Annotated in this window: 43 protein-coding genes and 1 tRNA gene (1 of these 44 running past the window's edge); 36 read left to right on the top strand and 8 right to left on the bottom strand. The window is 36.1% G+C overall.

All coding sequences use genetic code 11. The features are described 5' to 3' along the window. The 3 genes from QSE00_RS19220 to QSE00_RS19210 form a co-directional block, all read left to right on the top strand. On the top strand, positions 1-744 hold the 3' portion of the coding sequence (locus QSE00_RS19220; RefSeq protein WP_286107120.1) for an energy transducer TonB. The gene continues 156 nt to the left of window position 1, outside the view; the window shows 744 of its 900 coding nt (coding positions 157-900); its start codon lies off the left edge, out of view; the stop codon is at positions 742-744. A 124-nt stretch (positions 745-868) separates the two neighbouring features. Beyond that, the gene (locus QSE00_RS19215; protein ID WP_286107119.1) at positions 869-2,080 is read left to right on the top strand and encodes a bifunctional folylpolyglutamate synthase/dihydrofolate synthase; all 1,212 of its coding nucleotides are present in this window, start codon (positions 869-871) and stop codon (positions 2,078-2,080) included. Positions 2,081-2,197: 117 nt separating this feature from the next. Beyond that, positions 2,198-2,272: transfer RNA gene (locus QSE00_RS19210), tRNA-Val, on the top strand. Between the two features lie 286 nt (positions 2,273-2,558). Here the strand turns inward: QSE00_RS19210 and QSE00_RS19205 are convergent. Beyond that, positions 2,559-3,179, bottom strand: a complete 621-nt coding sequence (locus tag QSE00_RS19205) for an RNA polymerase sigma factor (protein WP_286107118.1) — start codon at positions 3,177-3,179, stop codon at positions 2,559-2,561. 617 nt (positions 3,180-3,796) lie between these two features. Here QSE00_RS19205 and QSE00_RS19200 point away from each other — a divergent pair. The 18 genes from QSE00_RS19200 to QSE00_RS19115 all read left to right on the top strand — a co-directional run bounded on the left by QSE00_RS19200 (position 3,797) and on the right by QSE00_RS19115 (position 38,326). Next, positions 3,797-4,966, top strand: a complete 1,170-nt coding sequence (locus QSE00_RS19200) for a FecR family protein (protein ID WP_286107117.1) — start codon at positions 3,797-3,799, stop codon at positions 4,964-4,966. Positions 4,967-5,106: 140 nt separating this feature from the next. Then, positions 5,107-8,565, top strand: coding sequence for a TonB-dependent receptor (locus QSE00_RS19195; protein ID WP_286107116.1), 3,459 nt, complete (start codon positions 5,107-5,109; stop codon positions 8,563-8,565). Positions 8,566-8,580: 15 nt separating this feature from the next. Further along, positions 8,581-10,635, top strand: coding sequence for a RagB/SusD family nutrient uptake outer membrane protein (locus QSE00_RS19190; protein WP_286107115.1), 2,055 nt, complete (start codon positions 8,581-8,583; stop codon positions 10,633-10,635). A gap of 21 nt (positions 10,636-10,656) precedes the next feature. Next, positions 10,657-11,469, top strand: a complete 813-nt coding sequence (locus tag QSE00_RS19185; protein WP_286107114.1) for a DUF3823 domain-containing protein — start codon at positions 10,657-10,659, stop codon at positions 11,467-11,469. A gap of 523 nt (positions 11,470-11,992) precedes the next feature. Beyond that, a complete protein-coding gene (locus QSE00_RS19180) occupies positions 11,993-13,405 on the top strand; it encodes a hypothetical protein (protein WP_286107113.1) in 1,413 nt (470 codons plus the stop codon). A 1,532-nt stretch (positions 13,406-14,937) separates the two neighbouring features. Continuing rightward, on the top strand, positions 14,938-15,333 hold the full coding sequence (locus tag QSE00_RS19175; protein WP_286107112.1) for a type 1 periplasmic-binding domain-containing protein: 396 nt from the start codon (positions 14,938-14,940) through the stop codon (positions 15,331-15,333). Between the two features lie 73 nt (positions 15,334-15,406). After that, on the top strand, positions 15,407-19,558 hold the full coding sequence (locus QSE00_RS19170; RefSeq protein ID WP_286107111.1) for a hybrid sensor histidine kinase/response regulator transcription factor: 4,152 nt from the start codon (positions 15,407-15,409) through the stop codon (positions 19,556-19,558). 603 nt (positions 19,559-20,161) lie between these two features. Beyond that, positions 20,162-23,341, top strand: coding sequence for a SusC/RagA family TonB-linked outer membrane protein (locus QSE00_RS19165; protein WP_286107110.1), 3,180 nt, complete (start codon positions 20,162-20,164; stop codon positions 23,339-23,341). A gap of 10 nt (positions 23,342-23,351) precedes the next feature. After that, positions 23,352-24,935: a RagB/SusD family nutrient uptake outer membrane protein gene (locus QSE00_RS19160; RefSeq protein ID WP_286107109.1), complete on the top strand. Its 1,584-nt coding sequence runs from the start codon at positions 23,352-23,354 to the stop codon at positions 24,933-24,935. Between the two features lie 40 nt (positions 24,936-24,975). Continuing rightward, complete coding sequence (locus tag QSE00_RS19155) at positions 24,976-25,914, top strand: DUF5017 domain-containing protein (RefSeq protein WP_286107108.1); 939 nt, start codon at positions 24,976-24,978, stop codon at positions 25,912-25,914. Between the two features lie 456 nt (positions 25,915-26,370). Next, positions 26,371-26,589 (top strand): hypothetical protein, encoded by a 219-nt coding sequence (locus QSE00_RS19150; RefSeq protein WP_286107107.1) that lies wholly within the window; start codon positions 26,371-26,373, stop codon positions 26,587-26,589. Between the two features lie 111 nt (positions 26,590-26,700). Continuing rightward, the gene (locus tag QSE00_RS19145; protein WP_286107106.1) at positions 26,701-27,924 is read left to right on the top strand and encodes a glycoside hydrolase family protein; all 1,224 of its coding nucleotides are present in this window, start codon (positions 26,701-26,703) and stop codon (positions 27,922-27,924) included. A gap of 5 nt (positions 27,925-27,929) precedes the next feature. After that, entirely contained in the window at positions 27,930-29,459 is a 1,530-nt protein-coding gene (locus QSE00_RS19140) for a sulfatase family protein (protein ID WP_286107105.1), read from the top strand. A gap of 13 nt (positions 29,460-29,472) precedes the next feature. Continuing rightward, positions 29,473-30,177, top strand: a complete 705-nt coding sequence (locus QSE00_RS19135) for a hypothetical protein (protein ID WP_286107104.1) — start codon at positions 29,473-29,475, stop codon at positions 30,175-30,177. Between the two features lie 68 nt (positions 30,178-30,245). Further along, entirely contained in the window at positions 30,246-33,323 is a 3,078-nt protein-coding gene (locus QSE00_RS19130) for a chondroitinase family polysaccharide lyase (RefSeq protein WP_286107103.1), read from the top strand. A 56-nt stretch (positions 33,324-33,379) separates the two neighbouring features. Beyond that, positions 33,380-35,005 (top strand): DUF4955 domain-containing protein, encoded by a 1,626-nt coding sequence (locus QSE00_RS19125; protein WP_286107102.1) that lies wholly within the window; start codon positions 33,380-33,382, stop codon positions 35,003-35,005. Positions 35,006-35,118: 113 nt separating this feature from the next. Continuing rightward, on the top strand, positions 35,119-36,702 hold the full coding sequence (locus tag QSE00_RS19120) for a sulfatase family protein (protein WP_286107101.1): 1,584 nt from the start codon (positions 35,119-35,121) through the stop codon (positions 36,700-36,702). 115 nt (positions 36,703-36,817) lie between these two features. Further along, positions 36,818-38,326 (top strand): sulfatase family protein, encoded by a 1,509-nt coding sequence (locus QSE00_RS19115; RefSeq protein WP_286107100.1) that lies wholly within the window; start codon positions 36,818-36,820, stop codon positions 38,324-38,326. A gap of 728 nt (positions 38,327-39,054) precedes the next feature. Here the strand turns inward: QSE00_RS19115 and QSE00_RS19110 are convergent. The 5 genes from QSE00_RS19110 to QSE00_RS19090 form a co-directional block, all read right to left on the bottom strand. Continuing rightward, positions 39,055-39,273, bottom strand: coding sequence for a hypothetical protein (locus QSE00_RS19110; protein WP_286107099.1), 219 nt, complete (start codon positions 39,271-39,273; stop codon positions 39,055-39,057). A gap of 20 nt (positions 39,274-39,293) precedes the next feature. Beyond that, positions 39,294-39,905: a plasmid pRiA4b ORF-3 family protein gene (locus QSE00_RS19105; protein ID WP_286107098.1), complete on the bottom strand. Its 612-nt coding sequence runs from the start codon at positions 39,903-39,905 to the stop codon at positions 39,294-39,296. A gap of 52 nt (positions 39,906-39,957) precedes the next feature. Continuing rightward, positions 39,958-40,311, bottom strand: coding sequence for a hypothetical protein (locus QSE00_RS19100; RefSeq protein ID WP_286107097.1), 354 nt, complete (start codon positions 40,309-40,311; stop codon positions 39,958-39,960). Positions 40,312-40,728: 417 nt separating this feature from the next. Next, positions 40,729-41,796 (bottom strand): PepSY-associated TM helix domain-containing protein, encoded by a 1,068-nt coding sequence (locus QSE00_RS19095; RefSeq protein WP_286107096.1) that lies wholly within the window; start codon positions 41,794-41,796, stop codon positions 40,729-40,731. Between the two features lie 59 nt (positions 41,797-41,855). Beyond that, positions 41,856-44,240, bottom strand: coding sequence for a TonB-dependent receptor (locus QSE00_RS19090; RefSeq protein ID WP_286107095.1), 2,385 nt, complete (start codon positions 44,238-44,240; stop codon positions 41,856-41,858). A 477-nt stretch (positions 44,241-44,717) separates the two neighbouring features. Here QSE00_RS19090 and QSE00_RS19085 point away from each other — a divergent pair, with 477 nt between their 5' ends. The 13 genes from QSE00_RS19085 (at position 44,718) to QSE00_RS19025 (ending at position 54,620) form a co-directional block, all read left to right on the top strand. After that, the gene (locus QSE00_RS19085) at positions 44,718-45,362 is read left to right on the top strand and encodes a DUF4377 domain-containing protein (RefSeq protein WP_286107094.1); all 645 of its coding nucleotides are present in this window, start codon (positions 44,718-44,720) and stop codon (positions 45,360-45,362) included. A 165-nt stretch (positions 45,363-45,527) separates the two neighbouring features. Next, positions 45,528-46,103 (top strand): Crp/Fnr family transcriptional regulator, encoded by a 576-nt coding sequence (locus tag QSE00_RS19080; protein ID WP_286107093.1) that lies wholly within the window; start codon positions 45,528-45,530, stop codon positions 46,101-46,103. Between the two features lie 54 nt (positions 46,104-46,157). Then, positions 46,158-46,829: a DUF4386 domain-containing protein gene (locus tag QSE00_RS19075; protein WP_286107092.1), complete on the top strand. Its 672-nt coding sequence runs from the start codon at positions 46,158-46,160 to the stop codon at positions 46,827-46,829. A 66-nt stretch (positions 46,830-46,895) separates the two neighbouring features. Further along, entirely contained in the window at positions 46,896-47,444 is a 549-nt protein-coding gene (locus tag QSE00_RS19070) for a DUF3575 domain-containing protein (protein WP_286107091.1), read from the top strand. 1,172 nt (positions 47,445-48,616) lie between these two features. Beyond that, complete coding sequence (locus tag QSE00_RS19065) at positions 48,617-48,874, top strand: RNA polymerase sigma factor (RefSeq protein WP_286107090.1); 258 nt, start codon at positions 48,617-48,619, stop codon at positions 48,872-48,874. Positions 48,875-48,987: 113 nt separating this feature from the next. Beyond that, positions 48,988-49,113, top strand: coding sequence for an RNA polymerase sigma factor (locus QSE00_RS19060; protein WP_353477486.1), 126 nt, complete (start codon positions 48,988-48,990; stop codon positions 49,111-49,113). 4 nt (positions 49,114-49,117) lie between these two features. After that, positions 49,118-49,789: a hypothetical protein gene (locus QSE00_RS19055; protein WP_286107088.1), complete on the top strand. Its 672-nt coding sequence runs from the start codon at positions 49,118-49,120 to the stop codon at positions 49,787-49,789. Positions 49,790-50,454: 665 nt separating this feature from the next. Continuing rightward, complete coding sequence (locus QSE00_RS19050) at positions 50,455-51,132, top strand: response regulator transcription factor (RefSeq protein ID WP_286107087.1); 678 nt, start codon at positions 50,455-50,457, stop codon at positions 51,130-51,132. Beyond that, entirely contained in the window at positions 51,129-52,409 is a 1,281-nt protein-coding gene (locus tag QSE00_RS19045) for a sensor histidine kinase (protein WP_286107086.1), read from the top strand. The genes QSE00_RS19050 and QSE00_RS19045 overlap by 4 nt, the downstream gene beginning before the upstream one ends. A gap of 52 nt (positions 52,410-52,461) precedes the next feature. Beyond that, positions 52,462-52,680: a hypothetical protein gene (locus QSE00_RS19040; RefSeq protein ID WP_286107085.1), complete on the top strand. Its 219-nt coding sequence runs from the start codon at positions 52,462-52,464 to the stop codon at positions 52,678-52,680. 122 nt (positions 52,681-52,802) lie between these two features. Continuing rightward, complete coding sequence (locus QSE00_RS19035) at positions 52,803-53,255, top strand: PepSY-like domain-containing protein (RefSeq protein WP_286107084.1); 453 nt, start codon at positions 52,803-52,805, stop codon at positions 53,253-53,255. A 416-nt stretch (positions 53,256-53,671) separates the two neighbouring features. Continuing rightward, entirely contained in the window at positions 53,672-54,148 is a 477-nt protein-coding gene (locus QSE00_RS19030; protein WP_286107083.1) for a hypothetical protein, read from the top strand. Beyond that, a complete protein-coding gene (locus QSE00_RS19025) occupies positions 54,123-54,620 on the top strand; it encodes a ClbS/DfsB family four-helix bundle protein (protein ID WP_286107082.1) in 498 nt (165 codons plus the stop codon). The genes QSE00_RS19030 and QSE00_RS19025 overlap by 26 nt, the downstream gene beginning before the upstream one ends. Before the next feature lie 311 nt (positions 54,621-54,931). Here the strand turns inward: QSE00_RS19025 and QSE00_RS19020 are convergent, their stop codons facing one another. Then, on the bottom strand, positions 54,932-55,372 hold the full coding sequence (locus tag QSE00_RS19020; protein WP_286107081.1) for a hypothetical protein: 441 nt from the start codon (positions 55,370-55,372) through the stop codon (positions 54,932-54,934). Continuing rightward, complete coding sequence (locus tag QSE00_RS19015; RefSeq protein WP_286107080.1) at positions 55,353-55,805, bottom strand: hypothetical protein; 453 nt, start codon at positions 55,803-55,805, stop codon at positions 55,353-55,355. Before QSE00_RS19015 ends, QSE00_RS19020 begins: the two co-directional genes overlap by 20 nt. A gap of 654 nt (positions 55,806-56,459) precedes the next feature. Between QSE00_RS19015 and QSE00_RS19010 the strand changes: the two genes are divergently transcribed. Then, positions 56,460-57,275: an alpha/beta hydrolase gene (locus QSE00_RS19010; protein ID WP_286107079.1), complete on the top strand. Its 816-nt coding sequence runs from the start codon at positions 56,460-56,462 to the stop codon at positions 57,273-57,275. Positions 57,276-57,454: 179 nt separating this feature from the next. Then, positions 57,455-57,562: a VOC family protein gene (locus QSE00_RS25255; RefSeq protein WP_353477485.1), complete on the top strand. Its 108-nt coding sequence runs from the start codon at positions 57,455-57,457 to the stop codon at positions 57,560-57,562. Positions 57,563-57,671: the final 109 nt, after the last annotated feature.

Raw genomic sequence — 57,671 nt, 5'->3', positions numbered from 1 at the left:
GGTAGCGGAAGGGTACAGCCCAAAGAAAAGATAAAATCGGAACCTCTTAACACTCCCATAAAAGAGCCGAAGGTTCAGGAGGAAAAGGTGGAAGAAGTGGTGGAAGAGGTGCCCGAGGAAAAAGTGGCCAAGGAGAAACCTGCCGAAAAATTACTTACCCAGGAAAGTGAGGAATCCATAAAAATAAAACAACAGCAAGAGGCAAAGCGCAAAGCTGACGAGGCGGCAAAAAAGGCTCAAGCCGAAGCGGAACGCATCGCTCGTGAAAAGAAGGAGGCCGAAGAAAAGGTCAGGAAGGAGCAACAAGCAAAAAAGAACAAGTTGGATGAGCTTATCGGAGGAATAAATAAATCCGAAGGAACCACTTCTGGTGGTGAAGGCGATGATAATAAGACTGGGGATAAAGGCCAGCCGGACGGGGATCCCTATGCAACAAGTTATTATGGAAGCCCAGGATCTGGTAGTGGCACGGGAGGCTATGGACTCAACGGGAGATCTTTGGTGAACAAGGGCAAGGTACAACAGGAATGCAACGAGGAAGGAAGGGTTGTAGTGAAAATTGTTGTGGACCGAAATGGTAAAGTGGTTAGCGCTACCCCAGGGGTAAGGGGGACTACCAATACCCATCCCTGCTTATTGGAACCCGCAAAGAAAACAGCCTTTATGCATCGATGGAATTTGGATTCCAATGCCCCTAGTCAACAAGTTGGTTTTGTGGTAGTGAATTTTAAATTGGGAGAATAAATTCTTCCCACCTTGCCCTAAAACAATTTTCCCAAAGTAATTTTGCAATTTCATTTACTTATTAATTAGATTAATAGAAGGTATTGCAACGGCACCATGTTCTAACTACAACAGACGACTATAAATGACCTACCAGGAAACTTTGGAATGGATGTTCGCCCAACTGCCCATGTACCAACAAAAGGGAATTTCTGCATTTAAGGGCAAGTTGGATAATATACAGGCCCTCTCCAATTATTTAGGCCATCCCGAACGAAAATTTAAAAGTATACATGTGGCAGGTACCAATGGCAAAGGTTCCTGTAGTCATATGTTGGCCTCTATTTTGCAAGAGGCCGGTTATAGGGTGGGATTGTATACTTCTCCACATCTGAAAGATTTTAGGGAGCGGATCAGGATTAATGGAAAACCTGTCAGCAAAAAATATGTAGTCGATTTTATAAAGAAAAACAAACTTTTTTTTGAGGCACATGACCTATCGTTTTTTGAAATGACAGTAGGGATGGCCTTTCAGTATTTTGAAAAGGAAAAAATTGATATCGCCATTGTGGAGGTCGGATTGGGAGGTCGTTTGGATTCTACCAATATAATTACTCCCGAAGTGTCATTGATTACCAATATAGGATACGATCATGTGGAGATGTTGGGCGATACCATTGCTAAAATTGCTTTTGAGAAAGCGGGAATCGTTAAGCCTGGGGTACCTGTGGTAATAAGTGAGTTTCAGGAAGAGACGGCAACGGTTTTTAACAATATAGCCAACGAAAGAGGCGCTAAGATAATCTTTGCAGGGGAGAAAATACCTGCAATCTATAAAACCTCTTTGTTGGGGAGTTACCAGTCCAAAAACGTTAAGGGTGTTGTAGCTACCATTAAGGAATTAAAAGGTTTTGACCTTAAGGAGAAGCATATAGTGGATGGCCTGTTGAATGTTTCCGCCAACACGGGATTACTGGGTAGATGGCAATATATTGGCGAAAACCCAACAGTTGTTTGTGATACGGCCCACAATACAGAGGGTCTGTCCATTGTCCTGGATCAAATAAAGGAACAGGGATATAAAGATCTTCATATGATCATCGGATTTGTAAAAGACAAGAATTTAGAGCAGATTTTGCCACTTTTTCCAAAGAACGCACATTATTATTTTTGTAGACCTAATATACCAAGAGGTTTGGATGAACTTGTCTTGAAAGCCAAGGCCTTGGAATTTGGTTTGAAGGGTGATGCTTATTCTTCTGTAAATGAATCGGTTAATGCGGCTTTGAGGTTAGCGGATAAAACCGATTTTGTGTTTGTTGGGGGCAGTACTTTTGTCGTTGCAGAAATCGTATAAATTTTTCTATTTTTTCCTTTGGGGAAATTAAAAACTATTCTATATTTGCACCCGCCTACCGTTAGGCTGGCTAGCTTCCAAAGAAATAAGGAAGCGATTTTAAATACTGATTAATTAGGGCTCTTAGCTCAGCTGGTTCAGAGCACCTGCCTTACAAGCAGGGGGTCACTGGTTCGAACCCAGTAGGGCCCACAGTAACAAAGACAGGGCCTCCAAGAGATTGGAGGCCCTTTTTTATTTTGAAGTATTTAAAAAATGCACACTTTGTGCTCACTTTTTATTTTTAACATAAATTTAACTAAACTTCATGAGTTAGCTACAATTGCATGTCAATTTGTATTATTTGAGTGAATTTTAAATCACGACTATTATAGGTGCTGGCCTTTTGAACTAGGTCTAATTCCAATTTCGAAAAGATTGCACCTTAATTAAGTTTTTTGAGGTATTTAAAAAAGGTCTTTTTTTAGTAATGGAGGAATTAGGGATATGATTCTAGGCTATCTTTACAAGATTTGGATGGGGGAGTTCTGAAAAAAATAATAAACAAATTAACTTCGTTTTTTTCAAGCCATTTTCGAATAGATTTTTTGGCTCGGCTTATATGATGTTCCACCGCTTTTTTTGAAATTCCTAATTTAGCTGCAATTTCTTTATTCGCATATCCCATTTTTTTACTTAGCAAAAAAACTTCCTTGTTTTTACTTGGTAATTCTGAAATTGCCATTTCTAAAAACTTAATTCTTTCCTGTAATAATCCTTCAACTTCGTCAAAATCTTCTATTAAACTCAGCAAAGCTGTATTTTTTAATTCGATAATGGCTATTTCCTCTCTTTTGGTTCTTTGATATTCTTTGAGAAATGTGTTATACGCTGTACGATACAAATAACTTTTTAATGTTGAATGGATGTGCAGTGATTCCCTTTTTACCCAAATCTTTATAAACGTTTGCTGCACAATATCCTTAGCCATGTCATGATCTTTTATCAAATTGTAACAGTAGATTACTAGATCATTATAATAAAGATTATATAATTGTCTATAAGCTATTTCTTTACCATCTTTTAAATTGTCGAGTAATGTGAAATCATTTTTACCCAAGGCTGTTTTGGTTGTTTTAGTTTGTAACTTATCTTGTTGTTCAAAGATTTTGGCAAATCTTTATTACTAATACTACGTTAACTAATCCTTCTAATGTCTGCGCCATAGTTTTAGTCACCGCCCATTATAAATTGTACTTAATAAAAAAATTGAGGTATATTCAGAAATCATTGTGCAAGATTGAATATAGGTAAACCAGCTTCATCATTATAGATAGAAGGAATTAGGATACCACATCTATAATCTTGTAGCTAAAATATGTTCACCTTCTTCAAGATTCAAAGAAACATTACAAATTGATCAAAATAGTATTATAATACGTCAATATAATGCTATATCACCAATTTGAAATACCCGATTCTAATGTCAAGTGTGTTTTGGTTTTTACAATTATCTGATTAAACATTTTGAATGTACCGGAGTGGCATGTCTCAGTTGGTAGCCATTCTGGTAAATAATATCTAGCACTTATTCAGGCTTATTCATTGTTTCAGAAGTATTGAGTCTGATTAGGTTTTATGTACGTCAGTTTTGAGTTAATCGAAAAAAAAAGCAGATTTAATGTGGGGTTTCGTAAAATAATAAGGTCTTATATATGTAAATGAAAATTAATGGGTATGAAAAATGACAATTTGCAAGCTTTGATTCAAAATTATCTAGATGGTAAAATTGATGAAACCCAAATGTTCGAGGCCATAAAGGGCCTCCCCTTAGAATATGTTAAAGATCAGTTTGCTGAGGCAATGGAGGTGGATTTTTTGTTATCAAAGAAGTACATGAATTCAGATTCCCAAAAGGCATTTGAAACTTTTTTATCTACTATTAAGCCCATTGGAAAAATTGCGGTTAAACCAAAAAAATCAATTCCAAGTACCTTTTTCAATTATGCAGCCTTGATAATTGGTTTGCTGGGCATAGGTCTTGTTCTATTCTTAATACTTAAATCTGATGAACACGACTCATTAATACATACTAATGAGAATACTGTCAATTTGCATTTAACCGATGGGTTGGTTGAAAAACTTGATGAGCCGAAAACTAAAGAGATTTTAAACACCGAAGGTAAGGTCATTGCCATACAAACTAATGGTAAAATCATATATAAAGGAATTGACGGAATCACTTCCACACAATACAATGAATTAGAGGTTCCTTATGGAAAAAGGTTTGAACTTGAGTTGTCCGATGGAACTACTGTATATCTAAATTCTGGATCAAGCATAAAGTTTCCGGTAAATTTCATTGAGAATCAAATCAGAAAAGTGTATTTGACCGGTGAAGCTTTTTTCAAAGTTGTCAAGGATGTGAAAAGCCCATTTATTGTTAACGCAGGAGGGGTTGTGAATGTGCGAGTATTGGGTACAGAATTTAACGTGTCCGCCTATTCCGATGATTTAAATATAAGTACAGTTTTAGTGTCCGGTGGTGTACAGTTATGTGATTCCTTAGGATCTGATACAAAAAATACTAAAATGGAACTGCTCCCTGGTAACAGAGGAATGTGGAGTAAGGAGTATAAAGAATTTAAAATAGATAAAGTCGATACCAGTATTCACACATCCTGGGTGAAAAATAAGCTGATCTTCCGAGATTCACCGTTCAGTGAAATACGCAAGAAATTAGAACGCCACTATAATGTTTCGATTGTCAATACCAATGCTGCCCTGGATGACAATACCTTCAACGCTAATTTTTCGCATGAAAGTATAGAAGAAATTCTAGAAATACTAGACCGTACATATGGGATAGACTATGAAATTTTGGGAAAACAAATAATAATCAAATAATAAACTTAAACATTGCCTATGGATAAAAACTGAGCTAAGTAAAGCGTACCAGCACCATAAAAAAATCGGAAAATGCTCGCAACATTTCCCGATTGAAGTTATGGTTATTGTAATAACCAATTTTAAAACACTACAAAAGTATGAAAAAACCAATTAGCATAGGAAGTAATTCTATGTACCTTCTAAAATGGGATCTTAAAATGAAATTGTCCATTTTTTTATTTTTATTATCCATTTTTCAGATTCATGCTACTAGTTATTCTCAAAAAACACGTATTACCGTGAATATGAGTAATGTAAACTTAGGAGAAGTTCTGGATCGGATTGAAACAAATAGCGAATTCAAATTTTTTGTCGATACTCGAAAAATTAATATAAATCGGAAAGTTAGTATAAATGTGCGCAAAGAAAAAATCTCTAATATCTTGAAAGATCTTTTTCGTGGTACTGATGTTATATATGAAGTATACAATAAGCAAATTCTTTTAAAGAAAGATAAAGGAGAACAGGTTTCTCTGCCGAAGTCAGATTCTATTGGTGGAAACTTTAAGAGCGTACAGCTCTCTATAAGTGGGATAATAACAGATTCCAAGGGGATTCCTTTACCAGGTGCAAATGTTATCGAAAAAGGTACTACTAATGGTGTTACAGCTGATTTTGAAGGCCAATTTTCCATTACTGTTGAGGATAATGATGCTATTCTAATTGTTTCCTATATAGGATATGGAACTAAAGAGGTGAAGCCCGAAGGACAAACAGAAATTTCGGTGACCTTGGAAGAAAGTACAGCCAGCCTTGAAGAAGTAGTTGTTGTTGGGTATGGAACCCAAAAGAAGACGAGTTTGACTGGAGCTGTATCGAGTATCAAAAATGAGGAAATTGTCACAACAAACAATGAAAATGTTCAGAACTTGCTTACAGGTAAAATACCTGGAGTACGGGTGTCTCAAAGATCTGCGGAACCTGGGTCTTTTAATAATAATCTAGATATTCGAGGGATGGGAGCACCCCTGGTCATTATTGATGGTATCCCACGTACTAATAGTGAATTCCAACGATTGAACGCTGAAGATATTGATAATATTTCTGTTTTAAAGGATGCCTCCGCTGCAATATATGGAGTTCGAGCAGCCAATGGTGTTGTTCTGGTGACCACAAAAAAAGGTAAAGTCAATAATTTGGAACTTGACTACAATGGAAACTTTACTTGGCAAATTCCCTCGGGTTTACCAGAAACAGTGGATGCAATTGAGTATATGACATTACGAAACGAACAGGCAATGCACAATATCAATGGTGGTGCTCCGATTTTCAATGAAGAACAATTTGAGGCGTATAGAAACGGTGAAAAACAAAGTACGAACTGGTATCCTTTGGTTTTTGATGACTATGCACCTCAAACAATGCATAATATCAGTGCGACTGGGGGAAACGATAAAACTACCTTTTATTTAGGTCTGGGTTACCAGTATCAAGAAGGATTTTTTAAATCTAGTGACCTGACATATAACAAATATAACATTCGGTCAAATATCTCCACAAAAATAACGGATCGTTTAACATTGGACTTGAATGTGAATCTGATAATGGATGAACAGGATAGACCTTATCAAGACTCGTGGTGGACCATCCGTAGTTTTTGGAGGCAAGGACCTCAAATTCCAGCGTATGCAAACAATGACCCGAGTAAACCATTCCATGGCTTGATTGAAGGTGATAATCCCATTTCTTTTATGGATAGGGATATTGTTGGTTACAGGGAATACAACAAGAAGTGGATTCAAACATCTAGCTCTTTAAAATATGATTTTCCTTTTTTAGATGGGTTATATGCTAAAGGTGTTTTTAGTTACGACTATAACGTTCAATCATCCAATATTTTTCAAAGGGAGTACAAGCAATACAGATATGATGACGCTTCGGATACGTTTTCCACTTTTACTAGACAGTCACCAAATAGGATAAGTAGGGATGTTTATTTCAAAGATCAAATTTTAACCCAGTTTTCATTAAATTATGATGAGACACAAGGGCCACATAAATTCTCGGCTCTTATGCTTGCCGAGGCCCAGAAAAGGAAAGGAGATAACTTTATAGCACAAAGAGATTTAGTCCTTCAACTGCCTTACTTGTTTGCAGGAAACTCCGAAGGTCAATTAGCTACGATGGATTCAGGACCTGGATCACTTTACGAAAACTCAAATTTAGCTTTGGTTGGGAGATTTAATTATTCCTTTACTGATAAATATTTAGTTGAATTATTATATAGATATGATGGCTCATCGAAATTTGGCAAGCAATATCAATGGGGTTTCTTTCCGGCAGCTTCATTAGGATGGCGCATTTCTGAAGAGAATTTCATGAAAGATTCATCAACTTTATCGTTCATTGATCAATTAAAGCTTCGTGCATCTTATGGTAAAACGGGAGATGATTCAGCATCGAATTATCAGTTTATTTCTGGGTATAATTACCCATCTCGTTCAGATCGTAGGAATTTTACAGGTGGTTATGTATTCGATGGTAGTTTTAATGCTAGTGCTGATAACAAAGGAATCCCTAACCCTTTCATAACATGGTATACATCCAAAACCTTAGATATAGGGGTGGATTTTAATGCTTGGGATGGCCTGTTTGGATTTACAGCGGATTATTTTAGTAGACAGAGGGAGGGCCTTCTCGATAGGAAAAGTGGTGGAATCCCAACAGTGGTTGGGGCAAATTTACCTGAAGAAAATCTGAATAGCGATCGGACCTATGGTTTTGATATAGAATTAACACATCGAAATCAAATTGGTGATTTTAATTACGGTGTTAGGGGATTGTTTTCATTAACGAGAGTAAAAAGACTTTATGTAGAGCGCGGGCCAATAGGTAGTTCTTGGAGCAATTGGAAATTTAATCAGAACAATAGATTACAAGGAGTCCACCAAGGGTTACAGGGAGACGGTCAATTTAGGTCGTGGGAAGAAATTTGGTCCAGTCCTGTTTATATAGGTCGTGGCACAATTATAGGAGATTATAAATACGAAGATTGGAATGGTGATGGAGAAATTAATGGCAATGATGTCCATCCTATACGCTATAATCAGAATCCATGGCTGAATTATAGTTTGGTTCTTGATGCCTCATTCAAAAATTTTGATCTGAATTTATTATTGCAAGGTTCGGCAATGAGTTCATTGGTGTATGGGGAGCAGCTCCGAATTCCAATGTGGGGAAGTGGAGAATCAGGAGCCATGGAACAGTTCATGGATCGATGGCACCCAATAGATCCAACTGCAGACCCTTACGATCCGAATACAATATGGGAAGAAGGACGATTTGCCTACACAGGAACTCTCCCAGATGAAAATTCGACCTTCAATACTGAAAACAGTGCTTATTTTAGATTGAAAAGTATTGAGTTAGGTTATACCCTTCCAACAAATTGGATAAATAAGTTTGGTATTCGAAAGTTGCGAATTTATGCAAATGCCTATAATTTATTTACAATCACAAAAGTAAATTATGTAGACCCAGAGCATCCTGCTGACCTATATGGCTATTTATACCCTTTAAACAAAACGGTGTCTGCCGGACTCAATGTTAAATTTTAATAAAATTGTGTAGTCATGAAATTCAAATATATTTTAGTAATAATTATAGCCCTTATAGGTGCAACAACATCTTGTACGGATTATTTGGAAATACCACCCAAAAATGTAGTTCAAGATAAGGATTTGTTCACTGATGCCGATGGTGTAACCGTTTACCTTTCACGAATGTATAGTCTAATGCCTTTTGAGGATTTCAAATACTCCCCTGCGCGACAATTTTTTGATGATTGGCTGGTTACACCCGGTGCAAACTCAGGAGAATCATTAGGTCGTGATGCTGGGACGGCAATGACGTCAGAGGGATGGGCGAGAAACGGGCCATATTGGGGACGGGCTTTTGATTTACTTCGAGATGCCAACCGATTATTAGAAAACATTCCTGAATTTAAGTCCAATTTTAGCGATGAGGAGTATGACCATTTCATTGGTGAAGGTTATTTTGCGAGAGCCATGGTGTTCTATGCTTTGGCCAAGCGTTATGGCGGTGTGCCTTTAGTTACTGGTGTATTAAATTATCCTGAAACACCAGCCGACCAACTCGAAATTCCTCGGTCCACAGAAGAGGAGACTTGGGATCAGGTATTGGCAGATTTTGATCTTGCAATAAGCTACCTGTCGGAATCTAGTCCTAAACGTGGTTATGCTAATAAATATGTTGCTCTGGCATTTAAATCTGAAGCAATGTTATATGCAGGCAGTGTAGCCAAGTATAACAGGATTACAGGATTTGGAGATAAAACAGGTATTAGGGTTATTGGATTCGATTCTGAAACGGCGAGCACTACTTCCGTCAAATATTTTAAAGAATCATACAGTGCCGCAAGTTCAGTTATACATTCTGGTAAATATTCCTTGTATCTGAAAAAGTGGGCTCCTGATGACAGGGAAGCCCAGTTTCAAAATTTGGTCGATATGTTCTTTGATTTGGAGAGTCCCGAGAATATTTATATTAAAGAGTATCAATATCCAGATTTGGCACATGGATATGACGCGTATAATATTCCACGCCAATTGATGGGTGGAAATGGTTATTCAGCGGGTAATTGTCCCACACTCGATTTTGTTGAATTATTTGATGGATTCGAAAAAAATCCAGATGGGACTATTAAAGTATGGGATTCTAATGGTCACTACCTCATGTTCGATAATGTAACAGATCTTTTTGCTAATGCTGAACCTAGACTAAAGGCCAATGTAATTTTGCCTGGAGAGGTTTTCAAGGGAGAAGCAATTGAGATCAGAAGGGGCATTTTTACAGGTGATCCTAGTACTATCAAGCCGTTGAGAGCTATCGGCGGTTCAACAGATTACTCAATTTCTGGACCTTCGAACTACAATCAGGTAGATGCGTATACTGGTAATGGAGATTTTGTGGATGGAAAAGAACTGTTCTTATCTCAGAATGGCACCCAACATGAAACAGTATTATTACCAAATGGAACGGAAATGAATGCGGGTGGAAAAAGTGGACCCTTTACTGCGGATGCTACAAGTGCAATGACCGGTTTTGTAGTTCGTAAATGGTTGAATCCCAATATGTCACAAGATTTAGTTTTGGAAGCACGCTCAGAGCAACACTTTATTTTAATGCGCTATGCTGAAGTTTTATTAAATGCGGCTGAGGCGGCGTCTGAATTGATGCTAGTTGGCGAGTCTTCACTTAATGGTGATGATTTACAACAAACTGCCTATAACGCCATTAAGGACATTCGTGAAAGGGCCGGAGCTGATCCTTTGCTGGGGGCATCGGATATTACTGGGGTAGATGGTTTGGAAATTATTCGTAAGGAGAGAAGAAAGGAACTTGGATTTGAGAACAAGACGTTATGGGATATTCGTCGTTGGAGAACTCAGCACTCGGAAATATTAAATGGGAATACACAATCAGATGGTGCATTTTATAGAGGTTTATATCCGTTCTATGCTTCAAAATCCGGGAAATATTTTTTTGATGCCGGTCTTGATGAGGGCAGACGCAGTTTTCGCTTCACAGAGCAAGAATATTATCTTGCTATACCTTCTTGGGAGGTTTCCAAAAGCCCCGTAATTGATCAACAACCAGGTCGTTAAACCTATTTAAATTTTATCAAAATGAAACAAATTCTAAATATTATTTTAATATGTTGTTTAGTAGTTGGATTATCTATTTCGTGCGAGATTGATAATTATGAAATTCCACGGGAAACAATAAAAGGCAGTATAGTTAATGGTGAAACAGGTGAGCCAGTACTCACTGATCAAGGTAATGAGGGAACGCGCATTCGGATGCGTGAACTGAGTTGGTCAGAAACAAGTGAACCTGATAATTTTGATTTTTATTGTATGAAGGAAGGTGTTTTTCAAAACACAAAAGTTTTTGAAGGCCGCTATAATATAAGGGCAGATGGCGCATTTATCCCGATATTAAGAATGAATACTGCCGGTGACACTATTGCCGATGAAACGAAATATGTTGATGTCAAAGGCGGTGTTACAGAGGTGGTATTTGAAGTCCAACCTTTTTTAAACGTAGAATGGGTAGGAGACCCAGTTGTTAATAACGGTCAAATTTCAGTGAATGTTAAAATTACAAGAGCCATAAGCCCTTCAGACTTTAAAGCTAAAATAGAACCTATGGGCAATTTTAGTGAAGACATGTTAAATATCACGGATATCCGATTATTCGTAAGCCAAGTTCCGTTTGTCGGCTATAGAGAATGGGATAATCGTTATTCTGCCCAAATTAATTATGAAGGGAATTCCTTTGATTCTCTGTTGGGGCAAACCATAACGTTGACAACCAATGGTACAATTGACCCGGGAAGAACTGTCTTTATCAGGGCAGCTGCAAGAATTAATTTCGCAACGGCTAATATCAAAAGACACAATTACAATGAAGCCTTGAGAGTTGATATCCCTAGGTAGTAAATGGAAAAAGCCATATTCCTGATGTAGTTGGGTAATTCGGACTTTTTTTCAAAGATATAAAGGCTTAATATTTTTTTAAGAGGCCTTGGTTTCCGGGAGTATGGGTTTTTTTGGCCAAGAACATGTTTTCCTGATAGTAGCATTGGAAACCAGATGTGACTTTGGAATAGACCAATAATGAGACCTATTGTTAATCCTGAATCGACCATAGGTTTTCGTTGGCTAATAAAACGATTCTCTTATTCAGGAATTAAGTGATACAACGCACATTGCTTAGTCTTCTGAAGTTCCGAAAACGAAAAGTATCAATGGCAAGTTAGGAATGAGTTATTGGGTTCTATTTCTTTCGCCAACTCCGGGATGGTTGGTTTGGTCGGCCATTAATGTGCAATTACCTCTTTTTGGCCTGAAAGGAATCGCTCAGGCGAAATTAGGCCATTACTATTCTAAATTAATGAACAGCTTTACAATGAATTTGAATCATATCACTAAAATTTAAACTTAATTAAAATTATAATTTATGAAACTTAAAATATTTACACTTCTAGTAACTTTCTTTTGTATTTCATCTTGCTCTCATGCAGTCGAAGATGAATTTATCGAAAACGACACAAATTTAATGACCCTTAATCAGATACCTGTATTAGCAAATTCATCAGGTGGTAGTTCATCGGATGAGGGAATAATTGCCAAAGCATTGTATGTTAATAATTGGAAGTCGATTATTGACCTGAAAAATAGTTCTCATAATGATATGAGAAATTCTTTAATAGTAGCCTTAAACAGTCGAAGTTCGGAAACTATCTCCTTCTTACAATCTAAAAACGATATGGAATTGGCTTGGGCGTCTTTAATGTATCGTTTTTTGAAGGATGCCGGTATAAAAACGGAAGGCCAGTTGAGCACGATGTCATTGGATGATTACCGAAATTCAATAATTGTTGCGAATAATTCAAATACCACACATACAATCACTACCCTTCAAGGTTATGATAATAAAAAGAATTTAAACATTGCCTATGATTGGTGGTTGCCAACGTTAAATGCATCTCAAATAAGCGAATTAAATGATGCCATAACCAATGTCAAATATTTTGAAGTAAAAGATAATGAGAATAAAACAATGGACGTACTGCGTATCGTTAAAACTGGGGAGACTGCACCGGGGTCTTATGCTTATCTTGGGGTCTATCATTCTTCACAGGTGCATCCTAATTCGTTTCAATTGCGCTTAGCGGGAAGTAATGATTTGCAAAACTGGACATTCATTACAAGTTTAGGTAATAGGTCGCATCAAGGGGATATAAAAAAAGCGTGGGGTGGATATCTCATCGTAAATGAGGAAGACCCGATAGAAGGGTCTAACAACATAAGAGCTCGGTATTATTCAAATTATGCCAACTTATTGACCAATACTTATGCCAATAGTTATGCACTTCCAAGACATTATTCGTCATCTGCTAATGGCACCCCGGATATAAGAGAAGTTAAAGGTGCCTCAGCAATTAGCTCATATATCCTAATAGGTTACCATTACTATGAAAATAACGATGTTGACCAGCAAGGGTTTGGAATTTTAAAGAATTTTAACGATTGGAGGGCCTGGGAGGATGATATTGTAAATTATAATGTTATTGAAATGGGATTTAACGGCAACATAGGTGGTCGGTCAAGTTATGATTACAACGGAAAAAAGAATCTACTTCTAGAGGCCCAAAAAGAAAAGTATAGATGGCAGGATTGGAGACTCTTATTGGGTGATGGTACTTTTTATTCTGAATTAAAGATTAATACCTCATTAGGATCTACATCTTTTGCTAATCCCGGAATTGTTGATTTGGGTGGAGGAGAATTTGCTGTAACCTCCTTTTTACCTACACAAGGTAATCAATCAGGTGAAATAGGGACACTTTTGTACAAAGTTCAGTTTTAAAATAGTATTAGTTAAGTTAGTTAATTAGTTAGTTTTGTTTGAAAGGAGAAGGTTGAAAATGCTTTCTCCTTTTCTTTGTTTTTTGAAAATAGCTGTATTTTAAGAATATGAAATCCCAATCAAGGAAAGACAATTTTGATTGGTCTATATGAATGGATAGTTTAATAACTTCTAATTAATAAGTCTGATAATGTCTAAATCTAATATTTTTCTACCCCTATCCACTAAAGTTGTAGCTTCATTAATGGATGTCAGTTAATTGGATTGTTTTAAAAATATCGACAACGGATTATTAATTTGTTGAGATTTAAAAAATAATTTGAGTTTATACGCGCTAGAATGATAAAATATAAAGAGGTGGTCATGTGCTTCCCCTAGTTAGAACTGCAAAATAAATGTGAACTTAATACAATGAAGAAGCTTTCATTAGGCTCTGAATTAAAATTCCTTTCATAACCCTTTTTTTGGGTGTTATTTTATTCCTTATTAAAAGCTGTAAAAGCTCATGATAATAGTGATTTAAATTAGGTGCCTGACAGGTATTTCAATTTTCGCGTGACGGAAATTTAAAACAATTATCACAATACAATCGATTGTATTGTGATAATTGTATATTTGTGAGAAGCTTTTAAGTCGAGAAAGAGAAGGTATTAGGTCATACCAATTACATATTTGGTAGGTTTATGATTTTAGCTCTTGATAACATTGGGAAACTCTAAATATTACGAGCCCCATTGGATACGCTAAAAATTAAGTCTGTCGTACGGCGGGCTTTTGGTGTGGATTTGGAGATTAAAAAAAAGGTGGGATTAACTAAAGACACTATCCTTGCCATTTGTATTAAAGAGATCCTCCGGGCAATATATCTAATTGGATTTACCTTTTTTAAAACGTTGGATTATTTTGAAGTGATTATTTTATTATAACGTTAATCAATGGAAAATAACGTAATAACGATAGAAACTGTCGTCAAATAGCTAAATGTTGATATGCGACGGTATTAAGGAAATCAAATAATAGTCCAAGAGTTCTTTGGATTATCAAGGTTAAATTAATGTTACGACTGCAATAATGTAGTTTATTTTTATTCATTTGCCGTGCTGTTTACGTAACAGTAATACATAAAGCACAAGAATAGTAGTTTCAAAGAAATTGCATTATTTCTTTTCGTCTGCATTGTAAGAATTAGTGAAAACATATATGAGATTGGAATCATGTACTTGTTGGCCAATCCTTGGAGCAATTGAAACTAAAAAAAATGTGGTCAAATTTTTTGCAATTAATCCAAGTGAAGGAGTTATGGTCTCTAGATCGATGAAAATAGAAAATTGAGATTATTTTATGGATTATGGAACTTAGAGTGTGACTTTGTTGTTATTTGATAGACAATATGGTATGCCCGACTATTGTACTGTGTTGATTGAAAATTTGCAAGGAGGCTTGGATGCCAAGGATAATCCGATGTGCAGGCAACTATAAATATAGTCCTTTTATCAGACAGCCATAGTGTAAATTTGTAGAAAAATAGATGTATGAGAAGTAACAATGTTTTAGAGAAAAATGATATCCCCTTTAGCGAAGTAATCGGGTTTAGTGCTACATTTACTGAGAGGAATAATACTGAAAGTGTAATATCTGATCTTACTCTTGATCTCATGGTCGAAGGCATTTTTTTAGCCCATGACTTTGTCACCGTTTGGTACACTAAATATTTTCAGGAACATAGAATTGGAAACCCTCAAGTCATTTCCAGAGCCGTTCATATGGAAGGACCTATTATGACAATTGTGAAACCGACCATAACAACTGTTGACCAGCCTAGATTTGATATTGGTAGGTTGATAACAAGCTTTTTTATTTCCCGGATAGAAAGTGAAGTAGTGGAGATAAAGCCAGAGTCCATAGTTCTAAAACCTAGTATATTATAACGAAAGTCCTATACCAGATTAAGTGTCTTGAATGTAACCAGTCAATATTTTTTGAATTTAAAATACCTGCCCAATGAAGTTCAAAGTTTACTTATTAATTCTTTTTTTTAGTTTAATCATTTTTACCCTATACGGTCAAGCTGAGAACAGAGACAATAAGACATTGAAATTTAAACACTTTTCCATTGCTGAAGGCTTGTCACAAAGTTCCGTTTTGGAGATTTTGCAGGATAATAAAGGTTTTTTGTGGTTTGGGACTAGGGATGGCCTGAATAAGTACGATGGCCATTCTTTCAAAACCTTTAGGCATAATTCGATGGACCCATATAGCATTAGCAATAGTTATATAAAAACCTTATTACAAGATGAGCAAGGAACCCTTTGGGTAGGAACGAATTATGGCTTAAACAGATATCTAACAGAGGATGACCGGTTCGATAGAATATACTTTGCTAATGATAATACCAATGGTGCCAATAACGAGATATGGGACATTGTTTCTGATGACAAAGAAAATTTATGGGTTGGAACGAACAAAGGGCTATTAAAATATAAAATAATTAGTGGGGAATCCATTCTTTTCCAAGCCGATATAAACGATCCCAATGGAATCCTACATAATGAAATAAGATCTTTATTGATAACAGGCGATGGTATACTATGGATATGTAACACGAAGAATATTGACGTTTACAACCCGGAAACCAAGCGTTTTAAACATTATTATTATCCCAAGGTAGGGGAAACTGAAATTGTTAGGAAATATGCTCCGGTGCTTTGTGAAGATCAAAACAGAAACATATGGCTTGGGGACAGTAATGGGCTTTCTCTTTTTAATAAGGAACACGAGAGGTTTGAGACTTTTTCCATAGTCTCTACTGGAATAAACCAAATCACGGAGGAAATTAGAAGTTTGGAACAAGACTATTTAGGAAATTTATGGGTAGGTACCTATAATGGACTTTATGTTGTTAATACAGATTTAAGCGTAATCACACATTATGTGCACGACGAGAATGTCCTTTCTAGTTTAAGTCAGAATTCTATTTATAAAATTTTAGAGGATACTAAAGGAGATCTATGGATAGGAACCTATGCTGGGGGTGTAAATTATTATGACCGGAGTTACGATCTCTTTAAGGGTATTTCTTCTGGAGCCAATAATACTAAACTAAATTACAAAGTAATTAGTTCAATCATTGAAGATGATGCACAAAATTTATGGATAGCTACCGAAGGCGGAGGGGTCAATTTCTTGAATAGGAAAACCGGATCTTTCACATATTATACCAATAATAAAAATAATCCCAATAGCCTAAGTACGGATAATGTTAAATCGATGATCCGCACCAATGATGGGAATTTCTGGATCGGTACTCACGACGGCGGGCTCAATTATTTGAATCCAAATAAGAAACCTTTCAAATTTGTAAAATTTAAAAATATACCCGGTGATAGTACTAGTTTAAGTAATAATAGGGTGATATCCCTCTTCGAAGATTACCAGGGTAATATTTGGATAGGTACCTCGGGCGGAGGGTTAAATGTTTGGGACAAGGAAAAGAAGTCCTTCCAAAAGCTGGCAGATTCCAAAGGAGTCTTAGGGACCATTATTTACACTATTGTTGAAACCTCAGATAATAATGTGCTGCTGGTCGGTGGTAGTAAAGGCTTGGCAAAAGTAAATCTTCTTAATCGAACGATAGAACGGGTCACATATAAGAAGGATGAGCAAGACATTTATAATATGAATGCTGTTCTTAGTGTTTATGAAGATCCAAAACAAAACCTTTGGATAGGTACTGAGGGAGATGGATTGTACTATTACGTTAGCAGAACAAAAAGTAGCGTTAAATACGGACTTACAAACGGATTGCCCAATGAGGTTGTCTACGGAATACTGCCCGATGATCTGAACTATTTATGGTTGAGTACCAATAACGGTCTAAGCAGATTGGATTTAACATCTTTTCAGTTTAAAAATTTTGATATTTCTGATGGTCTTTTAGGAAACGAATTTAACTATGGCTCATATACGAAATTAGCGAACAAAGATCTTGTGTTTGGAGGTACTAACGGATTTAATTACTTTAATCCAGACGATCTGGTCGAAAATACCTTTGTACCACCGGTGAACATTACTGCAATGCAGGTTAATAATAAACCATTTGTGGTAGGAGACTTTATGCCAAAATCGATTAAGCTCAATTATAATCAAAATGATTTTAATTTCAATTTTGTTGCCCTCAGTTTTTCTCAACCAAATAAAAACCAATATGCTTATAAATTAGAAGGATTTGATGAGGAGTGGATTTATATTGGGAATAAGAGATCTGCAACCTATACCAACTTAGATTCTGGAGATTACGTCTTTAGAGTAAAGGCCAGTAATAGCGATGGCTTATGGAACGAAAAGGGAGCCTCTGTAAAAATCAAAGTATTATCTGCTCCATGGGCTACATGGTGGGCCTATTTGGTTTATTTCTTGTTCATAGCTGGTGTTGTTGTAATTATAAGAAGATTTGCCCTGATTAGAATACAGGAGAAAAACGCATTAAAACAAGAGCGCCTTGAGAAAGAGCGGATAGAAGAAATAAATCAAATGAAATTGAGGTTGTTTACAAATATCTCTCACGATTTTAGAACACCCTTAACTTTAATTATTGGACCCTTAGAGCGACTGTTAACAAAAAAATCGGGGGATTCCTTTGTGCAAAGACAGCATGAAGTAATGCATAGAAACGCCAGCGTTTTGTTGCAGTTAATCAATCAATTACTGGATTTTAGAAAAAGTGAATCTGGGAAAATTCAGCTGCAGGCGACTAAAGACAATATTGTTCCATTTATCGAAAATATTAAACTATCTTTTGAAGAATTGGCTAGAATTAGGGAAATTGATTATTCTTTTCAACCAATTTCCGGCTCTATTGAGCTGTTTTTCGATAAAATAAATTTAAATAAAATAATTTTTAATCTCTTGTCCAACGCGTTTAAGTTTACCCCGGATAAAGGAAGGATATCCATAACCTTAACCATTGTTACAAAAAGAAAAAGCAAAGGTACTCCGGCTGAATTTTTAAGGTTGGTAGTAGAGGATAGCGGGAAAGGGATTTCTAAAAGAAATCAGAAGTTTATTTTTGATCGATTTTTTCAGTTAGGGCAGGATGAAAATAACCGCTCTGGGACGGGAATAGGCCTTGCAATAACAAAAAGCCTTGTAGAGCTTCATCATGGGACTATTAAAGCCAAAAGCAAAGTGGGTCAGGGAACGGCTTTTGTGGTATTGTTGCCTATGGGGAAAGATCATTTGAGCGAAGATCAAATTATATCCGGTACAGAAGGAGAATTGGCTGTATGTTCTCATTACTTTATTAAACCAAATATTTTGATCGACGACAAGATCAAAGATGATGTAGAGAAGGAAGTAGAATTAATGACTTCTGATACCCCTAAGCCAAGTATTCTTTTAGTAGAGGATAACAAGGAAGTGCGGTCGTTCATTAAAACCATTTTTGAGAGGAATTATAATATCTTGGAGGCTGAAAATGGTGCCAACGCTATTGAAATAGCGAGTAAGCAAAAGGTAGATTTAATAATTAGTGATGTAATGATGCCCACCATGGATGGGATAGAATTGTGTAGTAGGATTAAGTCAAATATTGTAACCAGTCACATCCCGGTACTTTTGTTAACGGCTAAAACCTCCGAAGAGGCGCAAAAATCCGGCTTTACAACCGGCGCCGATGCTTATATCACAAAACCTTTTGTTGCCAGCTTACTCGAGTTGCGAGTAAATAATATGCTGAACTCCAGAAAGCTCCTAATTGAAAAATTCAAAAAAGACATTATTTTAGAACCAAAGGAACTGACAGCGACCTCTGCCGACGAACTATTCTTACAAAAGGCCATTAATTTGGTCGAGGAAAATATTTCAAATCAGGAGTTTACGATCAATGACTTTATATTTGAAATGAATATGAGTCGCTCTGCTCTGTACAGGAAACTTAAGGCCCTTACGAATCAGTCTATTTCAGAATTTATTAAGACTGTGAAGATAAAAAGAGCGGGTCAGCTCATACTACAATCGCAATTGAATATTTCGGAAATTGCTTTCGATCTAGGATTCAATGATTTAAAGCATTTTAGGAAATCGTTTCAAAACGTATTTAATGAATTGCCTTCGGAATACCGGTCAAATTATAGTGGGCAGATAATTGAAAAATAAACAAATGAATAGTAAGTATCGTAATTGGATGTTAACTTTTTTCTAGTTTATTGTTGAGAATTAAGTTCTCTGTCATTTTTGAGTTAAGAAAAACTAAATGTTAATATAAAAAAATAAACTTTTACCTGCCTAGATTAGACTGCTATTTTTGGTTCCACAATTAGGCTAAAATGTTTTTATTACTACTAGTTCGTTAGGTGCTTGGTTCCCCTCCAACTTCAAAGAAATTATAATGATTTATTTTGGACTTTCTGTTCTTCGTCAGTTGGCCAACTGACTATATTCATTAATCTACTAATGGGATACCGATCCTGTTACTTATGCAAAAAAGAGGTCAATAATAAAAGCAAACTAGGTTTGAGAATGCTTCCTGTCTATTATTGTTGTATTACTAATTTTGAGCTTAGGTCGTTTAGCAAGTTTAAATGTTGATGAAACTTCTTAAAGTTATATTAACAGTAATATATGATTTTTATATTCAACGTTTTGCTGCCAATTGAACAGTATCCCCCCTCGAATTGAACCCAAAACCCCCTTTTTTTCTTCAATAGAGGCCCTAATTTTAACCCTAGATTTAAAAACTAAAATCAAACCAAAATAAAGATGAAAAACCATTTAGCACTTTTTTTAAAGAAAAGAAAAAGCGATCAGTTCGTTTTTATTATGCTCCTATTGGGAGCTTTGTCAAGCTTCTCTGCTAATGCACAAGTAAAAACGATTCAGGGGGTAATTTTCGATGAGACGGGGATTCCACTACCGGGAGCCACTATAATGGAGACGGGAATTAAAAACGGAGTAACTTCGGATTTTGATGGCAACTATATCATTCAGGTTAATCAGGGAGCTTCTTTAACAATAAGTTATGTAGGTTACAAAACAAAGGTTATCCTCGTTGAAGGTGGTAATTTGACCTATAATGTTGGGTTAGAGCCGGATTTTCAACAATTGGACGATGTGGTCGTGGTAGGTTTCGGGACCGTTCGGAAAAAGGATTTAACTGGTTCGGTGGCGTCGGTACAAATGGACAAGCTAACCGAAGCTCCGGTGGCAAACTTTGATCAAGCTTTGGCAGGTAGGGTTACAGGGGTACAGGTTGGATCGGATACAGGAGAACCCGGAGCCGGACTTCAGATAACTATTAGAGGGGGAAATACAATTAATGGAGACAATTCACCGCTGTACGTGTTGGATGGTTTTATTATTGAAGGTTTCAATCCCGGAATTTTAAACCCAACCGATATTCAAAGTATTGATATCCTTAAAGATGCATCAGCAACCGCTATATATGGTGCAAGGGGTGCTAATGGAGTGGTACTGATAACTACAAAACAGGCAAAATCTGGGAAAACGAGAATCTCTTTCGAGACTAGGTTGGATGTGAAAAACGTTGCCAATAAATTGGAGGTGTTGGATGCTTATGAATTTGTAAAATTGGCCAGTGAGATCAATCAGGCATCAGCTTCTGAAAAGTTTTTCGTGGATGATAACGGCACCGTTCTTGGTGGAGTGGATGATTATCTGAGCGCCCCAACTGCCAATTGGCAGGATGAAGCGTTTAAAACGGCTTATACCAAATCACATACTTTGAAGGTGGCCAGTGGAAATGAAGCTACAAAACTTGATGCATCGGTAAATATTGTGAAAGATGAAGGAACTTTACTAAAAACCCAATTTAACAAGTTTAATGGTAGATTAAACCTTAGGCATAAGGTAAATAATAAGCTAGATATTAACTTAAACACTATATATGCCAATACTGAAAGGTTGGGGCTCGATACCGAAGGAACTTCTTCTTATTCGTTTATGAGAAACCTTATAACTTATCCAAATGTGGTAAGCAAATATAAGGACTATGGGGATAGCAATCCTTTGTACGGGATTAATCCTGAAGAGTTCGATGTAAATAACATTTTCAATTGGCACCCAATAGTGTCTTTAAATAATGAATATCGAAGAAGGGAAACAAATCAATTTATTGCCAATCTTTCTATAAAATATAGAATAACCCGCAACTTTGATTTTGAGACCAAAGGCAGTTATAATGGAGATTTTAGACAAACAGGAGTTTTTAATAATAGTAATACTGTTTATGGAAGGTTAATAAACCCTATTAATGGAATTAACGGAACTATGGATTACCAGAATTACAAGACATTGTCTAATATCAATACCTTGACATATCGCAATTCCTTTGGGAAACACAACTTAAACGTATTGGTAGGTAGCTCACTTAACAGTAGAAAAATTACTAGAACTTTTGTACGTTCCATACAAATTCCTAAATATGCCGAAAGCCAGGGAATCAACGCAATGGATGAGGGTACCTTGTCTAGTACCGATGATTTGATAGGAAGTTCCGAAGAAAGAATACAATCGCTTTTAGGCAGATTGACCTATGCTTATGACAACAAATATTTATTAACGGCTTCCATAAGACGAGATGGATCTTCCAAATTTGGACCTGGACATAATATTGGGTATTTCCCTTCATTAGCACTTTCTTGGAAGGCGGAGGAAGAGGAATTTATCAAAAATATCGGTGTTATTTCTCAGCTTAAGTTTAAAGGAGGATATGGAAAAACTGGGAACGATAGAATTCCCGGAGATGCAAGGTTCGACTTGTTTACCTCCAATTTGGCGTCCTATTTTTTAAATGGATCAGAGGTTTTAGGACAACGACCTACTTCAAGCGGTGCTAATCCCAATATAGAATGGGAGACTACTTCACAATATAATGCGGGAGTGGATCTAGGTTTATTTGACGGTCGGATCGCAATAACCGCCGAAGTCTATGAAAAGACAACCGACGATTTGTTAATTAATGCGGATACACCACCTTCCTTAGGAATTAGCAGCGTTTGGAAGAATAGTGGTACCGTAAGAAACAGAGGTTTGGAGTTGGCTCTTAGTACCATCAATATTAATTCTAAGAACTTTAGATGGACAACGGATTTTAATATCTCTTTTAACCAGAATAAAGTGTTGTCCTTGCCTGAAAGGAAGCCAATATTTGGAAACCCTAATTATTATTGGAGGTATGCTTCCAACCAATATATTGTTGAAGAAGGAAAGCCATTGGGGAATATGTTCGGTTATATTTCGGATGGGGTATACCAACCCGAAGACTTTGAGAATTATAATGAGGACGATGCATCACACACCTTAATTGCAGGACAGCCAGATTATGATGGCGGTTCCCCTGTACGTCAGCCTGGAGATGAAAAATATAAAGATCTAAATGGGGATGGCAAAATAACTCCCGATGATAAAACAATAATAGGCAATGGATTGCCAGAGCATTTTGGTGGTCTGGGAAATACGTTTTCTTATAAAGGATTGGAATTAAGTGCCTTTTTTCAATGGTCTTATGGTAATGATGTATTGAATGCGAATAGGTTGATTTTTGAAGAAATGACGCATAGCGCCCAAAATCAATATGCCACTGTGAAGCATAGATGGACACCGACCAATCAGGATACCGATATGTTCAGAGCTCAGGGTAGAGGATTTGAAGATGTCTCTTCTAGAGTCATTGAAGATGGATCTTATATTCGTTTAAAAACGGTGAACCTATCATATGCCTTTTCTAAAAAAGTTTTGGATAAACTACAGCTGAATAGCTTATCGATTTTTATTTCTGGGCAGAACTTGTTTACCTGGACTGATTATAGTGGTTTTGATCCAGATGTTTCGGTTAATGGATCTGCTATTATGCCTGGAGTTGATTATTCTTCATATCCCGTGAGTAGAACTTTAAGCCTAGGATTAAATATAACATTTTAAAAAAAGACACATGAAATCAAAAATATTATTATTCGCTCTATATAGTCTAATATTTCTTCCAAGTTGTGACAATCAACTAGATATATTACCAGAGGATGGTATAGGATCCGCTACTCTTTACCAAAATGATGCAGGAGCCTTAGCCGGACTTTCCGGTGTTTATAGTAGGTTTGTTGCCGCTTATAGGGAATCTATCCTAAATGCTATGTATCCGAGTGCAGTAACAGATGAGGGATTTGAGAATAGAAGTGTAAACCGATTCTTTTTAGAGAATAGCTTTGCGAGTAACAATGTGCAGATTTTAGATAGTTGGACCTTATTATATGAAGGGGTATATGCGGCGAATATCATGTTGGCCGAGTTGGAAAACTCAACGGGCATCAGCGAAACCTCCAAGGCTGTTTTTGAGGCCGAAGCACGTTTTTTAAGATCCTATCTGCTATTTGAACTACAAAAGAACTTTGGAGGAGTAGAAGGAATACCATTGCCAACTGAAAACACACTAAAACAATTATTGCCAAGAACAAAAGGGGTAGATGTGTATGCGCAAATCATTGCCGATTTGGAATATGCCGAGCAAAATTTACCGAGGATTCAGGAAGCTACGGCAGGGAGGGCTAGTAAAGATGCCGCACAAGCCTTGTTGGCAAGAGTGAATTTGTTCAGGGCGGGAGCTCCCTTTACCAATGATGGTGACTATTATACAAAAGCAAGGGATTGGGCCAAAAAAGTAATGGAGAATGGCTATCAGGAGTTGAACCCTAGCTATGAGGATATTTTTAATAAATTGGCAACAGAACAGTACGACACTAAAGAAGTATTGTTTCAAATCGGATTTTACTTCGGTAATCAAGACCAGAACCAATCTAATAAACTCGGATCCACGATTGGAATGAGGGTTGACGATGGCTCTTGTAATAACAGAGGGTATGGTTTAATTTCTGCCGCTATAACATTGACAGATGCTTATAGAAACGACCCTTCCGATGAAAGAGGTCTTTGGAATGTTTCTCCTTACTATGTGCCAAACAACAACAATTGTGAGTTTAGAACACAGTTCAACCAAATTGCCTATCCAGCTTCAAAATATCGTAGGTTTCTAGAAAGCGGAGGTACCGGTAGTTACGGACCACATCATTTTCCTGTCTTGAGATTTTCCGACGTGCTATTAATGTATGCCGAAGCTGAAAATAAACTGAATCCGGGATCCGTAGCGGCATTGGATGCCGTAAACCAAGTAAGGAACAGGGCAAAGGCTACACCATTGGTTGGCCCAATTACAGAAGCATTAATTCAGGAAGAACGCCGTTTGGAACTGTGTTTTGAAGGACTTCGTAAGTACGATTTAATCCGATGGGGGATATTGGAGGAAAAAGTAAATGAAACGAAGGCTGCATTACAAGCTGCAAATGGTAGTGAAAATACAGATTGGCCAATCTATGGAACCGGAAATCCAGCAACAAGGACAAACACCATGGAAAACTATTATTTAGATGGTTACAATAACTACGTAGATTCTAAGCACCAATTGTTGCCAATTCCAGAACAGGAGATAGGAGCTAATGATTTGGTAAAACAAAATCCAGGTTGGTAAAAGAGATAGCCATCTTGATAAAAAAATAAAAAATACGACAATGAGAAAATCAATAAATATAATGTCAGCCTTACTGCTCTTCGCCTTCGTTTTTCAAGGATGTGAGGACTTTGAAGAAGTTACAGTGCCTAATTTTACGGTAACACCAGAAACCACTACGGCAAAAGTCGGGGAGCCAGTAGAATTTAGAGTCGATAACGCTCCTAATTTTCTACAATTCTATGCCGGAGATTTTGGGCATAAATACAAATTCAGGGACAGAACCGAGGCAGAAGGAATGGTTTCAATGTCTTTTAAAAATGCACAAAAATATGGACTAAACAATAATGCCACGGGTACCTTATCCGTAATGGCATCTGCAGACTACGATGGTTCTGGAACACCCGAGGGAATAGCAAACGCTACATGGATGGATATTTCCGATCGCTTCAATATCGCGACGGCCTATGATTTTGCTTGGACAGAATCTGGAGAAGCGGATATTACGGATTTGGCTACGGGGAGCCCGATCTACTTTGCTCTTAAGTTTTACGCAGAAGATCATAAAGGGAACGGTCACAGGCAGCCCGAATGGCGTATCGCCGATTTCAATATTGTATTGTCTACCGAGGATGCTCCGGCTCCGTTGACAGTAGCCACAACAGATGCACCAGGATTCTTGCCAGTAGACGTAGAAGGCGTAGTAGAGTCTTGGAATACAGGAAAATGGTACTTCGATTCGAGTAATGACGTTTGGAGGTTTAGAGGTGGACCTTCGGATTATGTTAACGAAGATTGGTTGGTTACTAATTCAATAAATTTAACCCAAGTGAATCCGGACAAAGGAATACCTTTAAAATCATTTTCTGAAAAACTGGACTCTTTTAAGTATGTCTATGAGACGCCAGGTAAGTACACTGTAACCTTGGTAGGGACTAATACGACCATTTACGGAAGTCAAAAAACGGTTAAGGAATTGACTATTACCGTGACTGAGTAGTCAATAATTAATACTAATTGATTTCCTATTTAGTGTATAATCATTTATCGAGTGGGATATTATATAGCGTAGCCTAAAAAGTAATGAATATAGCGTGTGATAGCACTAATTGAACAAAATCCCACACTTAAAATGAACAGGTGGCGCTGTAGTTTTGATATCATTGAAGTAATTTTTGAAGACATATTTGGTCAAATATCTAAGCTTATATTAGTATAAAACGATTTATTAAAGGCTATATTTCTTTGTGATAATTTTGCATTATTGCTATTGTCCTTTTTAGGAATAGAGAATCACAAGAGATAACCTTGGGATCATTAATAATTGCCGATGTTGTTCTGGCCGTTTATGCGGTGCAAAGGAATGGTTGATAAATGTAGAGAATGGTTCAACGTAAAAGAGCGGCCATACTGCAACGGTATCTCGTGTAATTTATAAGCATTTTGACCCATTTTTATGGTTGAAGATACACAGCATGGAAGTATGCGCGGCATACAATTGGTCAAGAGTTCAGGTGCGTCCGGGGCCCATATTAAGATTAAGGACCAAGATAGAAAATCTATTAATTGTGCCAACCAACCTAATGTTGTTATGAACAAGTTCAACAAAGTTGATCAAAGACCGTTCCGATATAACAGACACAAGTGGGGCAACTATTCTGAAGGGATTGCCTGATCCGAGTTGACTAGAGCCCTTAGTTTAAGGAAGTAGGGCAGAAAAGTCGTACTCCATATTAATTTAAATAGAAATAATCTTTAGAAAATAGGTGCAAAACCAAATATAATTATGAGAGCATTTTTTGTTATATTGATTTTTAGTTTGATATCATGTAAGAATTCCCCAAATAATAAGGGCCTTGCACAGAAAATTGTAATATCAGAACCTGATTTTAACCTCGACAGGGCCATAGCGGATGTAGAGTCACAATTGGAAATAGCCGTTCCAAAGTTAACCGACCTTTCCAAACACCCTAGACTAATAGAGACAAACGACACCGAATGGAAAGAAATACCGAATGGAAGGTTGGTGTGGACTTCGGGATTTTATCCTGGTATTTTGTGGTATATGTATGACATTACCAAAGATGAAAAATGGAAAGAGGAGGCAATAAGGAGAACCGAAGTTTTTGAAGATTTTAAGACCATTACCGAACATCACGATATTGGATTTATGATGTTCCCAGCCTACGGTAATGGCTATATTTTAAGTGATAAAAAGGAGTATAAGGACATACTGTTGACTTCGGCCAGATCTTTGGCCAGTAGGTATAATCCTGCTGTAGGAACTATTAGGTCCTGGTCCAATAAAATGCACCCTCGCTGGCAACAACATATCACCATTATAGATAACATGTTAAATTTGGAGTTGTTGTTCTGGTCTGCTAAAAATGGTGGAGATAAAAGTCATTATGATATCGCCGTGAAACATGCAGAAACTACCATGAAAAATCATTTTAGAGAAGATTATACCTCATGGCATGTTATAGAATACGATTCCATTAACGGGCAGGTTCTCAATAGACATACCAAACAAGGTCTGCACGATGACAGCCGTTGGTCTAGAGGCCAGGCATGGGGTATTTATGGCTATACCTTGATGTATAGGGAAACAAATGACAAAAAGTTTTTGGATTTTGCAAAAAAGATAACCGATAGGTATTTAAGACTTCTTCCAGAAGATTACATTCCCCATTGGGATTTTGATATTGACACATCAAAGGATGATGATAGGGACGCCTCTGCCGCGGCGGTTGTTGCTTCTAGTTTGCTAGAGCTTAGCACATATATGGAAGACGGGGCATTGCAAAAGAAGTATTACAATTCAGCCCTAAAAATGTTGGCTTCTTTAAGTTCTGAAAAGTATTCGGGCGTAGGTAAAACCGATTCCTTTTTGCTTCATTCTACAGGTGCAAAATCTTTAGGACATGAAATTGATGTAGCTTTGATCTATGCAGACTATTATTATATCGAAGCTTTGGATAGATTAATGAAAATGAAGTCAAAAAAATAGTTTTTATGAATTTGCCATTTTTATCACGGTATTGCATCCTATTGGTTTGCGTGCTTGCTGAGGTGACATCCTGTCGGCCAGAACAAAAGAGTGAACAAAAAGTGACACCAAATCTTTTGTTTATTTTTCCAGATCAATTACGGAATTCTGCACTTGGAATGAGCAATGAAGATCCAGTAATTACTCCTAATATTGATCAGTTGGCAAAAGAAGGAATGGTGATTACCAATGCCATCAGTAATTTTCCACTCTGTAGTCCATATCGAGCTATGTTAATGACAGGGAAATTACCTTACAATAATTTGGTACTTACCAATAGTAATTCCAGAAGATATAAGTACAATAATTCGTGGCAAAAAGACGATATTAGTTTTTCCGATGTTTTGGTGAAGAACGGTTATGACGCAGGTTATGTGGGGAAATTACATTTAACCTCCCCACCGCCTATTGCGGATAAGGATACGGTGTTATGGGATGCTTATACCCCTAAGGAATTTCGGCATGGGTTTAATTTTTGGTATGCTTATGGCACTTTTGATGAGCACAACACACCTCATTATTGGATCAACGATGCTGCGGAGGATGAACTGACGTATATCAACGAATGGTCTGCTAAGCACGAAGCAGATGTGATCATCGATTATATTAAAAACCCCTCCGAGAAAACAAGGACTAAAGACAAGCCATTTGCTCTTTTTTGGTCGGTAAATCCACCCCATCCCCCATATCAATATGTCCCTGAAAAATATATAGCACCCTATAAGGACAAATCCTTGGAGGAATTGCTCAATAGGGGGAATCTAGATTTGGATAGCGAGGCCCAAGAATTGGCATTCCATAAGGGAGCAACCAGGAAGAGAACTGAATTGGCCAAGGAACATATCCGTAATTATTATGCTATGGTGACGGGTGTAGACGACCAAATAGGGAGAGTGTTAAAGGCCTTGAAAGAAGAGGGATTGGAAGATAACACTATAGTAGTCATTACCTCAGATCATGGCGAAATGATGGGTAGCCATGCTTTAATGTCAAAAAATGTATGGTATGAAGAAGCTATAAACGTTCCTTTTATTATTAGATGGCCTGCTAAAATTAAGGGAGGCCAAAAAGACGATCTGCTTATTGGTGCCACGGATATTATGCCGACTATCCTAAATATGCTAGGTACTACAGATGGCATTCCTTCCAATTTAGATGGCCAAGACCTATCGTCCATCATTTTAATAAATGAAGGGAAAAGGCCAAGTTCTGTCCTGTATTACTATATAGAAGAAGGGCAGCCAGCATCGGGACACCGTGGAATAAGGACCCATACCCATACTTATGTGGTCACCTTGGATGACCAAAACCAAGCTCGTGAATTTTTATACGATAATAAAAACGATCCTTTTCAAAAACATAATATTGCCGAAAAGGATACGGAATTGAAAAGCGGGTTGAAAAAGCAACTTTTAAAGCAATTAAAGGATAAAAAGGACCCTTGGTTAAACCGATTCCAAAAGTTAAGTGATTCAGAAACGGTAACATCAAAGTAAAACATCGAGACCAATGAATGCCTGGAGTTTTAAAAGGACACTTGTATGCTTAATTATCTTGCTTTATACCTTGTTGGGCTGTAAAGGGAAGACAGAAAATAAGATTGTCTATAAAAGTGACTTTTCAGGCTCTGCAACACCTTCAAGGGTAGGGCCAGAGTTTACGCCTTATCCTTTCGAAGATTGGCAGGTGTCCAATGGGAAATTGGAATGTTTGGTCAGTAAAGAAAATAGAACAGTTCATCTGTTAGCGCCTCAGTTAAGTGAAGGATCCTTTGATATGGAAGTTCAGGTTGGTTTTTATAATGATAACCTTGTCGGGAATAGTAAGAATTGGGCCGGATTTAATTTGGGAGCAGATAACCTAGGTTCAGATCATGCAGTGCATCGAAAAGGCCTAAATATAGGAGTCAGCACTAATGGGGTTTTGTTTATTGGAACGCCAAGCCCCAATCGAAAGAATAAAAATGTGATGAAAGCATTGCCTACTGGAGTGAACCTAAAAGTAAAACTGCGGCCAGAGGCAAATACCTATAAAGTAGATATTTTGATCTATGATAGAAGGACGGGTAAGTTATTGGCCAATATTTCTAAGAAGCATATAGCCAAGGAAATGTTGGTCGGTGGTTTAGCATTGGTAAGTAATTTTCAAAGCAATGCTATAGGCCAAAACAGTTTTACAAAAAGTGTCTGGTTTAAAGATTGGAAAATATATTAAACGTAAGGGTGTTTTGGCAAAAAAGCCAAACGCATACCCATAAGAAATATAAAAATATTATGACCCTAATGAGATCAATATTTTATAGAATAAGTATGTTTATACCGATTAAAATGATCCCTTTTTTAATTGCAGGTATAAGTTTTTCACAACAAACAAACCTTCCCGCCATAGAATCTTTTGAGTCCAGTAACGTATTAGGGTTATATCAGAATTATAATAGCACTTTGGCAATCAGTACTGATCATATGAGGTTAGGAAAGTCGTCATTGAAATGGGAATGGCAAGGCGAAAGTAGTCTAGGGACTGCAAATTTTAGGATATTGTCACATGCAGAAAGTCCATTACGGTACGGAAATTACTTTCCATCTAGTCCCACTACAGCGATTTCCCTTTACAACGAGACACCACAAAACGATACCCTAACTATTTCCTTTGAAAAGGAAGGAAAAGTAGCGGTTTGGTTTGATGTTCCGCTGTCTTTTAAAGGATGGCGACGAATTTGGGTTCCTTTTTATGAAATGCAAGGAAATGCTCCAGAGAAGGGAGCCGAAGTAGATTATGATTATTTTAGAATTAATACTTCAGCAGAAAAGGGAAAACTATTTCTAGACGACATTGTTTTTTCACAATACCAGGATGACAGGCATCAATACCCAGATCTTTTGGTGCCCTTTATTAAGGCAGATACTAATTTGGGCAGTGATCATTGGATGCCTTTGATAAGCAATTACGAACGCATTAAGAATTTGGAGGTATCCCTAATTTCTATGGCTGTGAGGATGGATTTACAAAAATTCGAAAAATTAATTGACGCAGATTTAAGGATCGATAAGAAATACAAGGTGTATATAAAGTCTTTACGGGAAGATTTTCAAAAATTAAATATAAAGGATACGGGTGAGACGGTAATAGGGCCTCCTTTAACTTTTATGATAAAGCAGGAGTATTATGATGAGAAACAACATGGGCCATTAAAGGTTAATGATGTGTCGGATTTGGGGAAAGTATTAAAAAAACTGGCTAATTTTCACGATAGGGCAGATGCCTCCCAGAAACAGGAAATTGAGGAAATGTTTTTGACCGGGACTAAATACTTTTTAGATCAAGGCTGGGTGGCTGGTGCCGCTGGCGGTACAAGGCATCATATTGGGTATAACGTTAGGGACATTACCGAGGCATTTTTTACCATGCGTCAATTGCTATACGATAACGGTTTGTTAAATGAGATTGGCGCAAGTTTGCACTGGTTGTTTAACTTAGGAATGCTTTTGGACGATGAAAGTAATTTTCATGTAAATATCGATTACCTAAACACACAATCCTATTATCATTTAATGTTGATTTTCCTTATGGATAGCCAGGAAAAGCAAGCAGCCTTATTACATGCTTATTCTAATTATATCTCTATAACCCTAGCACAACAAAATGAAGAATGGGGCTTTAAGGTAGATGGTACGGCATGGCATCACAATGGGCATTATCCGGCTTACGGCTATGGTGCCTTTAAAACAGTCCCTAAAGTAATCAGAACCTTGTCAGGGACTAGGTTTCGAATAAAAACGGACGGACATGAGAATTTTATAAAGGCCTTTTTAAATACCCGGGCGTATAGCCAATTGTACGATTGGGGATTTGGAAATGCAGGACGACATCCCTTGGAAGCCAACAGTATTAAATCCTTAAAAGAAGAGTATCTTTTAATGGCATATGCTGGAAATCCGGAGGGAACCGAGAAAATTGATAAGGAGGTGGCCGCTGCCTATCTTAGGCTATGGGGAAAAGAAGATAAACTCAATAGTATCCTTTTTAGGGAAGTTAACGGAATACGTCCAGAACAGCTCTCTGGATACCATACCATGCCCTATGCCGCAACTGCAATCCATAGACGCAACGATTGGGCAGCTATTGTGAAAGGATATAGCAAATATGTATGGGCATCAGAAATCTATGTAGATGAAAACAGGTACGGTAGATACCCTGCCAACGGAACTATTCAATTATTGAACGAAAAAGGCGAAGCTGGTAGTGGATTTAAACAAGAAGGTTGGGATTGGAACCGATATCCGGGGGCTACCGTAATTTACTTGCCTTTTGAAGAATTGGAACCAAAAATGCCCCTAATAATGTTCCGTTCCAATGAAACCTTTGTTGGGGCTACAGAATTGGACGGTAACGGCGTTTTTGGAATGATCTTAAATGAAGGTAAAGGCTCTAATTCGGAATGGCCAGAAACGAAAGTGGGATTTCCAGGAAAATTGTATGCTAAGAAATCGGTATTTTCATTTGGTGACAAGTTGATAGCTATAGGAACCAATATTTCTAGTATAGACGAAAACAATCCTGTACAGACCAATCTTTTTCAGTCTTTGTTAATAGACCCAAAAATTCCGCTCTACACATCTAATAAAACCATAACAAAGTTTCCGGTTAAAACAGAATTGGCTTCTGATGTAAAAAAGAATAATTGGGTGGTAGATCCTTACGGAAATGGGTATTATATCCTTTCCAATACCGCCGTACAATTAAAGAAGGAACATCAACATTCTTATCACAACAAGTACTCGATCAATACCGGGAGAATGAATGCCAAGGGAAAAGGAGCAAAAGAGACGGAGGCCGATTATGCTGCTGCTTGGATAGATCATGGATCGGCTCCTAAAAATGCCAACTATCAATATGTTATTTATCCTTTTCTTAAAGAGGAAGACCAAAAGAAGTTTGAGGAAAAGGCTAAGACTGATGATTCTTATAGTATTATTAGAGCCGATAGTATAGCTCATATTGTTTCGGACAATAAGTCGAACACCACGGCATACGCCGTTTTTGAGGCTAAGAAAAAATTGGATAGTGGGTATTTGACAGAAGTATCGGAACCGTCATTAATTATGGTGAGAAAGGATTCTGATAAAAATATAACCATCAGTGCTGTGCAGCCCGATTTGAATTTTCCGGAATACCAACCAAATAAATATAGAAATTACAGTACCCCTGTATCTCTGACCATTACCTTAGAAGGGAAATGGAGCGCCTTGTCGGCCGATTTTTTAACTGCTATTGATAATTCTGGTTCGCAAACCATCATTAGTTTAGAGTGTAAAGACGGATTTCCAAGAGTATTTAAAATGACAAAATTAGGCATTTAGGTCAAGGGTATGCGCCGTCATGAATTAGTCTTTAAATAGTGAAATTATCTATACCAATGCGAGTACTTTTTATTACTTATTATATAGCTTTCATACTTAACATAGGCCAGTCCGTTGCTCAAGAAGCGCTTATATGGAAAAAATATACGGGTGAAATAAACGACTCAAAAATTCCGTTGCTTTTTGATTATTCCTATGCGGGCTATAAACTTGGTAAAGACTGCATCCCCGAAAAACATAGCGGTCTAACTGTTTATAATGTGTTAGATTTTGGAGCTATTCCTAATGATAGTATATCGGACCAAGAGGCTATTCAGATAGCCATTCATGAAGCTGAAAAAAATAAAGGTGGCATTATTTTTTTTCCACCAGGCGAGTTTTTAGTGAATGTAAATCCATCTACTTCGAATCCGATTACCATAAATGAATCCAATGTCATTATAAAAGGAAGCGGTTTAGGGAAAGGTGGAACTATTGTTCATATGAAAGACCATATGCTACAAAGTTTCCCCGACCAACCGGAGTGGCAGGTAAACTACCTGATTAAATTTGTCTCTGAGACTAAAAATAAGTCGAAAACCAATATCACTGCATATTCAAAAGAAGGGGATTTTGTGATTGAGGTTGAAAATGCCGGTTTATTCCATAAAGCCAAATATATTCAATTAGAAATGCCATATAACCTTGAGGCTGTTTCAGCCTCCCTAGATGGAAAACCAATCAGACCACATTGGGAGAAAGTAAAGGAAAATGGGGTAAGCTTTATTGAAAACCATGAAATAGAAAGCATAAGGGGAAACAAAATTACTCTTAAAGATCCCTTGATCAATACTATTGAGGTATCAAAAAATTGGCAAGCAAATCAATATTTCCCTTTAGAAAATGTAGGGGTGGAAGATATTTACTTTAAAGCAAATTTTAAAGAAGCATACGAGCATCACAAGGATTTTATACACGATAATGCATGGTCCATAATTTCCATGAATTCGGTGGCGTCATCATGGGTTCGTCGTTGTAGATTTAGTAATATAATCGGGGCCGTTGCCTTAAACAATAGTTACGCATCTTCTATTCTTATATTACTTATAGATGGCAGTAGCGGTCATAAGCTTACCAATGTCACTACGTCCTCTAGAGTTTTAACGGGCTTGATTACCGATGCTACAGAAAGTGGTCAGTTTCATGGTGCCTCTAAGTCTCACAGAACATCGGGTTCTGTAATTTGGCGCGTAAAAACACCAAAACAAGGCTGGGATTCTCATGCCGATATCCCAAAAAACAACTTGGTAGATTTGTACGAAGGTTCAAAAATGACCAATCATGGCGGTTTTTATAAAAATGAACCTCACCACTTAAAGGGATTAACGCTTTGGAACTACAAAAGGGTAGGAGAAACACAAGACAATTACGATTTCTGGAAATTATCGGGCCCAAAACAGTTGTATTGGGGCTTTTCTGTTGTGAACCCCACGGTAGTTGGTATGCATGGTTCAAACACGACCTTCAATCAAGAAAACTTAGGATACCTAGAAAGTTTAGGACAAGCCGTTTTTCCTGAATCTTTATACGAAGCACAATTAAAATACAGATTAGGGAAAACCCCAAAATGGATCGAAAAATATCTAAAAGAATGGTATAAAATCGAAAGGGAGTTGGCTTTGCAAAGGGTTGGGCAGGAATAGAACACTGTATTTTCTGCTAGTTAAATAGGGAAGGACTGCCATGATGGGTTTATTCCTTTGAGTAGAAGGCAAAAAAATAAAATATGTAAATAACGACAATAAAACTTATAATTATGACCATTAAAATAAGCTATTTAATAGCCCTGTTGCTTGGTGTTGCTATGGTGGGCTGCAAAGAGCAAAAAGAAAAGTCTGTCCATGTTGTTCAAGACAAAAAGAAGCCCAATATCGTTTTCATATACACAGACGACTTAGGTTATGGGGATATCAGTTCCTATGGAGCTACAACCGTTAATACTCCTAACATTGATGCCTTGGCCAAGGATGGCATTCTATTTACAAATGCTTATGCCACGGCCGCTACTTGTACCCCTTCAAGATATTCGTTATTAACAGGCGATTATGCGTGGCGTAAAAAAGGAACTGGGGTTGCTGCAGGAGATGAGGCGCTTCTTATTGATACCAAGAAAACAACCCTGCCAGATGTCTTAAAAACTGCTGGTTATAATACAGCTATCGTGGGGAAATGGCATTTAGGTCTGGGAGATGGAAATGGACCAAATTGGAACGGAAAAATTAGTCCTGGACCTTTAGAAATTGGTTTTGATTATTCGTATATAATTCCAGCAACGGGAGACAGAGTACCATGTGTTTTTGTTGAAAATCATCATATAGTTAATTTAGACCCTACCGACCCTGTAAAAGTTAATTATAATGAGAAGATTGGAAATTGGCCTACAGGGAAAGAAAATCCGGAGTTATTAACCATGGAACCTTCGCAAGGCCATAACAATACTATTGTAAACGGTATCAGTAGAATTGGTTTTATGGAAGGTGGTAAAGCCGCTTTATGGGATGATGAAACCATCCCTATGGAATTGGTAGATAAATCTAAAAAATTTATTAATTCTAGTAAGGATCAACCATTTTTCTTATTGCTATCGACTCATGACATACATGTGCCAAGAGTGGCCAACAAATTGTTTCAAGGGAAAAGTGGCATGGGCCCAAGAGGAGATGTTATTCTTCAGTTAGATTGGACCGTCAAGGAAATTATGGAAATACTAAAATTCCAAAACCTACTGGATAATACCGTTATTGTTTTTTCGAGTGACAATGGTCCGGTTTTAGACGACGGATACCACGACGAAGCAAGAGAATTGGTAGGCGACCATAAACCTACAGGCGGATTAAGAGGAGGTAAATACAGTTCTTATGATGGTGGAGCTAAAGTTCCCATGATCATAAGATGGCCCGATGCCAAAGGAAAGGGTAGGATTTCTAACGCACTGTTTAGTCAGGTAGATTTTCTAAGGTCCTTTAGTACTTTGCTAGGGGTTGATGTAGACAAGGGCCAGGCGGTAGATAGCCAAAATATGCTGGCTGCTATAAATGGCGAAGACCAGAGCGGTAGAGGATCCCTGATACACGAGAGCTTTCAAGGTCCGTTATCCTATATAGAGAACGGGTGGAAATATATTCTGCCCCACGATGGACCTAAAATGGTGCCATGGGGACCTAAGATTGAGACGGGGTTTGAGACTAAACCACAATTGTATAATCTGGTAGAAGATCCTAATGAACAACATAATCTAGCGGATGAGATGCCAGAGAAGACCGCCGAATTACAAGAGAAATTGGCAATTGTAACCAAAGGTTCCTTTGTCAATGTTCACGAAGTAAATATTGTTGAATAGGGAGGTCTAGCAATGATTGGGCCGACCGAAGGCCTTATAACTTATAGTAGATTAATATGAGTTTTTAGGGCGTGTTTAAAGCCGAAAAAATGTAATAAAACAATAGACTTATAATATGAACATTGAGGCAAATCAAAGTAAAGATATAAGGAAACATTCCAAATTAGGAAACCTGCTGAAAAAATTATTGAACACTTTATTTTTTGCAGTGGTGTTGTTGGTATTCCAAATAAGCCAAGCTCAGAAATCGTCTGCATTAGGGGGTATAGATAAGGACAGGCCCAATATAGTGTTAATTATGACGGATCAACACCAGGCTACGGCAATTAGTATAGCAGGGAATACGGATTTAGAAACCCCTAATTTGGACAAATTAGCCAATAATGGGGTGCGATTTAATAATGCCTATGTAACCTTTCCGTTGTGCAGTCCCTCCCGTTCCAGTATATTCACAGGAAAAATGCCACATATTCTAGGGGTTAATTCCAATGTTTCAGGAGACAATAGAATGTCCGCTGAACATAAAGAACTGGGCTTAGGGCACATCATGCGGCAAGCAGGGTATGACTGTGCCTATGGCGGCAAATGGCATGCCCATGAGGCCGCTATTTCCGAGGGCAATGGTTTTGATAAAATTGCAGATTTTGGGGATATTCCTTTGGCCGAGAAATGTATCAACTATATGGCATCTAAAAAAGATGGCTACAAGCCCTTTTTTTTGGTAGCTTCCTTTGACAATCCACATAATATATGCGAATGGGCCAGGAACGAACCCTTGCCTTATGGAAATATTGCGCCTGTTGCCTTAAATAAGACGCCAAAATTACCTGTAAACTTTAAGAAATCGGAAACTTTTCCTGAAGCCCTACAAATTGAGCAGGAGATAGATAAGAAAGTGTACCCGACACAAAATTATACGGAGGAAGATTGGCGACAGTATCGTTATACCTATTACAGGCTGGTAGAAAAAGTAGATCGCGAAATTGGTAAGATTATAGATGCCATTGACGCTTTTGGGCTTGGTGATAATACCCTGATTATATTTACAAGTGACCATGGCGACGGAAATGCTTCCCATGGTTGGAATCAAAAAACTGCTCTTATTCAGGAAAGCGTTAAAGTGCCCTTTATTATGAGTTATAAAGGCAAAGAAGGTTTTAAGCAAGGCGTAGACCCTATGTTGATCAGTAATGGCTTGGATCTTTTTCCGACTATTTGTGATTATGCCGGAATTCCTATTCCAGAAGGGTTGCGAGGAGAAAGTATAAAACCCCGACTGGAAGGGAAAAAGAAAAGTAAAGAAAGGGACTTTGTAGTGGCAGAGACTACATTTGAAGGAAAGCAGGCCTATGGTACCTTAGGTAGGACCTTGATCGGTAAAAAATACAAGTACGTATTGTACAGTTGGGGAAAAAATAGAGAGCAGTTTTTTGATTTAGAAAAAGATCCTTTCGAAATGAAGAACTTGGTGAGTTCTAAAAACTATTCGGAAAAATTGGATGAGTATCGTCAAAAACTACTCGATTGGTGCAAGGATACCAACGATACGAAATTTTTGAGAAAAGTTTTACTACCTTCCAATAGTACTATAACATCCTCTGAACTGTTTGATCGGCCCTACTAGTTTTTGAAATATTGATTAAGTGCAAGGGTTTGATGCTATGGCTAAAGTCATCATTTGTAATACTTCTATTTCCCATGGTAGGAAAGTGTTGTCATTTAAATCAATAAATAATTGATGCAAAAATTTTAATTGTTGTCACCCAGTTTTTAACCCGATTTTGAAGATCCTAACAACTTGGTTTATATCTATATTGGGTCATTGAAGTATTATCGGATGTTACATGAATTTGCTACATTAAGCGAGTACATTTTGGGAAAGAATATAGTCAATTCATGGGCAATTATAACTATTTGGAAAATGAGATAAGATCTTGAGTTTTTTTTCTGGACCTACAGAATTTGACCAGGCCTTTTCAGATAGTACATTGGATAATGTTAATGAATAAAAATAATCAGTATACATCCAAAAATCTGAGTTAATTAACCTAGCCTAACCGGATATTTTACCACCAATCCCGAAAATCTTGATGGCTAATCCTGATTACTTTTCTCGTTGAAATGGGGGCAGTCCCATTTCCAATATTTGCGATTTGTTTATGCCAGTTTAAATACCGGATACCTCTTAATTTAAGGTTTCACGCATCTACTTTTTATGGCATTGAAATTCATTATGGATATATCGTTGGGCAAACCAATGTAGGTAAGAACTAGCTAGGGATGTGGTAATATAAAGACTGTGGTTGTACTTAATTGAAATTTAAAAAGGAAGTTTTTATATGAAAAAGTATTTTAAACTATTTGTTTGGACTTGGTTCTATGATAATTGTCAATTAAAGCTTCCCCAACTATTATGGACTTTTCCTTGGTTATGCAATCAAAAGTAATTTTATTGTAGGTAGTATACTCCTTAAGCAGCTTAGCCACATCCTCTTTGCTTAGAAATCCATTCTCTCTAAGGTGATCCAGTATGTCGCTATATTTATGCGAACTAAAACCATCTTTTAACATAAGCTTTATTTGAAGTTGTACTATTGTTCACTCTCACTCTCCCAGTCCTTAATGTACATATCTAAATGGAGAAGTATAAAATTCACCCTTTCATTATAGAATTTCATAGGATCATATTTATTGTCAACAGCGACCAGCTTACTTTGAACCCATGTTTTGAGCTCTTTATATTCGGGGTGCTTGGGTTTGTTCATGATTTTAAGAAAATCATAAAAACGGGGTAATCCCCCAACATCCTCCGGGGGACAGCTCAAATTTCCCGAGCAACATATAGGAAATGGAATTGAAAGGTCTTCTATAATTCTCTCCAAGGTCAAGGAATGCTGCCAATAATCCCCAAAATCATAGAGGTAGTCCAATTTCTGTCCTTGTGATTTTAGGACATCACCGATTTTTATGGTCTTGGAGTCTATAATCTCATTTGGTCCGTTAAAACCATCCTCCTCGTATTGTTGGCCTATACGATAGCTGTCAATGCTAAATTCATACAGGTGATAATTTTCCCATCCCATTACGATTTGAACGGTATGGTGAAGTTTATAAAATGTGAAATCCGATGGGATCAAAAATTCCCGAGATATAGTAGGATGACTGCCCTCTAGCTCAATCCTAAATTTAAATATGCTACTCAACTCTTATTCATTTAAGCTGTGCAATTTATGACATAATGACCAACATTTTCCTTTATTTGGCCTTTTGATTTGATAAAATCCTGAGTTTTTCAAAATAATTGTCCCAAAGTTTCGTATCGTATTCTGAATGGTTCGATGGATTTGTTGCGTCGTCATAAAAAAATACCTTAGTAATAACATTGTTTTCATCCATGTGAACGGAGGTAGGTCCGTCTGCCAGTTGAATCAACAGTTTATCGGAAAGCTTACCATAATTGGTGTAAACAAAATCACCATCAGAAAAAGACTTAAAGGTGTCATTCTCGCCCAAGGGCTTGTACTCTCTATTAAAAGCCGCCCAATGGCCGTTATTGTCTCTCTTAATGCCGTAAGGCAGATTGATTTTGAAGAAATTACTAAGTGCCATAGTTATTAAACTTTATGGATTAATGGAATATGTATATAAATAAATATTATAATCGAAACAGCTGTTTAAGTGTTAGCCTGAACTTAAAGCTTGCTTATTTTTTGTCCTATCAAATATGAGATTAAATTCAGACTTATATTTTACCAAAAGTATAATGATATACTATTTAAGTCACCATTAAAAATACTAAAATTAGGATAAATTGATCCAAAATGATCATTTGAGCATTACTAAGATTGCCATGGTACTATACTTTTCATAATTATCCGTCTGTTCATAGATTGCTGTGTGAACTCTATTCCATTCTAAAGGTTGGTTTTGATTGTTCAATTATTTTCAACGAATATTAGTGTAGGCAAAGGTTTTGGCATCGGCGGACTTAATATGTTGAAAATTACATCAAATAAAAATTACAGATCACTTTTGCTTTTTTAGTACAAACAACTTTAGACCAGTTATAAAGAGAGTAATTGGAATTAGACCAGAAATAAATACCAGGATCCTTCCCCATAACCCTCCAATTTCCCCTATATGGATGGGATAGAATTGCTCAGCGATCCGATTACTATTGGAATCTGTTTGAAAATCCGTGAGGCTGGTAATTGTTCCTTTTTGATCAATTTTCAGTTCCTTGGTTTTTCTTAGCCCTTCCATTAGGAATCTATCTTGAATATATCTAAAATGATATCCTTCCTGTTTGTTTTTGGGAAGAATGACAGTACGAAGATCATAGTCTTTATCAGGATTGAGTAGATATTCTTTATGGCTAATTGGGCTTCCAATTTTAAGTTCGTTTTGCACTGACTTCGGTTTTGCTGAATCATTGAATATGCTAAGTGCCGTTTTGTAGTAGGTATTATAGGTAAAATAAGCACCAGTAAAGGCTATGGCCATAAGTGGGGCAAAAAAGCTAGCTCCAATTGCCTTATGAAGGTCATAATTTAATTTCTTTTTCTTAGCTGTCCATTTTATTTTGAATCCCTTGATTAAATTAGTCCTATAGGTTTTCCACCACAAATAGGCACCAGAACTTAACAATAACAGGAAAAATAAAAGAGTGCTGCTTCCAGTAATATACTTTCCAATTTTCGGAATTCCCAGGGTGCGGTGAAAGTTCAATAAATTTTCAAAAAATTCAATGGAACTCGATTTTTTGCCCAAAAGCGAGCCAGAAATGGGATGATAATAATTGGTCTCACCATTTGTGTATTCCAGGGAAATAGTCTTTTGCTCCCGATAGGGCAAGTTTATTTTGGTCAGACTATCCTTATGTTGTTCAACTAAATTGTAAGCCGTCTTGTAGAGATTATTTTCAACAAAAGGTTTAATAGGCTCGATGGTCAATAACTCTGGGTTGAGCATAGCGCTTAGTTCAGGTTGCCAAATATATAGAGAACCTGTCAACCCGGAGATAGAAGCGATTAGGCCGCATGTTAGACCCAGCCACAGATGTAAATTCCTGATAAACCTGTTAAAAGTAATCAAAGAAGCTATTGTTTAATTAGGCCCCATATATGATGATAGTCGAACATGGGGCCTATGGTTTAAAAATTGTACCTAAGTCCCAGTTTTGCGTTGGCTCCTTCTCCAACCCCCGTAAAGGTTTTTAAAGGGGCGGCCCACTGAGATCGGGCAGGTAGGTAGTATTCGTTCAATATATTGTTGACCCCTAATGAAAGGGATAAGTTCGATTTTAATTGATAGGCCATAGAAAGGTTCAGTAAAGTATAGCCACTCACAGGGAATTGTGTATGTCTATAGGCCCAAGTATCGTTAGTATCGATAAAGGGATCAAATCGGTTTCTGTCACCCAGATTGGTCATTCTAAGCGATGTGTTTAATTTTTCTGTGGGCTGCCAGTTAATATATGTGGTCCATTTTGGAGCGGCTATAACATCACCTCCCAAATAGGTTAAGTTATTCTCATCACCAACACTATGGGTTAGGCCCTCTACGTAGGAATATGAAGTTCCTATTTGCCATTTCTTGTCCCAACTAAAATAATCTATGGATACCTCACCTCCATAAATTCGTTGTGGTTGTTTAGAGGGTACAAAGGAATTGATCTCATCCACAAATACAACACCTGTGCCCAAGTTGGAGGTGCTGTAATAGCCGACGGCCTCTAGTTGAAAGTTATTGAACTTGGATATAAAGCCAAATTCATAGTTATTGGTAACCGCTGGTTCCAACTGTATATCATTTATGTTATTGGCCACAGCAGACCTCAATATAGAGCCAAGGTCGGCAATGGAAAAACCTTGGGAGTAACTTATATAAGGTGTAAATTCCTGATGCTCTATATACCGGGCACCTATGTTGAAGGCCAGATTGTTGAACTTAAGTTTACCACCTTCCACAGCTACAGATGGACTGAAATTGCCATCGCTTTTGGCTGAATAGGGAAGGGTGTTGTAATCTACGATATCCATATTCATATCGTCATATCGCAAACCTGCTTTAAGAACCCATTGGTTCTTAAGTTTTATGGTAGATTGCGCGTAGGGCGCCCAACTCATCAAATCGATATTTGGAACCCATAGCCTTCCATCCAAAAGCCCTTGATTGGTTTTGTCCTTTAAAAGGTCTACGCCGTAGGTCAAAGTTATATTTGTTGGGCCATATGCACCAAAACTGGTATTGAAGTTGGGTCTGATGCCATATTTTTTGGCATTTATTACGGATTGTCCACCGTTTTCGAATTTGTCGGAATAGAAGAATACGTTCTCGGTGTTTTGATAATATAGGTCTGTTTCAAAATTGGTAGTTCCCTGGAATATATTTTTGAGACTATATTTTAATTGTCCATTGACCAAGGTCGTCCCAGTAGGTTCTTCACCAACAATGGTCCCCTTTACGCCATAACCAGGAACAAGCGTATAATCCCCATTCTCATTAAAGACTTCTACCTCCGCTGCCACCGGAATGAAGGGGCTATCTTGAGCGGAATGGTAGATATTACCACTAAGGGTAAGTTTTTGTTGTTCTGTTAGTAAATATTCCAGTTTTCCAAATGTGCTATAAATATCGGTGTTGTCAAAACCATATGTAGGGAGAATGGGAACTCCATCTGCATCGTATTTATTACCCGTCTGTTCCAAACTGCCGCTGATGTAGTAACTGAATCTATTCAAGTTGCCCTTTAGGGACTGATGTATGCCCCAGCCTAAGGCATCATTTGTTTTAGCCAAATTGGCGGAGCCCCAGATATTGGTAGTGCCTTCAATTTTTTTATTGGAAGCTGGATTCTTGGTGATATAATTGATAAAACCGCCATTGCCCCCATTTCCGAAGATGGATGTGGCTCCTTTGATTACTTCTACACGGCTTATGTCATTGGGATTTACTGATTTTATTCCCAGTTGCCCATTTCTCAATGGGGTAGATTGGGGAATGCCATCGACCATAACCAATAGTGATCGCCCTCTGAGGGTTTGACCCCAATTGGAAAAGGTACCTGTAGAGGCGGCAAGACCCGGGACGGTAAATTCCAGTATTTCGCTGATGTTGGAGGTAGATTGAGCAAACTCCTCCAATTTGGCAAGGCCTACAACGGTAACGGATGCCGGAATTTCAGAAAGATATTCGGAATGCCTGCTGGCGGAAACCACTACTTCATCCAAATCGTTCAGATCTTCTTGTAAAACTACATCATAATTCAAGGAAGAATTCGTCTCTATCGTGATTTTTTTAGTTTGAGTTTGGTATCCAAGCATTCTCACGATAACCGTCCATGATCCTTCCTCAATGTCTCCAACTTCATAATCACCATTTAAGTCGGTCATGTTGCCCTTGTTCAATTCGGAAATATAAACGGTTGCACCTATAAGTGGTTGATTGGCTTCATCTGTAATCTTACCTTTGATGCTAGCTTGCGGGAACGCATAAAAAGAGAGTAATAAGGCTACGGCCCAGGTTATAATTTTCATTCTATTCTTATTTAGATTAATTTAAAACAAGGAGCAAATATAGAGTCCAAATAAATAGTCACAAAGAAATATTTGCATTAGTTTTTAAATAGCCTCGGTAAGTAGATTTGTAATAAGGCCTAGGTCGTTAACAATAGTGATGCCATAATCTCCAAAAGACCTTGTCAGATATGCAAAAAAAAAACAGCGCTAATTATGGTTTTTCAGAACTTACTTTTATCGTAATTGTTTTTCTGTATGACTATTAAATTGGGTAAGTCGGTTTAAGTTGGGCATAGCAAAAACAATTAGTGTACCCAAGGGTAATAAACCTTTTAATTGATAGTAAGGTCGACAAAAAGATTTAATTAAAAAGTGGAAAATAATGAATAGAGGAACCAATTACTAGATTCTATTCTTATGCACCACTATACGACAACGCAACTAATTCCAAGATTTATCATCTATAATAAATTTATAACATAACTTTTAAAAGAAATGAGTAGAGTACATCTATATATAGGCTTAATACTTTTGGGCTTGTTTTTTACCAATTGTCTAAAAGATGAAGTAATTGATAAAGAAAAAATTGTTGAAATAGCAATTTACCCTGAAACTGGATATGGTGCAAGTTTACTGAGTGATATTTGGACCCAACCTATTATTTTTTCTGACAATGATGACAATCAAAAACAATTGTTGGTTGATATAATTTTTGAAGGTCTGGATATTGGCTATGAAAGGGGATATAAATATACAATAAGGGCTAAAAAAGTGTGGATGCACGAACCGCAGCAAGACGTTTCCTCGATTAAGTATGTTTTTATTGACCTTCTTTTCAAAGAGAAGGTTATTACTGAAAATAGTGAAGAGAACATGGAACTTTTTGTATCCTCTGAAACTGTCCAATTTACGCCTAAATATCCTGGCGAATTTGAAGCTGATCAATCTCCAAAGATTTATAAGGCTTTACATACAAAGAAGCCTGGATCAGATAATTGGATGACTCTACCCCAGATTGAAGGGTTCGACTTCGAAGAAGGTTATGAGTATGTGTTAAATATTAAAAAAATCACACAAGCTGATCCATACTTAATTAGGTTTGTATTATTGGATATAAAATCGAAAACACTAAAGAACTAAAGAAAAATAACGCATGATATAAAGTAGAGCCGAAAAAGGTTTAAGGGTAATGCCCAGGTCATTACCTTCATTAAGTTCAAGGTGACTTGCTAACGAATTTCTCCGAAATCCCTTTCAGATTTTATTGCCAGTATTGTATGATATTACGCAAAAACCTATATAAACGTGAAAAACGAAATACTACAGTACCTTTCAAAATATACTAAAATTACTAATGAGTTAGAATGTGCAATTATAAAAAGTACTTTTATTGAAAAATTTAAAAAAGGAACAATCCTACTTAATGAAGGAGATATTTCAAATGAATGCTATTTCTTATTAAAAGGTTGTATAAGAAGTTATATTATAGAAAATGGTGAAGAAAAAACTATTGAATTTTATACGGAGGAACAAGTGGTTACGCCAACTAACTATGGAAAATCCACACCATCAAACTGTTATATAGAATGTGCGGAAAATGTCATAGTCAGTGTAGGTAATCCTAAATTGGAAAAAGATACATTTTTACAATACCCACAATTAGAGTCCTTATCGAGAGTAATTGCGGAGGTTGTCTTGGCTAAGAATCAAGACTCCTTTGCTAAGTTTAAGACATCTAGTCCTGAGGAAAGGTACTTGAATATGCTACAAGACAGACCTGAATTAATTCAGCGAGTTCCTCAACACCAAATAGCTAGTTATTTAGGTATAAAACCAGAATCATTAAGCAGAATAAGAAAGAGAATAATTAACAAGAATTAATTTCTTAACTAAAGTCAATGAATTGAATATTATATCCATCTACTTTTACAGTATATGGAAAATAAACAATATCCAAAAATAGCTGGATTTCTAATTTTTATCGGTTTAACAACTGGTGTTTTAAGCATTGTTCCCTCTGTTGAAAGTGAAAATTATCTTGGAATTGTTTATCAAAATAAAACCGAAGTCTTAATTGGAGCACTTTTTCAATTTCTTCTAATTCCCATCTATATAGGTTTCACCTTAATATTTTATTATCTATTAAGACAGTATAACAGCATTCTTTTAATCGGGTTTATTGGATTTCGATTCATGGCTGGAGTATTTCAGTTATTAGGAATAATATTATTACCGGTATTTATCCTTTTGAGTGAAAAATATTCGACTGAAATAAATTCCAATCTAATTTATGAAACAGCCGGTGAAATATTGAAATTTTCTAGAGATTTAATTAATCACTTAGGCGTAATTATAGCAACAGGATTAGGAAACTTACTTTTATATAGTATACTTTATAAAGAAAAGAATATTCCTATCTGGCTATCCTTATGGGGAATAACAGGAAATGTATTAATAATGATAGCTGGCTTTTTAATTTTATTCCAACTAATTGAAGTCATTTCAACTGAATATATAATTATAGCAACTCCTATTTTAGTACAAGAAATAATTTTGGCTATCTGGCTTATAAAAAATGGGTTGAAGCATACAAAAATGTCATTTTAAGAATAGTCTCAATACCACTAAATATTTGTAATCAAACTTTAAATAAATAATATTTTCCTAAATTTTATGAAAAAATCCTTTTTAATAACAGCTACGCTATTTTCAATTCTTATAGTCAATGGACAAAATCAAAACGATACAGTTCCTAGATTATTCGAAAATAGTAATGAACTGAAAATTAATGTATATTTCACGGCTCTTGGTTTGTTTGAAGGAACTTATGAAAGAAATTTAAACAGTAAATCATCATTAGGAATAACTGGATTGTATGCTTTTAGCCAAAAATACGATGAGGATGTAAATTTCCAAATATCGCCATTTTATAGGAGATACTTTGGTAAAAAATATGCTTCAGGTTTTTTTACGGAAGGATTTGCAACACTTGGCTCAACCGATGGTAAACAATTAATGGATTTCAATGGAAACATAACTGAGAATGAAGGTCCTGATGTAATCGATTTATCCCTCGGTTTTAGTGTTGGTTTCAAATGGGTTACCAAAAGTGGAATTACTTTTGAGGCTTTATTTGGAATGGGAGGGAATTTATTCAATGCCGATAAAACAGACCATAACATTATTAATCGTCGCGCGATAGGCATAGGTTACCGATTTTAGAGAGCATATAAACGCTATACAATACCTAGTCTTATGAATAGCAATAGACTATCCCTATAACTTTAGTGACTATATTAATTTTTTGCTTTTAGTCAGTTCGTAATGTTGATTTTGGTGTGTTAGTTTGTTGATAAACCTTTTCAGGTTTTTGCTTGGTTGTCAAATATTCAAAACCATATTTAACTTGGTAGGCAGGTCTTATGTTTGATCGACCTAAGATTAGAACATTACTCGCATCTATACGATTATAGGTTATAAATATCCCGTCCACTTGATAAAAAAATGTGGTACCCGCCAACGGTGTGACCACTCAGGTTGTTTTGTGGTACAGGCTTTGAATAGTTCGTAGAGAGCTTTGATAACGGATTTATGCCCATCATTTATTCCATTGCCTCTATACTATAAACGGCCTCCGTCTTTATTACCGCCAGTGTACTGCTCAGCATTAACCTAGCTACCTTAAAATCAATGTACTTCAGGTTCCTCCTAAAGTGCCTGTGGTAATGGCCTACAATACAACAGCCAACTGTTTAGCCTGTCAGGCCGCCTCTACGAAATATGCCCGGATCAAACAGTATACCCTTGATGTTATTTCCAGTGCCCTATAATGGGTTCAGCCCACGGAAGCTGGGTTAATGAGCTGTGAACACCTTTCATATTTATCAAAACACCTCTGGGTGTAGTAATCTAGGTGTTCGTGTACTTCCACAACATTGACCTTAAGCCTTGAAAAATTTATGACCACATGCTTCAATATAAGTTCGGGTTGGGAGGCATGAAAAAAGATAAGCCTGAAAAAAGATCCGTGGAACAATGAATCTACCGGTACCGTTTGTGTATTTCGACATCAATGAATAAATTAGGTGTGGCAGTAAATTGAGTAGTCATTTCGTTTTGGTTATAGCTGTAATTTTAAGATATGTACTTACTTCTTTTTCGTAAGTGCTATAAACTATGGCAGGGAAAGTGGTAAATACAAGTTTTGTGATTTTAAGCAATTTTGGTGCCAATCGAAATGAAGGTGCCATGAAAACGACCATGCCATGAAAACGACCAAAAGAATTTCACGAAAACCGTAATAGTACATTAAAGCCAATACATCTTGTTTTTTTTTAAATCAAGTGTGACTTTTTCAATTTTCAAACGAATAATACAGAAAACATCATTTGTTAATGAAATTGAACGAAGAAAATTTTTTAAAGATCTTAAACGGAAATCAAGGAATAGTTCTTAAGATAGTCAATTCTTATTGCAAGGATATGGAAGATAGAAACGACCTTATTCAAGAAATTACTTTGCAATTATGGAAATCCTGGAAAAATTATAATGACGAATATAAAATATCTACCTGGATGTACAGGGTTGCTTTAAATGTGGCTATTTCATTTTATAGAAAAACATCTCGAAAAAAAACCTTATTCACGCATTAAATGAAGAATCAATTTCTATTGGTAATAATGAAGAAATTGACTCATCAGAAAACATAAGGCAACTATATCATTTTATATCAAAATTTAACGCTTTAGATAAGGCATTAATATTATTGTATTTGGATCTATGTAGTTATGAGGAAATTGCTTCGATATTAGGAATTTCAAAAACTAATGTTTCTACAAAAATATCGAGAATAAAAAAACACCTAAAAAAGGAATTCAATCTAAAAAAGTAAAAAAATGAATATACAAGATTTACAACAACAGTGGAACGAACACGGAAATCAAGACGATTTAGTTACCAAACTATTTAAGGAATCTAGACATCTCAAAATTGATATTTTGTTAAAAAGGAATATATTGAATAGTATTCTTTTTGTGCTACTAAATCTAATTATAAATATATATGTTTGGTCAGTTTTAATTTTCAATTTTGACAATATTTCGGCAAGGTATATCGGAATATTATTGCTCATTTTGACCTATGTGGTCTTATTCAAGAACATTCGACAACTAGACTTAATTTATAAAATTAATAACTCAAAGCCTGTTGTTGAAACGCAAAAGTTAATTGGAAAATTAAAAGTTGAAAGAGTGAGGCACAACAGGTTTATTTTTGTTTTCAGCAACTTGTTTTTTTGGTCTGTAATCATCTTGATCTATAAATGGGATTTAGCATTGTTAATTCCTTATCTATGGGAAGAAGCCTCAATTGTAGTAATCATTCATGTCGGTTTTTCAATCATTTGGCTTCCGCTATCTATTTGGATATTAAACAAGTACGATGAAGAAAAATATTCCAAGTTTTGGAGTCGTTTGAACCGGGAATCGTACTTATCCGACCAATCATTGAACACTTCATTGAATGATGCACTATCTTATTTAAAAGAGATCGAAGATTTTGTAAATTAAATGTGCTACAATACCACGTACTATGAAAAATATTAGTTCATATCACCATTTCTAAAAATATAGCAACATCGTAACCGACCTGAGAATAGACTGGTGTAATTAAGTTTTGCCTTCGGATATCACCCGGATAATAAGTATTAAGGGATCCTGTTTCCTGGCTATGGGTGTGGACATGTATTCAAGAATAATCACAGGCTTTGATCTAATTGGTGTCTTGAACTTAATGGATGTCTAAAGGCGTTTAAAAGGGGTTTTTTACCTTTAGCAAGTTAAGCGGTCTATTTTTCCTTTGGACTGGGTTATTCAGTATTGTACCAATATATACGCTGGGATGCTTATAAGATAATGAGGGTCATAATTTTGACAGAAGAAAACCTTTGTTATGAATACACTGTGATAGAAAAAGGTAAACGGAATCCGAATAGACGAATTATACCTCGACCATACCTTTACTGTTGCAATTCAAGTTAAAAAGTCGACGAAAACACAATAGATTTGTACAGCAATAAAAGATTACATTTGGCTATGGATTATATAAGAAATCTAATTACGGCATGAATTTGTGCCTTAAATTAGGCCTTAATCTATTGGCTGCATTATAGTACGCGGCATTTAAAATCAAACAATTCCCACTTCTTTCCAAAATATAAAACTAGATTCGTAATGTGAAGATTTTACTAATTGAAGATGAGCTACAATTGCTCAATAACATAAAGGAATCATTAGAAAAGGAAGATTTTCTAATCGAGACTGCTATGGATTTTAATAAAGGATTACATAAGGCTCTAATTTATGACTATGACTGTATTCTTTTAGATGTAATGTTGCCAAACGGTAGTGGAATTGACGTTTTAAAAGAACTAAAAAAAAATGGGAAATCAGGTAATGTAATAATCATTTCCGCTAAAGACTCTCTAGATGATAAATTACTTGGCTTAGAACTTGGTGCGGACGATTATCTAATAAAACCTTTTCATCTTGCAGAATTGAATGCAAGAGTTAAAGCAGTGATACGAAGAAAGAATTTAAAAGGAAACAATAGCCTTGAGTTTTTGAATGTGACTTTAAATATAGATGAACGAAAATTTACGGTAGATCAAAATGAAATACATCTAAATAGAAAAGAATTTGATTTGCTCTATTACTTTTTGCTCAATAAAAATAGGCTGATTACAAAATCTGCTCTAGCAGAGTTTGTTTGGGGAGATAATTCAGACGACTCCGATAATTTTGATTTTGTATATTACCAAATTAAGAATTTAAGAAAAAAGCTAACAGAATCTCAAGCGCACATTACCATTGAAGCGGTATATGGTGTAGGCTATAAACTTACAGAACAATGAAATTACTCAATCATTCTGTAAAATACCTTTCTATCGCTTTATTCATACTTGTTACCTTATGGTCTGTGGTATTTTATTTTTCAATGTTCAGTCAAGTAAAAGGTACTATGGACGAAGAATTAGAAAACCATAAACGACTTATAATCCAAAACGTTATTGATGATCCTGAAATCCCATTAAAAGATAAGTTTGATGAAAATTTATATACGCTTCAAAAAATAAACTCTGAGAAGGCATTAATAGCTAAGGATACCTATTCTGATACTAAAATTTATATGCAAGATGCCGATGATGAAACTCCTGAATTGGAGCCCGTAAGAATGTTGTCAACGGTATTTAAAGCGAATGAATCATTCTACCAACTTAAAATTGCTAATCCCATCATAGAACAAAATGACCTAATTAAAGCTTTGTTGTGGAATGTGATGGGACTTTATATCGTCCTTATATTAGGTATAGTTTATATAAACAATATTACCCTTAAAAAAATATGGCAACCATTCTATATTCTAGTTTCGGAGCTTAAATCCTTTAAAATTGAGAAATTAAAGCCATTATCGTTAGAAAAAACCAAAATTAAAGAGTTCAATGACTTGCAACGAGCAGTAAATCTAATGGCCGAAAATAGTCTTAAGGTTTATGCCCAACAAAAGGAATTTTTAGAAAATGCGTCCCACGAATTACAAACACCTCTTGCCATCGCAAGCAATAAATTAGAACTATTGTTTGAAAATGAAACGCTTCCCGAGAATCAAGCAGAAAAAATAACGGAAACATATCAAATTTTACAGCGATTAATCAAACTAAACAAATCTCTATTGCTACTTTCTAAAATAGAAAACAAACAATTTTCTGAAATTGAAGAAATAATTATAAACGAAATCGTAAAACAAAATTTAAACGAATTGGAAGGTCTTGTAAACTATAGAAATATAAAACTTGATTTTACCGAAGAAGCAAAATTAACAATCCTAATAGATAGAACACACGCCAATATTCTTATTTCAAATCTATTTAAAAATGCGATTTTTCATAATGTAGATAATGGTATTATAGAAGTTGGCATAACAGCAAATAGGATGTCGATCAGTAATACAGGATATCCTATTGCTTTAGATAAAAACAAAATTTTTAATCGCTTTTATAAGGAAACTACTTCAAATAAAAACACAGGACTTGGTTTGGCTATTGTTAAAACGATAGCGAATCTATATGATGCTAAAATCAACTATCATTTTACTGGAAAAAAACATTGTTTTGAATTAATATTTGATTAGCTAAATAAATTCCCAAGTCTTTCCAAAATCACCCTCTAGATTTGTGGTATTAATGAATCAAGAAAATTTAAAAATGACAAAGCAATTAAAATTAATATGTTTACTTTTTACAGGAACGGTAATGTTCGGCCAAGACTTTTCTGCAAGTCAAATACCATCTGTAGAAGTAGATCAGTTTATCATCGATTTTCCAAAAGCCAAAGATCTAGAAAGGGAATTAACCAAAGAGATAATAACTTCAATAGAAAAAGTTTTCTTACCGCAACTATAGATGATGCAAAAATTAATAACTGAATATGAGAGAGTTTCCTGCACAGTAGAAATTGAAATAGGAAATCAAAACCAAAATTTATTTTTAATCCAATACGGAATTATAATTTAATAAGAAGGTATATGAAATCATTTAAAACATTAATAGTATTAGCTCTTGCTGTTTTTTTAACATCTTGTTCCAAAGCTGACGACAACATTAACGAAGTGGCTTTGTCAGAAAGCGAAATCCCGGCTTGTATATTTGCTTACAAAAAAGAACATTTTCCAGATCATGCCTTAATACGGGTAATAAAAGATGCTGAATTGGGAAATAATACTTATGAGGTATATTTAACAGGTAATTTGGAATTGGATTTTAATGTAAATTGTGAAATCATAGACATTGACGGTAATATGAAATTGCCTAAATCGGTAATTCCGCAGGCCTTGTTCGATTATGTGATTCAAAACTATTCAGCCAATTTCATTACAGATTGGGAGTTAGAATTTAACCATCAGCAAATCGAGTTAGACAACGGTATGGAGTTAGAATTTGAAATGGATGGTGCTTTTAGGAAAATTGATAATGACTAAAGCCAATACACTGGCTAGAAAAAAGTATAAAAGCAATAGCGGTTCAGGTGCAAACTCGAACCGCTATCGTATTTAACTAATTATATGGCCTATCAAATAGTAGTTGCTTCTGTATCCGCTGTAGCTCTTATAATGTCTCATTTTCCCCTCGTTAGCGGGAATGCTTTATGTCAGGATGTTTCGGTGGCTAGTTCCGGCCGTTCCGTTTAAATATGGACCACTTATGATGGAAAGCCACTATAAATATTCCCTAGTTAAAAGCAAAAATTCATAAATTGTGAGGAATATAAAGGATCAAAGTTTAATTTTAAGGTCAGGCGAAAACCGGCACCACATGGTTCAACGGCTGACTACATCAAGCAGCACCTGTGGCTTTCTTCATATAATTCTATTATGTTAGGTCTCATTAATTTGAAATGACAGACAGAAAGGAACATATTAAAACAAATATTCAAGTTCTAAGAAATGAGCTCGAACAACTTTTTGCCTTTTTTGAGCAAGGCCATGATTATAAAATAATGGTTTATGAATTTTGGAATGCAAAGGACATTCTTGGACATATAACTTTTTGGCATGAGAGTTTTGCAAGGAATATTTCGGATTTAGGCAAGGGCATTGAACCAAAACCGTTGAAAGGAAAGTTGTCGGAAATCAACAAACAAAGTGTTGAAACAACAAAAAACGAATCCATAAACAACTTAATCAAACGTCTGAAGGATGCTCAGAATACTATTGAAGCATTTATATATGCAGATACAATCAATATGATTCCATATAAAAAGGACTCACGGGATTACTCAAAGACTGAGCATTTGGAAGTCGTCTCTAATCATATTCACAAACATTTAAGAGATATTCTTAATACTTATGGCAAGACCAACAAACAAAACTGAATTACTCGATTTAGGCAAAAAAAACTTTGAACTTCTTAGGGATTTCATTGACGGCTTTTCTGAGAAAGGACAGAATTCAGAATTCCCAATAGGAACAATGAATAGAAATATCCGGGACGTATTGATGCATCTTCATCATTGGCATCTTATGATGATTGATTGGTATACAATCGGAATGAAAGGTGAAAAACCAGAAATGCCAGCTAAAGGTTACACTTGGAGGACCGTCCCAGAACTAAATAGGTGGATTTGCGAAAAATATAAGGACACCTCTTTAGAAGATGCCAAGAAAAATTTCAATTCAAGCTACGAAAAAGTTAGAAGTTTGATCGAGAAACATGGTGACGAAGAACTATTTGAAAAGAAAAGGTACAAATGGACTGGAACTACTTCATTGGGAGCATACTTCGTCTCAGCTACTTCGAGCCATTATGACTGGGCTATTAAATTGATAAAGAAAGCGAAGAAGTGAAACCAGGCCCAACACCGTGCATGCCATAATAGCCCATAACCATGCAATTACTAATATACAAATACCTTAGGGGTAATTTACTTTAAAATTTTTAGGAGCAGCGCAGACTTATCTAGGTAGGCGATTATACAGATGTCATCCTCGTGCCTTTGTATATATCCACCAAAACTTTAATTGGAAGAATTAAAAGGATCAATATCAAATAGCAAGGTAAGTGCAATAACGACACCGCTAAGATCAATGGCGGATTAAATAGGCCTGCGCATTTTGCTTACGTGATTTAATCCTATGATGTTATCAAACATTTGAAATCACTTTAAATTATCTGTGCAATATGTTCGAATGGATTCTAAAGATTCTCTTGCTATTATTAAATCTCTGGGGTCAATTTGATAATTTTTATATCTTGAATTATGGCAAAGGTCATACAGATCATTATAACTATTCCAAATTTCAACAGTAGTGTTATGCTTTACAAATTTCTTCATTACGTCATGAGGAGTTCCTTGACAAAATCTTGAAAAAACCTGTTTATACTCATTATATGAGCTAAAATCTCTTTTTTTTCCTTCATCCTCTTTTCCTGGATGTAAATATGAATCGGGAAAAAGACTGCCCTCGAAAAATTTGAGTGAACAATAAAATGCAGTTGTGATTTCCCAATCAGGGAAATCAGTCGATTGTTTAATGTAATTGTGAGCGTTTAAGTTGTGGGATGCGTGGTCAAATGCATTATACTTTTTCTGTGCCATATTTAAAAATAAAGCCATCAGAAGTAACATTATCTACCATTAGTTCTTCCGAATTAGACATAAATGAAAATGTCAAATCAATTCTACTATTGGTGCTATTAATGTGCTCAGATATTTTATAGGAATTCCAGCGTTTTTCCTTTGAATAAAAATCTTCTTCATTAACAATTACTAGACACTTAAAAGTATTGAAATTGATGATCTTCAAGTACATGTCCTTAACATCTACCTCAATTTCTGATAATTTGGATTTTAATAAAGAGGATGAATGGGCCGCTGATTGAATATTCTTCTTGAAATCAACTTCTACTTCTTTTTGAAAATCTTCACGACCCCTTACATAGGAAGAATGTAAAAGTTCACTTATGGTAAGTTGTTCTCCAACAATACCAAAGTCTAAAAGATTTAAGTTATTCTCTGATTTACCCAACATAAAAAGTGCGCTTTCAATTAAAGTCCAATTGCTAAAATTATACTATTCGAAAACTCGTGCAAAAGTAATGATTCTGTTTGTGAAAAACAATAGTCCTAATATTGACTGTAATTCAGATAAAAATACCAAATTAAATGAATAAAAAAAATGATTATCTACAAAGTATAAAAAAATAACAAGTTTAACAGCAATACAATGTTTAAACTTTATCTATAAAAGCTATATGATAGGAAAAGTATGCGTTTGTTTCAACACTACTTTTTCCAAGTGATCCGAGAGTGTCCAATGGCTTAAAATCGTTGCCCGACTGTTTGAGATTTTTAGAACCAAATCGCAGGTATTATATAGCGGTAGCGAGTGCCAAACCGCCGTAAAGTGGATTTCTAATTAACCAAGGTTTTGGGTGTAATGGAAAAAGCTTATGTTTTTTTAGAATTATATAGGTAGTTTAGCAATATTTATAGCCTACATGAACGGGCTGCTTTTACTTTTACGGAAGGCAGTAAATCAAACAAACACTTCTTTAAATTTTAGATTATATTAGTGGACAACTACATTAATAATGGAAACAAAGCAGATTTGAACTTCTGAAAATTCACCCAATATGGCGGATATATAATTTGCCATTGGCACTCAATTGAAAATCAACCGAATATGAAAAAGACATTTTACTTTATACTTATTACGATTTTGATATTTAGTTGTAGAAACAGAGGAGTGCTATATAATGACCCAATACCACTACACGATAGTTTAAGGATTTCTTCACAATTTGTGAACGAAGACAGATTAATTAATATTTGGACACCACCAAACTATAAATTTTCGACCGATAGCTTTCCAGTTCTTTATATGCCTGATGGTGGAATAAACGAAGACTTCCCACACATAGCTAATACATTGGAGTCATTATTATCTGAAAATAAAATTCCCCCTTTTATATTAGTTGGAATTGAAAATACCGAAAGAGGGCGTGATTTGACCGGATTTTCGGAAGCTGAATATGACAAGCAGTTTTGCCCAATTACAGATGGAGCTAAAGACTTTAGAGCATTTAGTTCGGAAGAATTAATGCCAGAAATCAATAAAAAATACCGAACAACAAATAGAAAAGGAATAATAGGAGAATCACTAGCAGGACTTTTTGTAATGGAAACATTTTTTACCAAACCGAATACATTCAATTTTTATATCGCAATGGATCCTTCTCTTTGGTGGAATAATCACTATTTGGCGAAAAATTCAGATTCACTATTATCTGAATTCCCTAACCAAAATTTAAAGCTGTGGTTTGCCGATTCAAGCGCAGAAGACATTTCGCAATTCACTAAAAGTGTTGAAAAAACTCTAAAAACAAGTGCACCGGCAAAATTGACTTGGAAATATTCGGACGAACCAAACGAAAAGCACAGCACCATTTTCAGGGCAACAAAAGAAAAGGCTTTGATTTGGTCTTTAAACGAATTATAACGCATGCCAACAGTGCTATAAAAAAATAGCGGTTTTCGTGCTTAAAAGGAATGGAATTTTATAAATTCAATTCAGTACAAATCCAAAATGTTTGTATGGAAAATTAGTTACTTTTCTTAAATACGACTGTTGGCTTTTATGGAGAGCAAGCTTTTCGTAAACCAATTGAATTAAAAAACATGAATCCAAGTATTTCAGTAATATCGTTAGGGGTATCTGACCTGGAAAAATCAGTTGAATTTTATAGGGATGCACTTGGACTGCCGACACAGGGATTTCCATGTTAAAACCAAGAAAAAAATGACAAAAGTCTCAAGCTATATTTTTGACATAGGGTTGTTGTCTTTTAATGACAGCACAGACCCTATGTACAAGCTTGTTCCTTACGTTGTTTAC

This window comes from Arenibacter flavimaris (genome assembly GCF_030291335.1).
In the GTDB taxonomy this organism is placed as follows: domain Bacteria; phylum Bacteroidota; class Bacteroidia; order Flavobacteriales; family Flavobacteriaceae; genus Arenibacter.
This window is presented reverse-complemented; position numbering and strand designations above follow the sequence as displayed.

Coding starts and splice junctions, on each gene's coding strand:
- QSE00_RS19215 (WP_286107119.1), top strand. CDS start 869: ATGACCTACCAGGAAACTTTGGAATGGATGTTCGCCCAACTGCCCATG.
- QSE00_RS19200 (WP_286107117.1), top strand. CDS start 3,797: ATGAAAAATGACAATTTGCAAGCTTTGATTCAAAATTATCTAGATGGT.
- QSE00_RS19195 (WP_286107116.1), top strand. CDS start 5,107: ATGAAAAAACCAATTAGCATAGGAAGTAATTCTATGTACCTTCTAAAA.
- QSE00_RS19190 (WP_286107115.1), top strand. CDS start 8,581: ATGAAATTCAAATATATTTTAGTAATAATTATAGCCCTTATAGGTGCA.
- QSE00_RS19185 (WP_286107114.1), top strand. CDS start 10,657: ATGAAACAAATTCTAAATATTATTTTAATATGTTGTTTAGTAGTTGGA.
- QSE00_RS19180 (WP_286107113.1), top strand. CDS start 11,993: ATGAAACTTAAAATATTTACACTTCTAGTAACTTTCTTTTGTATTTCA.
- QSE00_RS19175 (WP_286107112.1), top strand. CDS start 14,938: ATGAGAAGTAACAATGTTTTAGAGAAAAATGATATCCCCTTTAGCGAA.
- QSE00_RS19170 (WP_286107111.1), top strand. CDS start 15,407: ATGAAGTTCAAAGTTTACTTATTAATTCTTTTTTTTAGTTTAATCATT.
- QSE00_RS19165 (WP_286107110.1), top strand. CDS start 20,162: ATGAAAAACCATTTAGCACTTTTTTTAAAGAAAAGAAAAAGCGATCAG.
- QSE00_RS19160 (WP_286107109.1), top strand. CDS start 23,352: ATGAAATCAAAAATATTATTATTCGCTCTATATAGTCTAATATTTCTT.
- QSE00_RS19155 (WP_286107108.1), top strand. CDS start 24,976: ATGAGAAAATCAATAAATATAATGTCAGCCTTACTGCTCTTCGCCTTC.
- QSE00_RS19150 (WP_286107107.1), top strand. CDS start 26,371: ATGGTTGAAGATACACAGCATGGAAGTATGCGCGGCATACAATTGGTC.
- QSE00_RS19145 (WP_286107106.1), top strand. CDS start 26,701: ATGAGAGCATTTTTTGTTATATTGATTTTTAGTTTGATATCATGTAAG.
- QSE00_RS19140 (WP_286107105.1), top strand. CDS start 27,930: ATGAATTTGCCATTTTTATCACGGTATTGCATCCTATTGGTTTGCGTG.
- QSE00_RS19135 (WP_286107104.1), top strand. CDS start 29,473: ATGAATGCCTGGAGTTTTAAAAGGACACTTGTATGCTTAATTATCTTG.
- QSE00_RS19130 (WP_286107103.1), top strand. CDS start 30,246: ATGAGATCAATATTTTATAGAATAAGTATGTTTATACCGATTAAAATG.
- QSE00_RS19125 (WP_286107102.1), top strand. CDS start 33,380: ATGCGAGTACTTTTTATTACTTATTATATAGCTTTCATACTTAACATA.
- QSE00_RS19120 (WP_286107101.1), top strand. CDS start 35,119: ATGACCATTAAAATAAGCTATTTAATAGCCCTGTTGCTTGGTGTTGCT.
- QSE00_RS19115 (WP_286107100.1), top strand. CDS start 36,818: ATGAACATTGAGGCAAATCAAAGTAAAGATATAAGGAAACATTCCAAA.
- QSE00_RS19110 (WP_286107099.1), bottom strand. CDS start 39,273: ATGTTAAAAGATGGTTTTAGTTCGCATAAATATAGCGACATACTGGAT.
- QSE00_RS19100 (WP_286107097.1), bottom strand. CDS start 40,311: ATGGCACTTAGTAATTTCTTCAAAATCAATCTGCCTTACGGCATTAAG.
- QSE00_RS19090 (WP_286107095.1), bottom strand. CDS start 44,240: ATGAAAATTATAACCTGGGCCGTAGCCTTATTACTCTCTTTTTATGCG.
- QSE00_RS19085 (WP_286107094.1), top strand. CDS start 44,718: ATGAGTAGAGTACATCTATATATAGGCTTAATACTTTTGGGCTTGTTT.
- QSE00_RS19075 (WP_286107092.1), top strand. CDS start 46,158: ATGGAAAATAAACAATATCCAAAAATAGCTGGATTTCTAATTTTTATC.
- QSE00_RS19070 (WP_286107091.1), top strand. CDS start 46,896: ATGAAAAAATCCTTTTTAATAACAGCTACGCTATTTTCAATTCTTATA.
- QSE00_RS19065 (WP_286107090.1), top strand. CDS start 48,617: ATGAAATTGAACGAAGAAAATTTTTTAAAGATCTTAAACGGAAATCAA.
- QSE00_RS19055 (WP_286107088.1), top strand. CDS start 49,118: ATGAATATACAAGATTTACAACAACAGTGGAACGAACACGGAAATCAA.
- QSE00_RS19045 (WP_286107086.1), top strand. CDS start 51,129: ATGAAATTACTCAATCATTCTGTAAAATACCTTTCTATCGCTTTATTC.
- QSE00_RS19040 (WP_286107085.1), top strand. CDS start 52,462: ATGAATCAAGAAAATTTAAAAATGACAAAGCAATTAAAATTAATATGT.
- QSE00_RS19035 (WP_286107084.1), top strand. CDS start 52,803: ATGAAATCATTTAAAACATTAATAGTATTAGCTCTTGCTGTTTTTTTA.
- QSE00_RS19030 (WP_286107083.1), top strand. CDS start 53,672: ATGACAGACAGAAAGGAACATATTAAAACAAATATTCAAGTTCTAAGA.
- QSE00_RS19025 (WP_286107082.1), top strand. CDS start 54,123: ATGGCAAGACCAACAAACAAAACTGAATTACTCGATTTAGGCAAAAAA.
- QSE00_RS19020 (WP_286107081.1), bottom strand. CDS start 55,372: ATGGCACAGAAAAAGTATAATGCATTTGACCACGCATCCCACAACTTA.
- QSE00_RS19015 (WP_286107080.1), bottom strand. CDS start 55,805: ATGTTGGGTAAATCAGAGAATAACTTAAATCTTTTAGACTTTGGTATT.
- QSE00_RS19010 (WP_286107079.1), top strand. CDS start 56,460: ATGAAAAAGACATTTTACTTTATACTTATTACGATTTTGATATTTAGT.
- QSE00_RS25255 (WP_353477485.1), top strand. CDS start 57,455: ATGAATCCAAGTATTTCAGTAATATCGTTAGGGGTATCTGACCTGGAA.